The following is a 57,671-nucleotide window of genomic DNA, read 5'->3' as shown; positions in this document are numbered from 1 at the left end:
GCATTGTCATCTCCAACGACTGTAGCATTTCGTCCTTTAAGCACATCCGATAAATTGTTTGCACGCTCAGCGGAAAATCCATGTCCTTTCTCATAAGTAAATTTTCTTTCGATTGTAAGATTCTCAACAGTCTTTAAATTACCTTCAAGATATCCACCTAATTCACCAATCGTTGTAGGACTTTCTTCTTCATAACCATTTGACTCTTTTGCAAATGCCTGTATTGAAGAACTATTTATAAAAAATGTTGCAAGTATCAAACCTGCTAAAATTCTTTTCATATTGACCACCCCACCTCAAAATCACCTAATAATTATATCATCCAATGCCATTACTCTCCACATAAAAGTGCGATAATTCCTGCAACTACAAGGATTGGAAGTGCTATGTAAATCAAGCCTCCCAAAACTAATCCAATAAGAATAATCGGGAAGCATACGATGTAAAGTAAAACTTTTGCAATTCCCCATGTTGCCTTAATAGCGAATACTATAAGTTTCCAACCCAGCCATATCAAACCAATCATAAATAATATATACAACATAATCGTTTCCTCCTTGTGAATACTTCTTGCTTATATTGATATTTTACATAACGCTCAAATCACCATAAACACTGATATATGTGAAATTCAACATCATAATTCTCCGAAAAAGAGAAAAGAGAGGCGCATCGCACCTCTCCTATACTGAACCTTTATATCATCGCCTTAATCAAAATACTCTGCTATAATACGTTCTACCTGCTCTTCAAAGTATTCCTTAAATTCTTTCACGTACTCCAACTTTACCTCATATGGAATCTCCTCCATAATCTCATTCACTTTTATGGTTCTGTTGTAGACAGTCTTTACCATTTTTTCTTTGGCATTCTTTCCGGTCTTTTTCCCGAAAACGGTAATATACAGCTCTGTCTCTGAAAACTCGTCTGCTTCCATCTCCTGAACATCATCCCCCCAGCATACCGTTATTTTTAAGGAAGATAAGCCAATCCTTGTCCGTCATTCTGTGAAAGAGTCTACTAAAGTAAATCCTTGTTTGTAGATCCAGATTAGAGATATCCGCCTCTTCTTCCGTAGCTCTTGAAGCGAGTGCCGGATCCTTCAGACGGAAATCATTCACATTAAACATTTACATATCCTTCCATCTGTGTCATTGTGATGAGAAGATCCTCTTCTGTAAGTTCAACCTCATCGCTTACCTGTGCCAATTTGAGTGAACCATTTTTCTTAAGCTCTGCCATTGCCAATTCATGGTCTTTGTAATTCCAATCCAGATAAGAACTATTCATAAATGCAAGTGCGATAAATATTATCACTATAGCCGCACACAATGAAATGAGAATCCATCGAATCGTTTTCAGCTTTGCTGTACTTCTTTTTGCAAGCTGTACTTCTTCCTTAACAGACTCACAAAATAACTGATGATTGACATCCTGCATAACCATATAACACTGTTTCAGCAATTGCTTACGCTGTAAAATCTTATCACCAACTATCATCTTCCCTTTAAATTTCTTTTCCAATCCGCACAGGCAACGCGAAAAAGTAGATTTCCCGGCTCCGTTTTTACCTATTACGGCAATCACTGCACCCTCCTGCAACGAAATCTCAGAAATAATTATTGCATCTTCTTTTTCATATGAAAAAGAAAAATCTCGAAGTATCATTTTCTCCACATTGCCGGGTGCCGATTTTACATCTCTATGAAGATTCATACGCAGAGTACGAAGTCCCATGTTAGAAAGTGTTTTTTCTGAATAATTCTTAAACTCATCCATGGAAATATCAAGGACAATCTTTCCTGCTTTCATATAAATAACTCTGTCACAAAGCTCTGTTAGCCCAATCCTCTTGTCAAAGCCGCTGCCGAAAGCTCCTCACCGATTTTTACACAGCATGTCATTAACGGTACAATTCTATATTCAAACATTTTGGAGAAGTTTCTTCCGCCAATACGAATATCTCTCATCTTCATTGCAGCGTTGATAGAAACAAATTCATCAATTACCGTGGGGAAGAAACGAAACATAACGGAAAGAGGAATAATAATCTTATCGCTAAGATGCATCCTCTGCATCGCCGCTGTAAATTCACTGACGGTTGTTGTGGAAATCATATAGGCTCCCATCATCATACAGGGCAGGAATCTGGCAAGGATGCCACATATTCCGAGAAGCAGAAAATTTATGATACCACTGGTTTTGTCGCCCCAAAACACAAACGCCAAAAAGGAAGCTGAATATATCAGGATATATCCAATTGCAGTTTTATACTTTTTCGCAGTTAATAAAAATACCGCTGGTAAAATACAAAAAATCGGAGTCAGAAGCTGTAGCTTTTCTCCACCCATATAGCCTAAGACAAATACTGCCATGGTAAAAAGGAGAAGTAACTTCGTTCTGGGATCCAGCACAAGTCCTCGATTTTGCACACTGGTTTGTAAAATTCCTTTTCCCATTATGCAATGCCTGCCTTAACAAAATGCTTTTTCAACAATTTCTTTCCAAGGAGTGCCCCCATTACACCTGATACAAAACAGCAGACCAACAGCACAGGCGCAGTCCAAGGCTGCATAATATTGGTCAGCGAAGTAATATAATCCTGACCAAAACTCTGTCTTGTAGAAAAATATTTATCTGCATTTAAGTATAAAGGCAGGAAGTTACCAAAAAGGAGAATATGGAAAATACCATTTCCTATCACAGTTTTGATTGCACTTTGATCAACTGATAAATCGTCATCCCACTCCTCCTCTCGCTACTATTTATCCGTAAGTTAATATATAATTTTAGAACTATTAAAAAAAGAGTCCGTCACCGGACTCTTTCGCGCCCAAGCGGTATCGTTTACGACTAACTTTATCTCCGCGATGTGCGCATCTTTTTCCTATATAAATATTATCCTTTCACAGCTCCGGCAGCCATTCCGTTCACCATGTTTTTCACCAGACAGAAATACAACAATACAATCGGTACTGCAATAAAGACACTTCCTGCTGCAAATCTTGCAAATTCTGTCTCATCCAGACTCATCAGTCCTACCGCTACCGTATAGAGATTCTTCTCTTTTAATAACAGTTTTGGCAAAATAAAGTCACTCCATGGCCATGTAAAGGAAGTCAATGCTGTATATACAATAATCGGCTTTGACAACGGCAAATTGATTTTGGTAAACACTTGAAAATTCGTAGCTCCATCAATCCTTGCTGCCTCATCTACGGCTTTTGGAATCGTATCAAAAAATCCTTTCTGTGTCAGATATCCCATCGGTGCTCCTGCACTATAGATTAGAATCAATCCCCAAAGATGATTGATCAGATTAAACTGTGTCATCAGAAGATAAACTGCAATCATTCCCATAAAGGATGGAAACATGCCAAGCACCATGGTTGTTTTCATGATAGGCTTTCTTGCTCTAAACTCAAATCTTGACATGGTATAAGCTGTCAAGATAGTTAAAAACGTTCCTAAAATACAGCTTCCGGCTGCAACAAACAATGTATTGAAAAACCACTTCGGATAATTATACATTGATGTATCTGTAAATAATTTTTGAAAGCTTGCCAAACTGTATTCCTTTGGAAAAAATCCTTCAAAGGAATAAATGGTTCCTGACTTTGAAAAGGATGCCAATATCAGCCACAGGCAAGGAAAAAAGAATATAAATGCCACTACGATTAACAATATATAGGTAATGGTAGTGTCCACCACTTTTCCGGCACTTCTTTTTTTTCTCATTGGAAAGTATCCTCCTCTCGATAGGATGGTGATTTCACATAAACAATTAATGAAATTATGGATGTAATAATGAAAATCACTAAACTAATTGCCGCACCGATACAATAATAATTATTATCAATGGACAAGTTATACAACCAGTTAATCAACAAATCCGTGTCACTGGCAAGGAAATATCCATCCAGATACAATCCACCTCTTAAGAAATAGAAAATTCCAAAGTTATTGAAATTTCCGGTAAACTGACCGATTAATACTGGCATAGTGGAAAACAATACAAAAGGAAGTGTCAGCTTCTGAAATTGTTTCCATCTGCTTGCTCCGTCAATTCTTGCCGCCTCATATAACGATTCATCACGATTCGACAAAATTCCCGTTGTAAGAAGCATAATGGACGGAACGCTAATCCAGCAGTTCACCAGAAGTCCGATAATTCTTGCGGACCATTTTGCATCCAAATCCAAGAAACCAATCGCTGTTCCTCCGCTTGCTGTAATCAACTGATTGATTGGACCTCCATAAGAGAACATAAACTTAAATGCAAGCAAGGTAATAAATCCCGGAATCGCATAAGCAAGCACCGGAAATGCCCGCCAGAAAGCTTTTCCTTTCACACATTTTTTATCCAATAACAACGCCAATCCTAATCCAGCAAAATAGTTTAGCGTTGTAGACAATACTGCCCACAGTAAATTCCAACCCAGAATCTTGAAAAATGTCGGTGCAAATTGTGACAATGTCAGCAGTTTTGAAAAGTTCTGAACTCCTACCCAGTCCACCAGTTCAGGGGGAACGATATCTCCGCCGTAGTTGGTAAAAGCAATTAAAATCATAAAGACGATGGGAAGTATATTAAAAATACATACCCCAACCACAGGAAGTACTAATACTGTCGCATAAAACTTTTTATCTAACAAACTAGAGAGTTCCTGCCGAAATGTTGGCAGAGGTCTTCCCTGCTGTGCGAGTTTCTGCATATGATAAGCATCTTTAACATTACAACGATATAGACACACCAAAGCGGCTATCACAATCCATGCAAAAATTCCCATCAAAAGCATGATAACAGAATTATCTCCCTGAATTCCCAGCCAGGCATCCCCCTTTTGCTCCCCTAAGGTAAAGAACCCTTTTAGGTCTTCAATTCCCCGACTGATAAAGTAATATAATATACTGACTTCAGACAGCAGGAACAGCAGACCTTTTCCGATTCTGCCATAGGCAAGCTGTCCTGCTCCCATAATAATCATAGACAGCTTTGTCTTTCCGTTGCTGTTTTTTATTATTTCTTTCATTTCTTCTTCTCCTTACTTCAAGGTAAAGATTGCATCGTAAATCTGAGCGTCCACATCCTCCAATCCAGCTTTCATGGATGCCATATCCGGATACTTTTTCTCGCTCTCACTGCGGAAAGCGTCTTTTGCTAAATCAGTGAAAAAAGTCTGTGCCGGAGTCCAAATCTGTGACACTTCCTGAATCGATGGCATCAACACGATGGTTCCTTTTTCCATATTCTGATACAGTAATTCTGATACTCCTCCTACTTCTTCTGCCGCATCTTCTCTTGCCGGTGCAACTCCAAGCATCTCACTTCGTTTTACCTGCATCTCATAGTCAGCTGCAAATTCTACAAAGGCAAGACTGGCATTTGGTGCTTTCGTATACGCACTGACCGCATAACCATTTACTCCACCCATGCTCTTAGTATCAATCAGTGTCGGATTTTCTTCTGTTAAATCACCACTTTCTGGAAGTTGTGGCAACGTAGTCATTACCAGATTTTCCTGTGCCTTTGCTTTTGCCTCTTCTGTGGTTAATCCTTCTTTTTCATATTCCATCGTCAACTCATCTAAAAATGTGGAATAAACATCCGGTGTAGAAATAGTTGCAAAATAAGTTCCATCTGCTAATTTACTATATACATTGGTGGTAATCGTATCATCAATACACTCTTCATTCATGGTAGACGCAAGCTGAGATAACACCCATGCGCCCTTCTCTGCCTCTCCCTTGGAAAATCCGATATCTTTCGGATTGGTATTGTTATCTCCAAACACATAGCCACCATAAGAAAACAGGAATCCACCGGAAAAATATACATCATACAGTGACTTCATATAACCATACTTAGAGGAATCTTCCCCATGTCTTGCAACAGAAAATGCATACATATCATTCCAGTTTTCAATCATATCCGGCACTTTGTTACCATCATCATCCCAAGTGGTTTCCCAATCTGCCGGCAAAAGGTCTGTACGATAATAAAGCATTGGTGCCTGTACATTTACCGGAACACCGCAGTAATATGTATTGCCATCCACCTCTGTCTTATAGGCATCCCACGCAGTTTCAGGTATCTGTTCATAACATTCCATAGATTCTACCGGAAGCGGATAAATATGTTTTCCGTCCGCATACTGCATAATGATATCATTTGCCTGATATAATACATCTGGTCCATAGCCATAAGGTCCGTCATTTGCAAGATCCAAATATTGATCCATGTTTGCATCTACCGCAGTAATTCCCTTGTCTTTATACTCTTCATTAAAGGCATTGATAAGCTCGTCAAAGTATCCCTTGGAAATTGCCGTATCATTTTCCAACACTCTTATGGTTACATTCTCCTCCAACTCCCCGGTAAACACACTGTTTGCTGACTGTCCGGTATTCGCCGTATCCTTTTTTTCACCGGAATCACCTCCGCAACCTGTCAGTACGGAGATTCCCATAATGACTGCCATAAACAACGCACTCTTTCTTTTCATCTTTACACCAATCCTTTCCCTCTCAAGCCTCTGTTATGGTTATTAAAAACCTATTATCTTCACAAAGTACCGTTTCCTCCGGTTGCTTTGGAATTTTCTTTTCTTCCTCTGTCATGTTAATTCTTAAAATAATTTTGCTGTTCTCCCACATGCGTTCTACATGAAGCATTTCCTGCTCTTCCTCAATTTTGATTTCGCCATACTGAACTGCCGGCTGTTTTCGAATGCGGATTAATTCCTTTACTTTCTCTAGGAAATCCATATCCCAAGACTTGGTATCCCATGGGAATCCTCGTCTGGAATCCGGATCATAGCCACCCTCCATGCAGAGTTCTGTTCCATAATAAAGACATGGCGCTCCTTCAAACACCATTTCCAATGCAATGGCTGCCAGCATCTTGTCTTTATCTTTGTTTACTTCCGTAAAAAAACGATGGGTATCGTGAGAATCCAGTAGATTCAACATCATACGGTTCACCTGCTCTGTATTTCGCATCAGATTTGAATTTAACTTATCTGCCATATCCTTTGCAGAAAATACTCCTTTTGCAAAATAATCCAGACATGCTTTGGTAAATGCATAATTCATAATACTGTCGTACTGGTCGCCCATAAGATAAGCATAGGCATCATGCCAATTTTCCCCGATAATGACACTGTCCGGTTTTTCTTTTTTTACTGCCTTACGGAATCTTCTCCAGAAACCATGAGAAACCTCATCTGATACATCCAAACGCCATCCATCAATATCAGCTTCCCGAATCCAGTATATTGCAATCTCCAAAAGGAAATCCTGTACTTCTTCATTTGCTGTGTTCAACTTCGGCATATAGTTACATGCTGCAAAGCACTCATAATTCATTTTTTCCGGTTCCGGGAAATCTCCGTCAATGATAAACCAATCATAAAATCTGGATTCTCTTCCCTTTTCCAACACATCCTGAAACTGCTGCATTTCCATACTGCAATGGTTGAATACCGCATCCAGTACTACGCGAATTCCATTTTCATGTGCCAGTTTTACCAGCTGTCTTAATTCTTCCTTTGTTCCAAACTGTGGGTCCACCGTAAAATAATCAATGATATCATATTTGTGGTTGGAAATGGAACGAAATACCGGTGTCAGATACAAAGCATTGATTCCAAGCTCCTTTAAATAGTCCATTTTTTCGATGATTCCTGCCAAATCTCCTCCTGCAAAACTCTTAGGAGTTGGCTTTTCATCCCACTTCATGTTGATATAGCTTGTGTCCTTTTTTTCATTTCCCTGACGGAAACGTTCTACGAATATCTGATAGAACACAGCACTTCTCATCCAGTCTACTGTGTCCATGACATCGTTTTTATTAATATAGGGCATCTGGAAGAAATTGTAAAACCCTTCTTCAAATTTATACTCTTTTGTGACGCCATCCTCACTGAAATACCATGTATTTCCATCCTCTTCTATTTGAAAAATGTAGGCAAATCTTACATCTTCAAGCCTCATTTTGATTTCGTAATAATTATAAAGTCTATCACTGTATTTGATTTCCATCGGCAATTTTTTCCGACAGAAGGTAAAATCATATTTCTTCGCATATATCAGAAAAACCTTTGCTTTTTCATCCTCTCGCGCCATCCGAAGTCGAAGCACTAACTCCTTTTCTCCGGTTGCAAAACAATAACGGGAATCTGGGATATGCAACATTGCACATTCATTCATGTCTTTTTCCTTTCCTGTACTTTCTAGTTGACAAATTTTCCAAAATTCTATATAACAAAATTACTAACTCAGGAGCAAAAGGAGCGTATTGAAATGAAAAATAACATCACTATAAAAGACGTAGCCAGAGAAGCGGGGGTTTCTGTTGCCACTGTTTCCTATGTCATCAACGAAAGAAATGACAAACGAATTAGCGACAAAACCCGCAAAAAAGTACTACAGGTTATCAACCTGTTAGGCTACACCCCAAACCAATCTGCGAAAGCTCTTGCCACCAGCAGAAGTGGTATGGTTGCGCTCTATGTAACTCCTGATTTTTCAACCTTGAAAAATGCAGAACAACTGCATTTTATCAATTTTTTATCCTCTTTTCTTCATAAAAAGAACTATGACTTAATTTATTTAAGTGACACCTGCACGGAAAAATTCGACCATGCAGATGCGATTCTATGTTATGATGTTTCTTTAGAATACTTCCTCCAAATTGGTGACAATAACTTTGCTCCCCTGATTGCTCTGGACTGTATGATTAATGACCCATTGTTTTTCCAGGTTAATTCGGATTATGAAAAAATGGCTCAACAGGCTTGTGCATATTTTCATTCAGAGGATTACGCTCTTTTACTGCTGGAAACACCTAATCTGGAACGGAAAGAATATCTGAAACCTCTTTTTCAGAACATCGTTTATGTAAAGGATTTTGCAGATATTTCCGCTCTTCCAAATCAGAACTTTCTGGTGGTAGAACAGACCCTGTATGATTGTTTCAAAGACCATACGAAGGTCTGCTATCTTCCAACGCTTACCACCGAGAAAGCTGAGGTTTTATTTTCCTGTATGGAAAATGCCATCAAACGTATTCCTATTAAGGAACACAATATTCTGGTATAGTCTTACTGACAATTTACAGTCAATACCTTTGTAGATGCATCATAAGTAAATGTATATGTTCCTGCCTGACTTGCTACAAGATTAGCACTATCTGTACCAGTTACAAAGGACTGGCTTTCCAAATCATCTGCTGCAATGTTGCTGTAACGAATATATTCTGTTCCTACTCCACTGGTCTCTCCAACAGTTACCATTGAAGTGAAGATGAATTCATCTCCTTCTTCTAAGTCTACGGTCAGTGTATAGACCCCATTTTCCTCTGTAAACCTTGTTTCGTCGGTATAAACATCTTCCCATCCGGTAATCTTAGCGCCCTTGATATAATAATCGGTCTTTGTGTCTCCGTTGTCAGCTGTACTTTCACCATTATAAGTCCATGTAATCACATCATAAGCGTTAATGTTAAATGCCTCTTTATTTTCTTCTGTATAACTGGAATTATCAGTTTCATAGGTATCTTCACCCGGATATGTAGTCAGAGTAAAGGTATAATTTCCTGCTACCGCACATTTGATATTGGAACGCTTGGTACTTACATCGCCTAATCCACCGGCATTCGCAAAATATTCTTTTCCATCCTTAGAAATACCCTCTAAATAACCATATCCTCTCTGGTTGTGCCAACTGGAATTGGTCGCAAACTGGAATTCATCACCTTCATTTAAATCTAACGTAATGGTATAAACATTTGCCTCGTCATTGTCTTCCTTGGTCATCTTCTGAGCATCACCTAATACTTTTCCCCAGTTAGATTCCATCAATACCGGACTTGTTCCACTTCCTACCACAGAATATTCTCTGGTGTCTTCCACATAAGTCACAAATCCACCGAAAACTTGTGTATCCTCTGTAATTGGTGTAGAAAAGTCAAATCGATGTGACATCTGAGGTGTTGCAAACCATCCTACAAATCCTTCCTTTTCCGGTACATACTCTTCTGCACATTCTCCGCTCTTTACTTCCAGGGTCTTTAACTCTGTTTTTCCGTCAGAATCATAAAACGTTACCTTACAGGTATCTTCCTTTACCTCTTCCTGCGTGTTGCTTCCTGTGTTTGTTTCATTGTTACCACATCCCACAGTCCCTATGGAAAGTACCAATGCTGCTAAAACAATCATTAATATTTTTCTTTTCATCCTTCTCCGCTACCTTTCTTTTTCATTTTGACTGTTTTCTAATTCTTCTAGTTAATCGGTTAAGCATCAATGGTAAATTTTAAGCAAACTGCACAATTTGCAAGTTCGCTTAACCGTTTAACTTATTATAAATGTACCACTGCTACGACAATATGTCAAGAGGATTTTGGGTAATTTTTTTCAGATTGTGTAGGGTTACAATTGATGTGACACCCTAACACTATACAAAAACGGTTAAGTACATTAGAATTTTAATCGCCAAACCAAAACCCTAACAAAAAGGAGTACTTAACCGTCATGAATACAATAACACATTCACAACGATATTTGCCACATGAAATTAACACAAAATTCTATGCAGTCAAACTTTATCGCTCCGGAGTCGGTGTTTCTTTTGTCTGTCGAAGATATCATATCTCTAAATCTTCTCTTCTTCGATGGAACAAAAAGTTTGATGGGACAAAAGAGTCTTTGCTCGATAAATCCCATAGACCTCTCTCAAAACATCCAAACGCCCATACGGATGAAGAGTTGAAATGGATTCGAGATTACCATAGACGCAATCCAAAAATTTCTGTGTGCGAATTGTACGGAAAACTCCGCGCCAACAAAGGTTACTCTCGTCACCCCCACCTAAAAAACCATTATAATATTATACCATTTTTATGCTCTATTCTCCACACAAAAGCCCTATTAGTCCAATTATTATTAGTATTGGCAATGCTACATATATAAGTCCGCCAACAACCAATAGAATCAAAACTATTGGAAAGAAAACCAGATAGAATAAAATCTTTGTAATTCCCCATGCCGCCTTAATTGCTAACACTATTAATTTCCATCCAATCCACAAAAACCCGATTGTAAATAATATATACAACATAATCATTACCTCCATATGAACTTTCTTCTGTTTATATGATAATTTTACATAACGCCATCTTTACAATATATATTGATATGTGCGAAAAGCTTTGCCGTATTTCCCTAAAACAGAGAAAAGAGAGATGCAAACAATAGCATCTCTCTCCTAGGAACATAATGAATCTTACTCGAAATATTCTGAAATAATACGCTCTACCTGCTCTTCGAAGTATTCCTTAAATTCTTTCACATACTCCTTTTTGACATTATACGGAATGCCGTCCATGATTCTATTAACCTTTATTGTTCTGTTATAAACGGTCTTTGTCATCTTCTCTTTGGCATTAGCACCGATCTTCTTTCCAAAAACAGTATAATAAATCTCTGTCTCAGAAAACTCTTCCGCTTCCATATCCTGCAAATCATCACCGAGCATTCCATTATTTTTTAAGAATACCAGCCAGTCCTTATCCGTCATCTTCTCAAATAACTTGCCAAAATAACTTCTTGTACGCGAATCAAGATTGGAAACATTAATCTCATCCTCCGTAAATCCCGTAACAAGAGACGAGTCATTTAACCGGACGTCATTTATATCAAACATTTCTTCAATAGACAACGAGCCTTTGAGCCAATCCATCATGCTCTCGATAAGTCCTACTGACAATGGATGCGACGGCCATCTCTCGTCCATTCTCTCTTTAACCATTTTCGGAGTAATATCTTCCGAAGCGATACCATTCTCATTCATGAGTTCCCCCATGGTTCTATGGATGGCGCTCAAATTCTTAATCTTTGCCTCTGAAAGACTGCGCTCTTCGCCCATTAGAGAGCGAATATACTCAAATTTATAAATACCTATGAAGGTACTGATGGTGTAATCGGTATCTGCACTCTTGTTGAAGAGGTTGAAAATCTCAACCATCTTCTCATCAATAATGCTAATCAGATCTTCCGCTTTTTTTGGATCAAATTTATAGCATCTGATAATGTACCAAGCCTCTCTGGTAGCAACCTTGTGTAAATTTGCGAAGATGCTTTCCACAACAGCTGCCTGCTCATACTCCGAAAGCTTTGCAAAATCTTGTTGCAACTGTGTCCTGCAAACCCCGGTTTTCACAGCATCATAAATTTCAGCGGCTTTTGTAAAGTACTCCGTTTCCTTCTTCTTGTTAAAAGGTAAAAAATCTGTTGCTAACATAAATCGTTCCTCCTTGGAAATAAAAAATTTCTTAGGGAGGCCGATTTTTAGCCCCGAGAATAAAAATGGAAACGAACACTAAGAACGAAAAAAACTTCCTCCCCGGCTGCTAACCAGGCAAGGAAGCTTTACACGCAAAAAGGGACATGATACTTCCAGTTACTCTGGTTGTATCACGCCCCTCGTGTCCGCTTTTCAAAGAAAGCCATCACGCTCATACGTGCTTCAATATGTAATTTTTAAGATTCTGTGGTTAAATGAAAAACTTATCTCCAACCACTTTTTCCAGAAACATCTCTTCCGTCATGTTGTGAAGAGATCTGGCTTCTTTACAATAGGGACAGCAAATAGTAATCCCTTGTAAAACTAATGATTTACCGTCACCGGTAGGTGTGTAGGACATACCATATTCACTTTGAATCTCGTAAATCTTTTTATTAAACTCCTTGCCAGACATTCCCTCCGAAGATACTTCTTTTTCTACATTCCCATCCTTATCAATTACAGATAAAATGGAAATCTCCGTAGGCTTACCATTTACTACTGCCGGACGTGTAAGCACTCGAATACTAACATCTCCATCTTGTGGTGTAATCATCTTCATTTCTGATGCATAGATTCCAAAATGAACTGCGTCGTAAACAGCCTGACTATGACCAATTGCAGTAAAGAATGAATAATCATCACTCGCCTGCTGCAATTTTCCATTTTCTCTAAACTTCTTAATGGCAAAATACTGGGCTGATAATTCTTTATCCTGTGCCTTTAAGTACGCCATCTTGGAATTAAGTTCAAAAACAAGATCTGCCACTTCCTCTACCGTCTTGTCATAGCCTAAAGATAGACGGTTCGACAGTTCCTGGTATTTCTTGTAATCCGAAAGGTACTCACTATATCCATAGGCATCAAACAAATACGCCCGTACCATATACTGCTTCATTTCCTGATAGATATTAGTAATGGGCTTATACTCTTTTACAAGTGCCCGAAGCTGTTTCTTTTCTTCTGCTATGGCTTTACGGCTTTCAATGATTGCATTCATTGCATCCGATACCTTTAGGGAACCCTTTGAGTAATGGTTTACAAGCTTATAAACATAATTTACATTTTTCAATTCATCTGCCATATTCGCCATCTGCCAGTTGGTATTGCGAGCTTCATTCCAAGGATTTCTTCCAAGCCTAAGGAGCCTTACCGCCTCATACTTTTCCTCCTTACTCATATCCTTATAGTTCTTCATCTTAAGTGGTGTGATATTTGCCATCTCCTCTGGAAGAATCGAAGTATAATAATCACCGGCTTTTACTTCCTTAAAAGGATCATACTTTGCATCCAATCGTTTTCTGATTGCGCTGATACGATATTCCTCTCCAAGCTGACCTGAACGCATAGCTTTTGGCATATCGTCCGTTTGTAAAGATAGGTTCTTTCCCACATTGACAACAAAACCCTGATTCCGTAAAAAAGCTACAAAAGAATCAAATTCATCTGTCTGCTCAATTGCAATATCAATAGCCTGACGAAGCATTATTTTCCGTTGTGGTAACGACAGTGGATCCTCTTTCTTTTCTCTCTCCCAAACAGAATTTGCTGTAAAGCCGTATTTTATAGCGGCTTTATTTACCGCAGGCTCTAACACACCACTCATAAACTGTTTATCCATATGTATCTTCTTTCCATCTAATCCCACAGTATTTAAAATGAAATGGATATGAAGATTTTCTGTGTTCGTATGAACTGCATAGACCACCTGATAATTCGGGAACACTTCCTCCATCACGTCATTTAACAGCTCCATCAGTTTTCCTGCATTCTTCGGATCCGATTCTGATTCATCTAAGGAAATCACTCCATGTGTTGCCACACGGCCATCAAGCTTTCCAAAAAATTCTTTTATCTGCATCATCTCTTCCATCGCATGAGAAATATCTGTAATATGCCTGCCACCCACATATAACCCAGATGCAGTTTTTATTTCATTCGTCACATAAGTAAGCTCGTTCGACAGCTGATTTACATTGGTAATATCAAGTGGTACGCCCGTCTTTTCCGGATTCTCAATATATGCAATTGAATCTGCAATCTGAGATGATGCGGATCTTTTTCCTGAACCGGCTGTTACATTCCATACTTTTACAACTATTCCTTTTGCCATATGCCTCCCTTCTCCTAACACAAAAGACCGTCCCTAGTGGAACGGCCTTCTGCTGAAAGGAACATTTATGAACACAGTAGAAACTACTGCTCTTCACATATCTTTTCGTACTCCGAAATCACGACTGCTGTGATATCTTGTCTGAGACCGGAATCCATTGGAAAACAAATATCCTTAAATTCACCATTCGTATTTTTCCTACAAGGGAAGCCCACAAAGAGCTGACCTTCCTTATTAGTCAAAACACGAATCCCACAGACAACAAAATCATTATCCAAAGTAAAGCTTCCATAGGCTTTTGCAGAATCTTTGGGGTCAGCAAGTCTGAGTCTTACATCTGTTACTTGCATCCAAACGTCCTCCTTATCTGCTCTTTCCTCGTTTCGGAGCAGACTTTGCTTCGCTCTCGCCCTCGGTCTGGGTCTGATCCTTGGCCTGCTCCTCCTTCTGGTCCTGGGACTGCTTTTCCACCTGTGCCTGGTACTCATTGATAATGGCATCTGTAATCTTGCCATAGAGCTCTTTGCTAAGAGGAAAAGCAATATCCTCATACTCACCATTTGCCTTTTCTCTGGACGGAAAAGCCACAAAATTGTGACCATCCTTACTTTCCAATACCCTCACACCACGGACGGCAAACATGCCGTCGAGTGCGAAACTGCCAATTGCCTTTACCGCATTGTCAGTCTTTAAAAGATTAAGTCTTACCTCTGATACATCCATAGCTTTTATCCTCCTGCTACTTATCTGCTTTTACGTGGACGGCTGCCTTCTGTAGGTGCGTCCTGTGACATATTTTCAGCTCCTGCTGCCTTTTTGAGTTCCTCTAAAGAAACATCTGCAAGAGAGAGCTTCTTTGTTGCAGCTTCAAACTTATATACATGGTCTGAAAGCTGTTCCTCCGGTGCTACCTGACTACCATTTACCTCACGAACCATCTGAGACAACTCATCAGGAGTTCCAAGTTCAGAACTAACTGCGATTACCTCATGCACAGATGAAGGTAAAATATACAGATCCGTTCCAATCTTTTCACAAAGCTCTGAGAGAGCATCTTCATAAAACATAGAAGCTGCGCCATTTACATTGGACTTATTGGAAATGATATACATCTGCTGATTTGCAGGCATTTCCTCAAACATGATATTCATCATATCCTCATCCATTCCGTCCTTTGCAAAAATCTCACGCATTACCTCATTCATGGATCTTACCGTTACGGGAAGAATCTCCTTGGTATTTGCCATAGCCAGCTCATGAATCTGTTCCGCATCTACTCCCCAAAGAGCCATGTGCTCATTTCGGATTGTAATGGTTGCAGTGCCTTCTTCGTCTTTTCCAACCATTACCTTGTAGATCAATGAAAGGTCTTCTCTGTCCTTATGCGGAATCTGTGAAAGCAGATTAGCGTTACGCTCGGTATTTACTGCTACCATCACAATCTTGTCCTTTATAGATTCAAAGTGATTGAACTCTTCTGCCACATTACTGAATTCCTTTGGAACATCCAAATTCTTTACAACGATATCTCTGATTTCATCCATAAGATCATCAATGGATGCACCTTCTTCATATCTTTCAAAGAATTTGTCCATATACAAATTCGGTGCAATATTGCTGTCCTCAGGTCTGACTGTTACAGAGTGAAGAACAAGACCATTGTTCTTCTCTACCTCATGCTGTTCGATATGAACACCTTTAAGACGTTCCGGAAGGACCTCCGGTAATGTCATCTCCACGTAGTCACAAAACTCGTTGAACTTAAACATGCTTTTTCTCCTTTCCTTCTTTGTCCTTGATTGCAGCAAAGAGAGTATCGTATAAAACTAATGCCGACTGGCTTCTCTCCTTCTTTTCGCAATCGATTGATAAGTTACATAAAGTTACATAATCCATAATCTTTATCCTCTCTTTCTTTAAATTTTTTTGGATTATTTCCTTACATTTATCATTTGGTTCAGTTGCTACCCCATTACTATTTTTTTGAAAAATTTATCTGGTTTTTTTCTGACCGCCAAACAAGGTTCTGCAATATCCAATGCTGGTGCTTCCCCAACAACTTCTATATCTGGGAAAAGCTCTGCTAATTTACCCAACATTTTCATCGCCTTTGGGTTCTCAATAATCTCAGAGTAATACTGCAGCATGTCATAATTTGCTACTCCCCTGTTAATAACATCACATTGGGTAATTTCTTCTCCCGTTTTTTTATCAATTAACTGAATACCTATTGCAGGAATATACGAATACATTTCCTTAGGTATAGATTCAAAAATCCCCTTTGCTTCTTCAGCACTTTCAATTTTCTCTGTATAACCTGCCATAGAATGAAATTCACTGCATTCAGCAACTGTAAAATAAACTTCTACATCAGAATCAATATCCGTAGACTTTTGCTCGTGCTTAAAGACTTCCTTCATATAGGAATCAATATCCGACGTAATCTTATCTGCCGTCTTTTTAATAAGTTCCAGATTATCTTTAAGTTCTGAGACTTCTTTATCTTTGCTCCATCCCGCAATATATCCAAAGCTATAATCCGATGTATCAAGTCCAAGCATCCCCGCTACCCAAAAAGCTGTACTCTCTGCCTGTACCTCCTTTGTTTCCTTATCTGTTTTGTCATCCTTACTTCCATGCCCATAAGTAGCGTGGGATATTTCATGGAGCATGGTCTTTATGGTCTGTAGCTGACCCATGTCTTTTTGCACTACAATCTTTCCAGCATCCGGTGAATAATATCCGTTTGCATTTCCTGCGATATCTTCAAAGGAGATGGGTACCGGACTAATTGAAAGCAATGCCTCTTTAATATGCTCATAGTCTTCTACAGAATCATTTAACTGATTTGCCAATGATGGGAGTGGCTCTCCCTCAGTCTGAGATACATCAAACACATAGCATGGACGAAATGACTTAAACTCTCTTTCCACCTGCTCCTTAGCCTGTGTACCATCCTCATTTAAAACAGGATGATGATCTGAATCATACAAAGGTTCTTCCACTTTGATCTTGCTTTTAATAGGAGCAAAAATCATAATTCCGGATTCTCCCTTCATGACATTGCGGTTAAACTCATTCCATTTTTTGTATCCACAGACAAAGCTTGCACCGGGGCACTGCGAAGCAATCAAAATACAATTATTGATACTGTAATTTGGAAACTTTGACATAACCGCTATGTACTCTGCCCATTTGCCAGATTCGTAAATCTCTTTTACACCGTCTACCAATTTTTCTTGTAAGGCTGACATTTTCTCTTCTCTGGATTCTTTATTTCTTGGCACGATCTTCACCTCCCTTCCACTTGTGGTCAGATTGACCACAAGTCTGACCATCTGTAATTTCCTTTTTGATATCTTTAAGAGATTCCTGGATATACAAAACATCTTTAGGCTCGATTCCCTCTTTCAAACAAATCGCCTTTAGATGTAAATCCACTTGGGATAGAACCTCCACCAAATGTCTTTGCTTCATGGAATAAGGAATGACCTTTTTCTGTCCGGACAAAAGATACCGAATATATTCGGAACGGTTCATCCCCAGCTCCGTTCGTAAATCATCTATCCTCTTTAGATCCGACTCCGACACGGATAAAAACAGCTTTTTATTTTCCATTGTCGTCACCTTCGCTTTCCTCAAAGTGCGAAAGCGCACTTTCTTCATCAATAGGCATATGAGCCTCTGGAATATTCGATACTTCCTTTACAAACTTAGGAGTCTCGATATCCTCCTTTTCTAACTTGTGGTCAGATTGACCACAAGTTGACTTCCACTCCAAAAGTTTCACCAATTTTTCTGAAGCCTCATCCAAACGGACTTCATTTAGAAGTAATACAAATTCCTCTAACTCTTCCACAGGCATCAACTTGAAACGGCATGTTTTTCCACAATAATCTGCTGTCACATACCAGTCTCCACAAAGCAGTTCTTTCGCAGCCTCCATCTTTATCTGTGCCTCACTCGACATCATGATCTGCTGAAGGAATGCTCTGACGGTTTTATAATTTCTGTATTCTTTGGGTTGTTCCAAAAGCTGGATTACAGAATCTGCATGTATCCCATATCTTCCAGCTAGGCGAAGTAATTCCTCCATCTCCGGATCATCATGGAAATACCAGAATGCATATGTCGCCAGCTTTGCCTGATTAGATAAGCTCTTATTGGATAGAAGCAACTGGACAGACTTACTGCGGTTTGCATCTAAATCACAATTCTTCTCCACTAAAGCCGGAGCTTCCTTTTCATCCTTTAGTCTTTTGATAAAAAGCTTCCCTGCCTCAAATGGTTTACATATCCAATGGATATAATTGCTTTCTGTAAGTTCCTTGTCTGCGGAATCTGAAACATCAAACATGCTATTTAAAATCCCACCATCATTACTAAGACTACTTACCTGATCCATCTGCATCTCAGGAGTCGCCAAGAAACAATTCTCCGCTAATGCATCCTTTGGTTCGGACTTTACTGAAGCCGGTACCAACACCTTACTGTCCATACAGGAAATGATTGTGGAGGCTGCTGCCTTTTCTTTTTCTTTCTGTAGCTCAAATATCTTTTTTTTCAAATCCTTAATCGTTTTTTTCGCATTATTATTTTGATCCTTCATGTCCTGGAACTCCTTCGAATGGGAATTCGTAATTGATACAATGGAATCCTCCGGCTTTTGCTTTTTCTTCGTATGAATATCTGCCTCCAGATGAAGTGCCTGACAAAACTCCAAAAGGAATCCGATTAATGCCGGTTTGTCCAGCTCCAACTTTTCATCCTTATTTAAAGAAATATATTTCAGGTCTCCGTCTGCTGCCTTTTTGCTATGTTTAGCGGCATTTCTCGAAGTCATGCTGTTTGTTAGATACTTTGCAACTTCATTAGGTGTACACGGCCCACGTGATAAACATTCATAAACCCCCATATAAGTCACAAAGTTATTGAATATCTGCGTATCCATAAATTTACGCTCCTTTCTCTTCCTTCTAAATATCATTTGGTTCAGTAAGGAGACGATTACTAAAAATGCGCATAAAAAAAAGACATCAGAGATTAATTCATCTCCAATGCCTATGTACCCAGCCTAGGTATTTCACTTTTGCCTGCCTTGGGTAACGTAATTTTATCACTAAGAACAAATGTCTCTTTTTCCCCACCCTGGGTCAGCTTTAAATCCAGTAAATTCAACGCTTCCCAACCAAGGTAATCTTTTACACACCTAAGGAACTTGATACTACAAAATTATTAACAGGATACGCCTAAAGTTGCATAAACTTTACGCGCCAGATTCCGTGCTCCAACGTCGCCCGCTGTAGGGTATCCCTACCACCCATATATTACACAAAAGATTCTCCACCAACTTGTGGTCAGATTGACCACAAGTTAATCTACCCTACATGTTGACTGCAGGAACCCACGGATGTGCTGAAAGGCAAAAAGAAAGGCCCCGACTCTCAGGTAACTACTACCCGAAAATCGAAGCCTTTCGCTTCATCAGCTTAGCACATCCTAACCTACAGTAAACATGTGCAATTATTCATCATCTTCATAATCTTCGTTCGTCAAAAGTACAGCTGGAATATACTCCGTCTTTGGAACCATTTCTTTAATAAGATGAAAATATTCCTTGAAATACTCACTCGGGCAAAAGAAATTTACAGACTCCCGATGCTTATCCTCAAAAGTCGCAATAATTTCTGTCGCGCCTAAATCCGTGGCAAATAAAATATCCGTGCTATAAAGATATTTCGGTGTCATCTCAGCGACACGCTTAAATAACTGCTTAAACAGCGGACTATCCGTAGAATAAGACCACTTCCTCGCTACATTTGTTTCTAAGTTGCTATCCGGGTGCGGTTTATATTCGTACTTTATAGAAGTTTCCGTAATCGTCACTTTATCCGTAAAAGCCTCATCTATAGGACAATATCCGGATTCCCCTTTAATAACAATTCTTACAATCTCCATCAAAGCGCCCCTTAAAAGTCGAGTCACTTGTGGTCAGATTGACCACAAGTTCCGATTTATATCTTCCCTATAATTTCCAAATCATCCAATGATGATAAACCACGTTGCTGACACCATTCCAAAGCAAAAAGCCTTACACCGTTCTTATCTAAGAAATCATATTCATCGTTAAGTTCATCAACTTCTTCCTCAGATGGAAGTAGAATAAATCTGCCGCTTTTATCCTCTCGAATAGCTTTTTCTAAATCTTCATCCGCCACATACTCTGGGATATCATCAGGATTATCCGGAATAGCTGCTAACTTCATATCTTCAAGATCCAGATACTGCTTCCATCCATCTGTAGCCATATCTAATGCTTCCGCAATTAAAGATAATGGTACTAGGTTCAATCGTTTTTCCACCATAGGTTTCACCACCTTATACATTATTCTTTAAAAATCACATTAGGTCAGTTTACAAGGAACTACACGCAGACCGTGAAACGGGCTGCTGACAACAAACGGCGCTATGCTCCCGGCTGGGTGCATAGCACCTGTTTGTTGCGGGGGTTTCCAAAGGGGGCAGCGCCCCATTTGGCACACGACTTTGCGGAGCAAAGTGTAGTGTGTTATACGCTCTGTCGGCGTTGCCCTGAAAATACCGTTGCCGCCGGGGAGGGCAAGGGCATTTGACGCGGCAGGAAAGCAGGGCTTTGTTTGGGGCTGGTAAGCCGGAAACAAAGGGCTGATTTCAGCAGCAGACAGGGCGTATTATGAAAGCCCCCGTCCCTCGTCCTCCGCCCCCGGCCTATGGGACAAAAAGTCCCAAAGCTCTGGACACCGTGACCAGATGTGTGGCCACACTCCGGGAAAAGTAGCAGGACGGCAGGAAACCGTCAAGGCTGAAATGAATGGGCTGACGCCCGGCCTTGACCGTTCCCCGCCGCCCCGCTGGATGGGTGGACAAGGTGGCCAATCCCTAAAAGTGTTTGGCCGCACTCGTTCATTTTGGGGCCTTTCTTCTCCCAAAATTGAAATGGGCGGGAAAGCCCTAAAATGGCTTTCCCGCCTTGATTACCCATTAGCAAAGACGGGCGAGACTGTCAACGGCGGCGCTGAAAGCGCCGTTCATCTTGACCGTTGACTGGCTCGCCTGGCTTTGCTACTGCCCGTAAGAGATGGAAAAACAAGATGGAAAACAAGGTTAAAAATGGTTGACAAGTCTATCGGATGTGTGTTATACTGTGCGACAGTTTGAGATTGGAAGGAGGCTTACGTGTGTTAATTTGTGTACGCTAATAAGCAATAAAAAGTAGAAGTACCTTTCCACATGATGGTGGGCTTTTTTTGCGTGCGTATGCAAAGGAACACGTAGGTTTGACACGAGCAGTCTTTGAACTGTATCGTGGTGTTTTTTCGTGCTTTGTTGTTATGCAGGCGTCTGCCCTCTCTGTGGGACAACGCCTGCTTTTTATTGCAGAAACAAAGGAACAATGCAATAAAAAAGGAGGTTCGCATTATGACCCAAAACAACAATTCATGGAGAAAAACTTATTTTACACTTCTTGCCGGACAAGCAATATCCTTTATTAGCAGCGGTATTTTGCAAATGGCCATTATCTTTTATTTGGTTGCGAAAACTAATTCTGCAATCATATTGACGGCGGCAACACTGATTGGATTTTTGCCGCAAGCCTGTTTAGGCCCGTTTGCAGGTGCTTTTGTTGACCGGCACAGCCGTAAAAGCGTAATGATTGGTGCGGATTTGATAATTGCCGCCGCTGGCGGTATTCTGGCGCTGGTGGCGTTTTACATGGAATTGCCCGTATGGTCTATTATGGTTGTCCTGTTAATCCGAAGTGCGGGAACTGCTTTTCATTCTCCAGCATTCAGCGCAGCAACACCTATGATTGTGCCAAAAGAGGAACTTACAAAATGCGCTGGTTACACGCAGACCATGCAAGCAGTAAGTGCGATTATCAGTCCAGCTGCCGCAGCGTTTTTATATGCTGTTTGGCCTCTTAATGCAATTATATTGTTAGATATTGTGGGTGCAATCCTTGCCTGTGTGACTGTTGCGATTTCGTCCATACCAACGCCTGAACTATGTCCAGAAACGAAAAGACAACAGTTTTTACAGGATATGAAAGAGGGGTATGTGGTATTAAAGCAAAACAGGGGCCTCTTTGCTCTGCTCTGGATTGGTGTAATTTATATGTTCTTTTATATGCCAATCAGTACGCTTTTTCCTCTCATCTGTATGTCATACTTCAAAGGAACACCGGCCCATGCCTCTGCCGCTGAAATTGCTTTTGCGGTTGGTATGCTGCTTGGCGGAGTCATTCTGAGCATTTGGGGCGGTTTTAAGAAACGGCGGTACACCATCGGTCTTTCCGTTCTCCTGATGGGCGTTAGCATTATGCTCTCCGGGCTTTTGCCGCCAGACGCATTTCTTGTCTTTGTTGTGTGCTGTACTGTTATGGGAATTTCCGCTCCATTTTACGGTGTGCAAAATGCGATTTTTCAAGAAACGGTCAAACCAGAATATCTGGGGAGAGTTTTTTCTCTACTGACAAGCGCCGCTTCCCTCGCCATGCCGTTTGGCCTTGTCATTTCCGGGCCTCTGGCGGAGCGGCTGGGAGTTGAGAAATGGTTTGTCATTTGCGGAATTGGCATTATCATCGTTGCGCTTGCCGTATTTTTACTACCCGGTTTGAGAGAGATTGACAATACGCAATAATCAACTGCACCTTTTTCTATTACTAAACAAAATGCCTGGATGGTGGTTCTGAAAAACCAGAACCGCCGTTCAGGCATTTTTTATCTTCGTCCTCTCTGCGGTTTTGGATTCTTCAGCAAGTCGGATTTTTCCGCAATCTTTTTCAGCCACTTCCGTTCTTCTACTGACAGCTTCCTAAAATTCAGCTTGAGCCGTTTGCAGATAAACGCCAAGTACGCTTGTTCCGTGTCGCTGTCCTGGCTGACGATTTCACCAGCAGTTTCCAGCATTTCTTTTAGCGGGTTATCCTCTGGGACGCTGAAAAAATCGTCCTTGTGTGTTTCCCGCAGAGCAAGGGCAATCCCGTTTATGTCCCGTTGTATCACATAGCGGCAAAACTCGTCCTCATCAATATGGGCGGTGATAAGCTGTCTTAACTGCGTATCACTCATGCCAGGATTATGCTTTTTTATAACAGTTGCGCTCATCGTGTCCACTATGGCGTTTGCACCCTGCGCCTGTTTCAGTGCCGTTCCGTTCACATAGATTTCAAGGTCAGCCATCAGCCGGGGGAAATCCGGGTGCGCCGCCAGCTCACACAGCAGGGTATTGTCTATCCTCCCGCTTTTCAGCAGGTCAATCATTTCATCACTCAAACGCAGGTCTGCAAGATCGGCGTTTGGGTGATTTTTCATTTCAGACAGCCCCAGCAGATAATCAGCGGTCACACCGTAAAACTTCGCCAGCCGGATAAGGGCATAGTGGCTGATGTCCTTGAAGTCTTCCGTTTCGTAACTGCCCAGCGCAGACTTGAGTTCATCGATGGACAAGCACCTTGGAAACAGAACACGCCAAAGAAAACGGAGGGACGCATGAGCAAAAGACCCTATCAACACCTGCCGCCGCTGGAACACAGGCCGGACGGCTCCCCCTACCGCATAACCCCGCCCCAGAAGAGACGAGCCAGCGGCCTGATACGCCGGGAGTGCTGCAACTGCGAGGACGGAAACTGCCTTGCGCTGGACGATGGCGACACCTGCGCCTGTCCGCAGATGATTTCGTTCTCCGTCTGCTGCAAGTGGTTCCGCTGGGCGGTCTTGCCGCTGGACAGGACGCTGGAAGCGGAGATTTACCGGGACAGGGACTTGAAACGCTGTGCGGAGTGCGGCGGTGTGTTCGTCCCGAAGTCCAACCGGGGCAAATACTGCCCGGACTGCGCCGCCAGAGTTCACAGGCGGCAGAAAACAGAAAGTGAACGGAAAAGGAGGTCTGCTGTGGACAGTTAAGAGCGGGAAAAGCCTTGATTTGCAAGGCTCCGCAAGCCCTTATCCTTCATACAGCAACACTTTTTTACGCTTTCGCGTAATTTCTTACGGCTGTATTTAATTAAATAAATAAAAAGTCATAATATCAAATATCATGACTTATACGTTAGCATATTTATTGTCCATTAATCAGGACACATATAGAATTTAAAAGAACTTTAAATGAATTTTTAAACCTGAATTTTTAAATGCTTGTTTTTGCTTGCAACTACGATTGCAAACTAGCATTTACTTTTGCAAAGGCTTATATTGAAGATGCCTTTGTTTGTCTTCCATTTGTGATAACTATAATTCCTTGCTTGAATACCAGTACCGTCAAGACCGTACGATTGAGAATTACAATTCTCCACGGTTCGCCATATCATATATTTGATTAATAACTTCGGGAGAAACGCTTATATCCAGTACATCACCATCGGTCTCATTATCTCCTGATAAATCTTCTTTTTTGACGAACTCGCACGTTAATTCCACCTGCTTCTCTTCAACTCTGATGGGATTTCCTTCTTGGTCAAAGCTTCCACCTATCGCTTTCCAAACAGCATCGCATAGTTGCTTTGATTGAGAATTTGCCCTTTCTACTTGCTCGGCAAAATAATCCATTTCAGCAGACTTTTCAAGTATATTTAGTTTTCCATCTTGATCAAAATCAAAGAGGCCATCATACATTCCTGACTCATTTTTCATTTCATCCATCCCCCAAAATTTTTAATCATAAAAGACGATTCTACCATTTACTCTTACCTTAATAATCACTATCTTCTACTCTCCCAAAAAAGTGTCAAAACGAAGTTTCCTTCATCTTGACTCTAATATAATTCACAAGGTGGGTCATATATACCCCACCTTATTATTTTTAAGGAATTTAAAGGAATTTAAAGATATTATATCCGCACCCATCTGTACTGTTCGTTCTGGTATCTCCTACATCTCCCATATTCTATTCATCCACTCTTCTAATCGTCGGTTTATACGTTTTCTCCTGCAACCACGGCAGAGTTGCATTGATCCAGACAGCAAACTCTACCAAAATAACGATAATCAGAGCTATTCCTTTTAAAATGATTCGCACAATATTGTTTCCGATATGATTCAGCGGTATCCAGGCTGTCAGTGTGTAAATCACCACTCCTGCAATACACGGAGCCACTGCAATAAATGGCTTTAGGCTTACATACAGATATAATGCAATAAACGCAACCGTATAAAATGCCACTATCCAAAATCCAGCTTTCGGAAAGAGTTTTTGATGAATCGGAATACTCCAAACAACCGCCGGGACTATATTAATAAATGGAAAAACATAATTCTTTTCAATTTTTTCATGCTTGTCTGGCACGATAACATATTTTGCCATAACATCTACCTCTCTTTACCCTTCAATTATAAAGGATACCCTTAATAACTGCCATACATATCATGGTTTACCTCAGCCGTATAGTAATTACTAATGGTATTCGGTGCATTATAAAGAGCAGTAATCAAATACGCCCTGATGTTAGATACCTTTGTGGTATTCTTCTTCATGCAGCCAATGACATATTCCAAATGGCTGGAATTCAGCTTCAGAAACTTCCCCTTCACCAGATTATAAGGGTAGTCTTCTCCGCCAATACGGATTGTCTTCCTTGGCACACATACCACATCACAGATCAGCTGATAAAGCTCCTCATACATATCCCGGTCTGACCACTGCGTGCTGCTCATCATGATATCGTAATCAATGTTTTCACGGATAAGCTCCATGTATGCCGTCGTCTCATCCATCGGTTCCATCTTTTCTGCTGATAGAATGATATGATTATTATCACTATGATCAGTATTTATAAAATCATTATTATTCGGGTCCACTTTTTGTACCACCGGTTGTCCATTTTCTTTACCTGTACCAGTCTTAGAATCTGACTGGGCTTTTGAATGTACCGGTCTAATATCTGTACCGGTATTATTTTTATCCTCGTCATTTTCCGCAGGTACATCTTTTTGACCCGTACAATTTTCTGACCGGTCTAATGCTTCCACTTCACCCTTTTCTTCGGTTTTATCGCAAGAAACAAAGTTTTTGACATAGATAATATTTGCAAGACCGCTACGCTGAACCATATCAATAAGTCCAATCGCCTGCAGCTCTTTCAGCAATCCCACAGCGGTCATCTTGCTACAATTCAAATCTTCCATGATGCTTTTCACCGAGTATTTGATATATACACGATTTTCTTCATCAAACCATCCGCTTCTGGCAGAAAGCCCCATACGGTCTAACATAAGACCGTACAGAAGCTTTGCGTTATTTGATATATCTTTAAATCTCGAATCTGTAATCAGAGCTTTAGGCAGACGATAGAACGTAAACTGCTCTGCTTCCTGCCCATAGTAAAATTCCAGCTCCAGCCTCTCCATTAAACTTCCCCTTTCGATTTCCATTCATCAAGAAGCTGAAAAATCACCTTCTCAATATCCTCGTTGCTCATATCCGGTGTGAAATAGTCATCCAACTTCTTCTGGTTAAATACAACTTTACGTGGTTTAGGTTTCTTCTCCGATAAATAATCTCGAAGAAAGTCTTCATTAAAGTATCCTTTTTTGCTTGCTTCCTTAATCTTTAATGTCTGCTCACCCGATAGCGACACTTTCATATCCGTTATCACCGCATATACAATCTCCTGCTCTTCCGGTTTGATAAACGACAGATCCAGCCCTGCTCCAAGGCTCAAACGCTTTTCATCTACCATATGAAGCAGATTCTCATTTAAACTTGCGATACAGATTAATCTCTGAATCGTCTTCTGACTTTCTCCCATTTCTTCGCTCATGGTTGCAAGCGAACGGCCATTTCCACCGCCCTGGTGCTTCATAGCTTCATACTTCATCTGATACGCCTTGGCACGCTCACTGATCAAAATATCATCACGTTGTATATTCGCATCCACCATGATCACGGTAGCTTCGTCATCATCACAATCCTTTACCATAACAGGCATTGTTTCTTTGCCTGCAAGCTCAGAAGCGCGCTTTCTTCTGTGACCGGAGATTAGTTCATAACCACCCTCTCTACGAGGTCTTGCAATAGCAGGAACGAGCACGCCGTATTCTTTGATAGACTCCACCATTTCTTCCATGCTTTCATCATCCACTACACGAAAAGGATGGTTTTCAAAGGTATGTAACTCTGACAAAGGAATATCTACAATCTGAGCTTCTCCCTTTATGGCATCCACACTTTCACTGCTTTCCACACCAAACATATCATCATAACTGGAAAGTTTGATTTTATCTCCGAATCCTCTTTTACTCATAATCCAATACCTCCTCTACAATCTTCATGTAAGCTAAAGCTACTTTTCCATTTCCATCATATTTATAGATGCTAACACCTTCCGCAGAGGCCTCTGCTGCCCTTACAGACATTGGGATCACTTCATCAAAGATATGGATACTGCTTCCATAATGTTCATATAAGACTTCCGTAATCTCCCTGGCATAGACGGTTCGATAGTCTACCATAGTAATAAGAATCCCCATAATATGAAGTTTCTGATTCATCTTACGTTTCACGCGGCTGATAGTCTTTAATAGTTGTTCTAAGCCCTTAATAGGTAGATAGGCAGCCTGTACGGGGATAATAATCTCATCTGCAGCTACAAGAGCATTTAAGGTAAGCTGACCTAAATTCGGAGAACAATCCACAAGGATATAGTCATAATCATCACGGATCATATCTATATATTCCTTTAATGTAGTCTCAGAGCTCATAATCCCTACCAAGGAAGTTTCTACACCAGAAAGCTCAATATTAGCAGGAAGAAGGTCGATTCCCTCTTCATGATGGATAATCCCTGCGCTCAGATCGAAATCTTCCTCGTTTAAAACCCATTCCATGATATTTGCTAATGTCACTTCCAACTTATCCGGTTCCGGAAATCCGAGTGCCTCTGTAAGAGATCCTTGTGGATCGTTATCAATGACAAGTACCCTCTTTCCTTTACTTGCCAATCCTACTCCCAGATTTACTACAGACGTGCTTTTTGCTACCCCACCTTTTTGATTTGCACAAATAATTACTTTACTCACGATAATGTCTCCTCTCTAAAAACTTATCTGTTTTTGCTTTCTTCTTTGAGTCCTTTGCATCTGCTTCTGCCTTAAATGCTTCCAGAATCTCTAACATTGTCCGAATCGGTGTAAACAGTTCTTCATCCACCGGAGTGATTTCATCTATCCGTTGTAATTCGCTTAAAATCTCCTGCAATTCCTTACGGAAGTTTACAAGCATTTGTGGATTCCCTTTTGCTTCCACTTGGTTATGTAATACCGCATCCAAAACATAATCCTGCTTGGTTCCATATCCCAGTAGTCGCCACCGCTTATCCAACTCTTTCCGTTCTTCAGGAGAACAACGGTATGCAATGGTTTCACTTCTGTATCTGCCCTTTGGATCATTATTCCTAGCTGACATCGAATCCCTCCCTCCACTCTTCATCTAATGCTTCTGCCATTTCATCCTGAATAGATGGCATCATATGAGCATAACGATAAGTGATTTCTGCACTCTCATGGCCAACACGATTTCCAATTGCCACAGCCGAAAATCCCATATCTATAAGAAGAGATACATGGCTATGTCTTAAATCATGAATACGGATACGCTTTACACCGGATTCCTTTACTCCTCTGTCCATTTCATGGTGCAAATAAGATTTTGAAAGGACAAAGATTCTATCTGTGCTCCTAATCCCATAGATGCTGTCTAAAAAATCCTTCATCTCCTGGGCTACTACCTTTGGCATAGATATCACACGGATACTCTTCTTCGTTTTTGGCTTCGTTATGACATCCCTACCGCTAATTCTCTGCAATGATTTGGTAATGGACATCTTATTACGATCAAAATCGAAATCACCGGGAGTCAGTGCCAAAAGTTCTCCCATACGGATACCACACCAATACAAGAGTTCAAATGCCATATAGGAATAGGTCTTATTCGCCATTGTTGGTATGAACTGCATGTACTCGTCCTTCGTCCAGAACTTCATTTCATCCGATTGATGTTGTCCTAAAGGTCCTGCAATAACAGCCGGGTTCCTTGGCAGTTCATAATATTTCACTGCGTGATTAAATATTGCTGAAAGCTCCGCCTGCATCTTTCGAAGGTATGTCCCTGAATACCTATGCCCGTCCTTATCTGTGCTCTCACGCATCTCGTTCTGCCACTGGACGATATCCCTTGGGGTAATGTCACGCATGATCATATCTTTAAAGTAGGGCAAGATTTTCAGATACACCACATACTCCTTGGACTTCCATGTGTTCTCTCTGACCTGCGGTCTGACATCTGCCTCATATCTTTTCCAGAAATCCTCAAATGTCATATCAAGGCTGGCTGACTTTTCCAAAAGGAAATGCTTTTCCCAATCTAAAGCTTCCTTTTTTGTTTCAAAACCTCTCTTACACTTCTTTACCTTTTTCCCTGTCCAGTCCGTGTAATAAAACTGGGCTGTCCACGTATTACGCTTCTTGTCTTTCGTTGCCGGCATGTGTCTCCTCCTTTCCCGGTTCACAGACTCCATAGAAACGCTCCTCAAAATACTTTCTACTTACCTTACCCGGAATAACCATGTATCCCTGCTCGGTAAGTTCCTTATTGAGCTGACGCACTACGGAATACGCCTTTGATTCAGAAACACTAAGTGTCTTCATAATGTCTTTGACTGAAATAAAAATTGTATTGTCTACCATGTTTACTACCTCCAAAATAAGTTCTTTTATCTTTCTAAAACTCATTTGGTTCAGTTCAGGTGCCATTACTAAAAACCAGCCAAAATTTTTTATTTTTTTGGAAAATATAAGATGAAAAACAGAATAGAAATTAGTTCTCGGACGATTCGCGATATTTACCTTTTTATGATTTTTAGAATCATTTTAGAATCACGACGAAAAAAAGGCCCGAAACTATGCGATTTTCACATAGTCTCAGACCTTGAAAATACTGAATTCTAGGGATTTACCTCTAAACCACTTCGGGTCTACTCAAACTCCCTACAGGTTAAGTTATTTCCTGTGTTTGAGTCGATTTTTGCTTTCAGAAACAGCGTCTTCTCGTCTATTTCTCTTTATTATTTTCAGTTTTCAAAATTTCAGGTATCATTCGGGTATCACGAATGGGTATCAATGTGCCCATTTGACTCTGGTCTGGAAATATACAAGAAATATGATACTCCTCTATACTTCACCAAAATACAACCTTTTAGCGTTTCTTATAAGAAATATTATTACTATCTAATTCAGCTTATTCATAATATCTCGTCCCAAATCTGTCAATCTTATCATTTCAATATCTTCTTTTCCAATATAACTTTCTATCAAGCCCAATTGCTCAAATTTATTTCTAACTATCAAAGCATCTTGTTCATCAACATAATATCCAGGTTGAAAACCACTCACAGCATCCCTGAATTCAGCTAGTTTTTTAATTCCTGTAAGTCTTAATGAAACAAATTTAAATAACTCGTCCATTGTAGTTCTAATTTTCTTTTTATCTATTCTAGTATTAGAAGTAAAAATCAAAACCTTCTCAGTATAGTTCAATATAATCTCCTTACCATAAAAATCTTGCTTCATTTTTTCTTCTTTAACAGCACACGAAGCACCAGATGTATGATTCTTCAATTCTTCATTTTCTTTACGTAGATATTCTATTTCTTTTACTAGTCTTTCCTTTTCCTCATCATTCCCTCTATGCCATCCTGGTCTTTTTATCTCACTTTTTGCCTGCATTATAGCAATTGCTACTTTTCCAAGCAAATCTGATTGATCACGCCAAATACTCGCTAATCTATTTCCCATAGCCTTGCTCTTAAATTCTGCCAGTTTACCCCTTTTTATATCATCCGTTTCAACTTTCTCAGCATCTAATTCCACTGAATCATCTAATGCAAACACAAGAACGGGAATACCTTTATCTATTGCATAATTATATTCCATTTCTGTATAGCTTATACCTGTCTTTTCGTTAACTGAACCATATCTCTTTCCTAAAATCAATATATAGTAGTCACACATATCTATGACCTTTTTTATAACATTAAACTGTTCATCATCCGTTGCCACAAAGTTCTCCATTCCTGCCGGAATACAGTCTGCCATTAGCAAAATATCCAATACTTTCTTTCGTTCTTGTAACAGATCAGAATATGTTGAACTAATAAAAACCTGATACTTTATATTATCCATAAATTCACTTGCCTCCTTCATCATGTGCATCTCTATTCTATAATAGTTCCAAGCATATTTAAAAACTTTAGCAGCATATAATATATAAAATCATATAAACCCATATACTCCTAACCATATCTTGTTACCTTTATGATTCTCGCATCCATAAAGCTTACATTTTTCCATTCTAACATTAATTACTCATCCCAACTTTTCAAACAATATCTTTGTCAAATCCATTTATTATCGTATCTTTTTCATCTTCCAAAAAAGTTTCAATTTCACTTAGATAAAATTGCGGAATTTGAAAAAACTTAAATGGATCCAACTGAAAAATATAGTCATTCTCAATATGATTTGTTTCATTAACAAACTTGCAAGCAGCTGGATATTTCTTTTTTAACTTAGCAAGCAGACCATCATATCTCTCAAACAGTAATCTGACAGTGATTATTTTTTCATATATATCTGCAGAATCAAGTATATCAAACAATTTTTTTGAGCTAACAGTTTCAATAACATCATCATATGAAGATATTCCCAAAAAACTCTCTATTTCATTCATACCATTAGTCTTAACTTCTTCGCTTAATGCCGTTTCTCCATCTGAAAAAGTTGCATCTTTTCTTCCGTGAATAATATTAGAAATAACTTCATATATATCACTTTCTGCAAATCCAGGTTTTGTCAACTCAATATACTTTCTTAGATTTACAATACGAACCGCCATACTTCTATTTGAATCATCTGCGATTGATTTAGTTAATTCTACAGTATTTATCAAATCATCTCCAAATATTTCAAACTCGTTTATAATACCATTTTCATTCTGGAGATATTTTGCTTTTACTGGTGTAGTTAGTCCCATTCTTTTAAAGAAATCATTGTGCACATAATCAATAAGTGGTTGCATATCGTGTGTCAACATAAGTACTGTCTTATCACGGAAGCTTACTTTCTGATTATCAAACAACCTTCTAATCACAGCGAATTTTTTATCTTTATCGAACGAAGTTATCGGATCGTCTAACACAATCAAATCCGCATTTTCGCTTACGGCTTCAAACATAAACATCACAAGTGAAAATGCATTTTTCTCTCCCCAGCTTAAATGTGTATCAGGATTAGATACTTTTACATCTTCTGTATTGATTGGAATCAAATATGAAACTGCCTTGTTTTCTCCATCTGGTCTAATCTCAAACTTGTAAGGAAAACCCGCAAGCAAGAAAAACTGATTTATATCATCTTTCCTTTTAGTAATCAGTTCATCCATCTTTTTTTCATGCTGAATAAATAATCCTCTTAACTTCCCTGTGTTTTCCTTTAAGTTGTTGATTTTTTCTTCAACTTCATCTGCAATCGTATAAATAAAATCTGTTGAATAAAATTTGGATATTTGTCGTTTATCAACATACATCTCATTAAGATTTTTTTCAATATTCTCTAATTCCTCATGGGTCACATTCATAGGTCTAAACTGACATATCTTATCTATTTTTTTATATAGATACTCTGTTTCTACCGCAAGATTCTGCAACTCTGATTCCAAAGAATCTTCTTTTCCAGTACTACTAATGTATTCTTGAAGTGCAGAAAGCGCATCAGCTTTAATATAATTTTTTTCCACAGCCTCACGCAAATATTCAAGAACGGCATTTGCTGTTGAAAGAGCAGAATTTTTAAACACCTTGGATATCACCTTATTTTGCTTTTCTATTTCTTCCTTCAATTCATCAGCACAAAATGGACAAGTCTCACCATTCATCTGCTTGATTCCATCATTTCTCCATTTCGCCCATTTTGAGACACTTGCTAAATCTCGGTCATAAAACGGCTTGTACACCTTCAGTTCATCATACTTATCAAACCCAGCTCCATTCCCTTTTAAAAATTCACCTACTCCACCTTTTTTTGATATTTCACCATCACTGTATTTAACCGCTTCTGCATACTTAGGTAAAAACGATCTAACGTTCTGTATAGCTTCATTTTCATGAAATATACCCTGTAACTCAGCCAATAAATTTGTAATTTCATTTGCCAACCTATCACATTCTTCTGACCTTAAAAATACTCGAAATGAGTTCTCCAAAAAACTTTTCTCTTTGAATAAATATGAGTTAACATAGCTTTCATCAAATACCATAACTTTATTGAAAGAAATCCCATCCACTTCACATTTTTGACCTTTATCTGCGCCATAAGGTAATAATGTCTGAAGTTCTTCCTCACTTCCATGTGTCTTCAGAAAAACTGCTTTGCTTATTGTAGATTTCCCAGTTCCATTAGAACCATACTTTATATTCAGAGTACCCTCTTCGAGCTTGATATCTGCTGATTTTATACAATTACAATTCTTTATTTCGATTGTCACTTCACCCATGTATATCCTCCTATCTAAACCTTATCTGCAGATTCAGCTTAATAAACATCTCTCCATTTTCCTCGTACAAACTCATATATTCATGCCTGCTTGTAGATGCTCTTTCAAGATATGTATTATCCAACAAATACTGCTCAAAAAAGTTTCTGTTGTATATGTGATAAGCAAGTATCTCTCCGTCTGCCTTCACAATAATGTAGCCACCGTTTGCTTCATCCAATCCATCCCAAGGCTTTGCCGGTTTCATTCCCAATGCGCAGGAACACAGGAATTTTTTGAATTTATATGTATACATCATCGGATCGCCATATCCAAGAGGATCTCTGTCTCCAAGCATATCTACTAGCTTATCACAGTCCTTTACATCCTCTGTATAGAAATATAACAACATATTTCCAATAATTTCCGGCATACTGCTGTCTACCATTATCAGATTTCTCTTGAATCCGTCATGGTTCATTCCGCAATACTGAATTTTCCCGCCAAACTCAGCTATTTTTGACATTTTGTCCTTAATCTTGGTTCTGGTCTCAATTGCGTTAATTTCTTCCGCCTGTTCTATTGATATTCCAGAAACTTTGTAAATAAAGTTTGTTGTAAGTCCTGCATTCAGTAATGTAGGTGGATTGCCAACCTCTGACTTAATGGAAAATCCCACATTTCGAATAAAGTTTGTATGTATGTCCTCAATTTGCATGGAAATATCTGTTGTATCAGTAGATGGAGCCTTTATCTTTGTAACTCTTATGCCATTTGCAAAATTAGCAATTTCCTCTAATTCAAAGCTTCCGCTATGACTGGCTATTTCTTTTAAAAGCTTATTTGCCTGGTTCTCCATTTCAGTTCTGTCAACAGAAATAATTTTATTAGACTGGATTTCAACGCTGATCTGATTATCCTGAATCACATAATCAATAACTTCACCCTTTGTTTCTTCTCTCATAATCTTCAGAATCGGATAATATACTTCATCAATTTTTTCAACCTTCTCATTTGCCGCATATACTCTGCCCTGACTGAGAAGCTTCATAAATGCATATAATTCTGACCATTCGCCCTTGTTTCCCGACATTCTTCCATCTTTATTTGCCATTCTCTAACACCTTCCTTATCTCTTTGGCTATTGCCTCAATAACATTAACCGTTACACTGTTTCCTAACTGCTTGTACAAATGTGTGTCTGCCAATTCAAGCTTAAAATCATCCGGGAATCCCTGCAACCTTGCCCACTCTCTTGGTGTCATCTTTCTGATTCCCTCTCTGTTGACTTCCCCCTTTATGTGTGTAACAGGTGTAAAATCGGTCAGTCGCTTATCAATAATCAAATTTCTTTCACGACCCATTCCCCCACATACAATCGCACCTGCCTTACCGTCAAGATCTCTTATCTCATATCCGAAACCGTTACCCTTCGCTTCGTGACGTGCTTTATGCTTTTTTAAGGTATCAATATATACCGTTGAAAGATAATACTTCACACTAACCTCATTCTCTTCCATAATGTCCCTGATACAGGTATCCGGATTTGTAGGTTCAGGAAACTTAAACCCGCTACTGTCGATATCATTTCGGAATGCGACAATGTATATACGTTCTCTATTCTGAGGAACACCAAAATCCTTACTATTCAGTACCTTGTCATACACGGTGTAACCTATTTGTTCAAAAGCTTTCTTGATAACCATAAAAGTCCTTCCCCTGTCATGGATGGTAAGACCCTTTACATTTTCACAAAAAATTACTTTAGGTTTATGAAAATCACATATCCTTACAACATCCTGGAACAAGGTTCCTCTACATAAGCCCTTGTAATCATCATCAAAGCCCATACGCTTTCCAGCAAGCGAAAATGCCTGACAAGGGAATCCAGCAAGACAGATATCAAATTTGGGAATTTCTTTTTCATCTATTTGAGTAATGTCACCAGCAATATCAAATTTATCATGGTAATTCATTTTGTAAGTCTTCTGTGCAAATTCATCCCATTCGCTTACAAACACCGTCTTAATCTTCTTTCCAAACGCTCTGTCAAAACCTTTTCTAATTCCACCTATACCGGCAAATAAGTCTATTGATTTATACATGCGAAATCTCCTCTGTTTCAATATCGTAATCATCATATTTCTGTTCAAATATAGCTTCTTCTATTACCCGTACACACTCTTCCGAGTTCTTCATAATATCCTTTCCCCAGAAGCGTATAACGGTCCATCCCAAAAACTGAAGCTGCTTGTTTATATCATCATCGCGCTGTTGATTTTTTGATATCTTGTCAATCCAAAACTCTGCGTTTTTTCCTTTTTCCAATTGTGGTTTCAGCACTTCCCAGTCTTTTCCGTGAAAGAATTCACTGTCACAGAAAATGACTATTTTATATTTAGTAAGTACAATATCCGGCTTACCGGGCAATCCTGCATAATTCTTTCTATACCGGTATCCACGTTTCCATAATTCCTTTCGAAGCTTCAACTCTATGGAGGTATCCTTCGACTTAATATTCTTCATATTTTTATGACGTTGTTCTTTAGTAAGTCTGTCCACTTCACTCACTCCGATTCGTCAGGAACAATTTCCAGAATATCTGCCACATCACATTCAAGTGCGACACATATCTTAAGCAGAATATCCGTATTGACATTCTCATTTCGTCCAAGTTTAGCAATGGATGCATTGCTTATTCCTGCCTTTTCGGCAAGATCTTTTTTCATCATATCTCTGTCTATCAACAGTTTCCATAATTTCTTATAACTAATCTTCATTGCGCCCTCCGAAATAAAACATATGTTCGTTTTATATATTATCATATCATAATCAATAAGGCAAGTATTTTTTGATAATTATTTATGAGTTCTCACACTTTATTATTAGTTTGGCTAACCAAAATCCATTTTGAGCCCGTTTCGAGCAGACTCCTGGCTGAATCAATGCCGTATAAAAGTCGTCTAAAAGGGGATGAGTTCTCCGATAAGCAGAGTTTCTCATCCCCACGTCTCCTATCTACCTCCCCTTCCAATCCTCATACGCTTTCCACAGCCTTTCCTGTTCTCCGCTAAGCCTCAATATCTCAGCCAAATCTCTTTCCATAGCCTCTATATTGGCATCCAGCGTTTCCATGGTTCCTACACGCATTTCTGCACTTATCTCACACTGTAATGCTTCCTTTGAATACTGCACCTTCGTTTCCACATTCATATATCCACATATGGAATAGCTGTACCCGTTATCCATATCCCGAAATACAGGTGCAACCTCACCAACGGAAGTTTTCCATCTCATCAGTCTCGGGAACCAACACAATCCTTCCTTTACCAGTTCCTTAAACCTCTCTAACAGCTTCCCAAGTTCATAAAGTATTCCCCTGAAACTGTTACCTGCATCAAGTCTGCCGTCCCTTTCCACTGCAGTTGCATATTCTTCTATAGTGGGTGCAAGCAGATGAAACATTCCAACAAACCGCTTCATCTGTTCCAGAACCTTTACCGTCCTGTCTGCCTGATGCTGTTTTTCCTCCAACTCATCCTTCGTATAATCAAGGATTGCACTCTGAAGCTCTATCGAACTCTTTATATCGGCAAGACTCTTTTCATTCCTGTCAATATCATCTCCCAGAAGTTCCAATTTCTCCGTTTCCTTTGCAACCTTGTACTCTGCAACAGTCAGATCGTGATTTCTACCTTTCGATTTCTCTCTTATCTGTTCTCCGAAAACAATCGATACTTTCTGATTAATAAATTCACGCAAATCTCCCTGAAGAACCTTTGACAGCGTATATGGTGTAAACACAGAGCGTTTTGACACCTGTTTACGCAGACTCTTCTTAAACCCCTCCGCAACAGGCACACCGACCACATGCATATGTGGACTTTCTTCATCAAAATGGATGACTGCATTTGCCACCTTAAAATCCGGCATCCTGACCTGTAACTCATCCAACAATAATTTGAAGATTCGTTTCATAAAAACCTTGTTGTCCCCATGTTCCTGCCAATACTTCATGTCTCCCACCTGAAAGATAATCTCCACTGCCATATCCTGCGATTTCTCGGATACATATTCATAATAATCTGAAATCTTTCTGTCTTTTCTGGTCTGTTTGTCATTGTATTCCTTCAGCACCCTGTCGAATTCATCATGATATACCTTTTTGACATCCTTCACCAGATTTTCCGTTCCGTACAGCAGCATAATATTTTCTGCACTGTACTCGTCGGATTTATATTTCCTGAGATTGTGCTTTGCCACTCCTTCCAGTTTTCGTTTCGTGGTAATTGCACTTTTCCCATTGCTCACATGAGCGACATAAGAAATACCTCCCATGCAACTCCTCCTTATCTGTAACCTCTCACGGAGATGCTGTTATCATCTTTGCTCTGCCACAGATGATAACCCCCTAGCAGTTTTGGCAAGCCAAAACATCGGGGGCTCTCCGAGGGTAATATATATCTGCATATCTTCATATAGGTGTGTCAAAAAGTGACGCACTTTTATGAAAAGTACTCCAAAAAATGACGCACTTTTTCAAAAGGTGAGTCAAAATGTGACGCACCTCATTAAATACTCTGAGCACAGGTGCGTCACTTTGTGGAGCACCTTTTGGATTCTGACTCCACTTTTTGACTCACCTTTTGCATTTTGACTCCCTTTTGTCACACCTTTTATAACGGATATTCCGACGTTTAATGATACTGCCTTATCATCTGGTGCAGTACAGCCTCCTCTGCCATCATCCTCGCCTGTGTCCGCAACTGATACATCTCCCAAAACGATTGCCTGTTCTTTGGCTTATGACTGTTCAACCACTTATTTTCGATTGTCTCCAACAGCTCATGTGCCTCCTCATCAATCTCCGCTGCCTTATTCCACAGTCGTCCGAACCTCACAAGATTTCTGTATCTGCCCGGATGTTCCGTTTTTATAAAATCAATCCACATTCGTCCGTATTTTCCTATATGAATCGGCTTAACAGTCTCCTCACTTACGGATAAAACAGGATACAGCAACCCGTCAATCTCTTTATATTCAATTCCCAGTCTTTCAAATGTTGTCATAATAATCCTTCCTTTCCGGTTTAAGACCGCAACATCGCAGTGTCTTTGTATTTTGCAACCTTGCAGTCTAAGAATGCAACGTCTGACACTCTGCAATGTTGCGGTGTTACTTTATTAATCTTTGTGCAGATCCCAATACCAGCTTCCGTTAATCCGTTTTGCCTTAATTCCAAGCTCCTTTTTTGCGTTTTCCAGCGTTCTCTTTGAAATCCCTTCCTGCGCCGCCAGTTCAAGAATCTCATTACTCATTATCAGATTCTTGGAATGTGCAAGCTCCTGAAGAAATTGCTTTGCCATGTCAATCTTGCACGCTTTGGGTGCTATGCCGCCAAGAATTTCGTCAGCAGTTATTTCATAATCTCCAATCCACCGAAAACCTTCCTCCGTCAGTTCAAATGCCTTGGAATGTCCGAATGCCGAGAGGTTATTTTTTATCTGCACCACGGCACGCATGTTTGGCTGACCTTCAATTCTTCCCACAAGCAACACACTTCGTGCCACGGCATAAAAGTCAATGGAACCCATACCTCTGTATGCCGCCTTTGCACCGGAGCCCTTATTCATGTGACCGATAAGAACAATTGCACAGCCTGTCCTCTCTGCGATGCTACCAAGCTTTTTGGTCATTTCCCTTGCCTCATTTGCCCTGTTCATATCCGTACCACAGCCAAGATATGCCTGTATCGGGTCTAATATCAGAAGCCCTGCATTTTCCTTTCTGATTGCCTGCTCCAGTCTGTCATCCGTCATGGATACTGACTTTTCGCTCTCATCTATGATGGATATTCTGGTGCAGTCCGCTCCAGCTGACTCCAGTCTTGGCTTTACCGTGTCTGCAAGTCCGTCCTCTGCCGTCTGGTATATGACATTCACGGGATTTCCCTGCTCCATGTCAGTATCAAATCCCTGCCCTTTTGACAGCATTGCGGCTATATTTAATATAAAAGTTGATTTCCCGTCTCCCGGATCACCTTGAATAATGGTGAGTTTTCCATATGGTATAAATGGATACCATAGCCATCTGACCATCTGTGTTTCAACCTGCGACAGCTGTATCATCTTAAGTTGTATCTGTTCCTCCATGTTCTTCCTCCGCTAAAAATATTGTGTAAATTTGCGGAGCCTTCTGTTATACTGTAGTTGCGAAGTACATATAGCAAAGGCTCTGCTTTTGCCTATGGCTTACAGCCCTGTGTTTATGCATGGGGCTGTTTTTCATCCGTGTTTTCCCACAGATATTTTGCTCCGTCAAGCACTGCAATGACTGCATTTAACATTGCCACATAATCAAATGCAAGTTCACCCAGTTCATCATATTCTCTACCATCCACGGGAGAACATTTTCCTTTTATCCGTCCATCCCTATATAGTTCATCAGCCAGAATGTGCATATCCTCTTGCATCTGCCTTACGCATTCCACCAGCCGGCAAACTGTTTCTTTCTTACCCACCACGCATATCCTGTTATAAATGCAGGAACGGGTAAAATAATCCTTCTTAAGCATCCCGCTTGCTTTTATCCTGGCTTCAATTTCTCTTCTGTCCCTGTCAGATATACGGAAACTTATGGTAGGATATTTATGAATGTTGCTCATATATCGTCATCTCCTTTCTCCAAACTGCCTGTTCTTTCACAAAATTCACGGTTAAGTACTTCAGCCATCTCCTGCTGTTCCGTTGGAAACATATGGGCGTAATGAAAGGTAATACTTTGGCTTTCATGCCCTACCCTGTTACCAATGGCAACTGCCGAAAAGCCTCTGTTAATCAGATATGAAATATGCGAATGTCTTAAGCCGTGAATTGTAATACGCTTTACGCCTGCCTTTTTTGCGCCTCTGGTCATTTCCTTGTGCAGATAAGATTTGGTAATCATAAATATTCTGTTGTCTCTTGTGAAACCATACAGGCTTGAAAGATACTCTTTCATTTCCTCAGCCAGAAAATCCGGCATAACAATATCCCGCCTGCTTTTCGGTGTCTTCGGATCAGTGATGATATCCTCTCCGTCAATTCTCTGGTAGGATTTATTAATGTGTATCACCTTACCTTCCACATCAATATCCGCTGCAGTAAGTGCAAGCAGTTCTCCACTTCTTAAACCACACCAGTAAAGCACCTGAAACGCATAATAAGATACGGATTTATCCTTTACCTGTTCTATAAATTTCAGATATTCCTCCTCCGTCCAGAATTCCATTTCATCCGCTTTTCCCTTTCCGATGGTTCCAGCTTTCTTCACAGGATTATCCAGCAGATTATAAAATCTTATGGCATGGTTAAACAGTGCCGAAAGCTCCGACTGAATGGTTTTCAGATAAGTTGGCTTAAACGGCTTTCCATCTGGTGTTTTAAGTTTCATAATCGCATTCTGCCATTTGATAATGTCAGCCGGACTGATCTCATTCATCTTCTTATCCTTGAAATACGGCAAAATCCTGTTGCGGAATATGGTATCCTTCGTCTTCCAGGTATTCAGTTTCAGCTTTGGCTTAAGGTCATCCTCATAAATCCTGTAAAAAGAACCGAAATCCATATCCAGACTGGTTGCCTGCTGGAGTCGGAACTTCTGCTCCCACTCCAGTGCCTCCTTACGGGTCTTAAAACCTCTTTTCAGCTTCCTTCTGTTCTTGCCTGTCCAATCATTGTAGTGAAAGGAAACATACCATGTTCCCCTCTCTTCATCCTTGTAAGCAGCCATTTGCTTCACTCTCCTTCCTTAAGCTGTTTGCAAACCATAGAACTTCTCGTCAAAATACTTACAGCTAACCTTACCCGTAATGGTTCTGTATCCCTTTTCCTGAAGCTCATGGTTTAACTCGCGGATAATCTTGTATCCGTGTGAACGGGATATGGACAGCATTTCTGCCACCTCGTCTACATTGTAAAAAATCTTCTTTTCCATAGGTGGTTCACCTCCTTTCCCCGGCTGTACCGGTATGTATCTCAAATTTGCCTTCCATAAATATGATAGCGCATTTCAAAACTCCCTTCTCGACTTCTCAGGACGATCTTTTCATAAAAAGTAGCCTTCGTAGGACTATTTTTTGCTCCAAAGTCTTTTGCACTACTTCCATGATCAGATTATAAAGCAGTCACCAAATTAATTTTAGGAACTATCTGTTCTCTTTCACTGGTAAAATGCAAACAATATGTTCTCATGTCTTCTCTGTAAAGCTTACCTCCCAATCCAACGATTGAGAATGTACTCTCTGGCTCCCTTTGGGGACAAAATACGCTCCCTTACCATAATATCTGTTTCTATATATGCTTTTTAAGGTATATACAGTAGGAGTTACTGCCCAACTTAGTGGCAGTTGATTTCTCTCACACATAAAATGATAAATTATCAAAAAGCTAATTAAAACCGAGAGATATTCCGAATTTTGAAATAAAAGTCGTAGTATTATTACGAATTTTATAAAATGGGAAATTTTGAAAAGAAAAAGATTTGTAAGAAATAGAAATACCTTAAATACCTTTTGCAGTATTCCAGAATATGTCCGGTACTGCACAAACAGGTATCATATAGGTATCAGTGAAAAGAAAAAAGCTCCAGAAACGGCTTGTTTTCGCTGTTTCTGAAGCTGTGTTTATTACTCAAACTCGCAAAGTTTGATGTGATTTTGATTCGTTTTAGTTCGTTTTCTATACTGTATAATTTTGAAAACAAAGGTTTTTCCACACATTATTTTTCGTTTCACACACTTTTAGTACCAATCCAGTACCAGCTATTTTTTTCATTATTGTGTGTAGTTACGGTGGCTTGCAGGTCATTTGACTATTCAAAGAATAATCATCTGTTGGTTTGCAAGTTCACCTATAAAAATTATAATCTCAAACTACTGTTTCTGCAACAAAAAGTTTTGTGGTACTAATCAGTAGTACCACGATTATTTTCTATATATTGGCTGAAATCAATCACCTTTGCTGGATTTCTCTTAGGCACAATTCCAATGCGTTCCATGTCTATTTTAAAAAGCTCACTTGGATATCCATATGCATCGAATCCCTCAGGCTGGCAAATATCTCTGTTAAGATACTCGCTCAGTTCCCACTGGTATTTTGTATCTTTCTCCAGTTTCTTATCAAAATACTGAGCATCCGTTACCATTCTATTAATGCCACCAACAGATTTTTTACCATGAGTCTTTGTTACAGACATATCACCAGACATTTGAAAATATTGATCTATCTGACTTTCGGAATATCCCATCTGCTGCATCACACCATGAATCACACGGCTGATATACAATGTATAATACTTCCAATTTCTTGGTTCGATATCGGTCATTGCTATTGTGTAGCGATTGCTGGCATTTACAATAAACAGGACATTTCTTCCTTTTATTTTCGTCAAATGTGTATCCCAGCAAAACACAAGTGAAGCACCTTTTATTTCATCAATCTTTGTTGTTTTTAATCGCTCTTGAACTGATTTTGTTGCACCAATCTCCATATGTATCACCTGCTCATCTCAAGTATTCTTTTTACTTCCTGCTGCAATTCGTCACTGAATTCTGATAAATCATCATATGTAACCACCTTCAGTCTTATAAGACGAACAATATCCCATATTGCCTCTGACTTGCTCATCTCCATAATAACTCCAGGATGATGCTTATCTTCCTTTATCCGCTTTTCCAGTTCCCAGAATTTCTCTGATGCATGCTTTGTATCATCATTCAGAAAATCCACATACTCTTTGACAAGACCTTTCATATAGTTTTCCTGCCAGTCTGATAATCTTTCTCGAAATAATTTCCAATCTTTTTTGCTTATGTCCATGATTTTAAACCTCCTCAGTCTCATGTTAGTCTCAACAAACAGTGTCAAAAATGAGACTGACTTGAGACTGTACTCATACAATTCAACCACCAATGCCGATTTTATCGCTTTTCATCCATATTATGTAGTCTCACCAAGTCTCAAATCTCATGAGACTTCGTTGAGACTAACTCCCGAATACTCTTGGATGCCACCTGATTCACACATTTCTAATATTATTTCTTCGACTTATTTGTTTCACTCTTGAGCTAATTTCATCTTTAGTTCAAGAAGAAAAACCTCTGTTTATCAGCATTTTCTTCTTTCATCTTGGACTAAAATATAATTACTTGAACTAATTTAGCTCAAAAACTATTTTTTCAAATACCATCTTGCTGCATGCCTGGTTTCTTCAGCAGCAGCAATTTTTTCTCTTTTCATAGCTTGAATAATATAATGCACTTTCTATCCGTTAATCTCCCAGTGTCCACTGTAACCACTTCCGACATATGATACATTAGACATTTTTTTGATTTTTCGTTTTACTGTTGCAATTCCAATTTTTAATTCCTTGGCCATATCTGCCGTTGATACTTGCGGATTTTCCTTTATCATTTTGATGATTTTTTCTTCAGTATCATCTTGGGTATCACCTTGAGTATCATCTTGGGTATCACCTTGAATTTTCTCTTCGTTTGCATGTATTGCATAATTAGAAAGAACATATTATCAAAATCATATCTTGATTTCAGACTATCGTAACTTTCGCCGCTACCACGAAGCACCAATTCTCTTAGCTGTGAGGGAGTTGCCGGAACGCTTTCATTTCCTATACGAATAAATGCAATGAGTTGTCCATCACCTTCAGCATCTGCAAGCCCCACCAACTCATTCTATGTACTGTTATTCACTTAAGCTATTACTCAATCTTTACCTTATTGTTTCCATTAATATCTATTTTATATTTATCATTTCCTTTTTGATAATATATCCATCCGCCCTCAATTTTATCAATTTGATACCAGAAATCATCTACACCATCCAAAACCACTTGCTCAGTTCCATCCGGTTTAGCTTTTATTAGCATATTTGATGTGTAATATATCCAATCTTCATCTGTGCTGTCTAATAAAACCACCTTTTCTAATCCATCTGCCTGATTTCCAATTTGTATTTTATAGTTTGAATATATTGCCCATCCATCTTCTATTCTGATGTTATAATGACTGCCCTGTAAACTTGGACAAGATAATTCGTAAGCTACTGTAATTATATTATCACCATTCAAATCCATTCTATGTAAAGCATGTCCCTCCAGCCCAACGCCAACCGTATCAAAACAATATGAAAAATAAATATATTCATCATCAACTGAAAAATCATATAGCTCCTCTTCCATAACTCTTTCATTTATTCCATCTGGTCTAGCAACATACAGTTGTCCATGGGAAGAATCTACCAATGTGGAATTTAGATATATAACACTATTTTTTACTACCTCAAAATGAGGACAAGCACCTTCACTTATACGTTCTGCTAATTTTCCTTCCTTCCATTTATACAATGCTGGATATGTAATAACATCGTCCCCAATCATTTCTGTCGTATTATATCTAAAAAAAGTAAAATCTCCTACCTTTCTTTCATTTAGGATATCTACGCCAATAGGATAAATAACTTCGTTCTGATTATTCAATATTGCAATTTCCTGATATGGATTAGGCTTTTTAATCCAATAACAAACTCCAAATATTAATACACAGAAAATCACTCCTCCTATTACTAGTATCACCTTTTGCCATCTTTTTAAATTTATTAGATCATTCCAAAACTCTTTGAAATTTTCTTTTATGATACTTTTTCCTTTTTTATATTTACCTAGTATCCATTTCACAATTAGAAAAAAGATAAGCAACAATATTATTATTGCCATACCAATCCAACTTATTTTGACAATGCTTTTAATGGATTTAACGAATTCAATCATCTCATTTATCAATGACACTGTTCTTCCTCCCGGTATATTTATTACTTTTTAATCTTAGGAGTTAATCTAACTTTGAAAATAATTATGCTTTCCGTCGCTTTTTTCGTCGCTTTTTTAGCGACGAATTATTTTAATTTGTACATTTTGCCTTTTGTTTTGCCGTTATCAACAAGCTTCTCAAGTCCAACCAATTCCTTCAACAATTCTTTGGTTCTGGTATCCTTAAGCCCCAAATTCTCTGCAATTTCCGCAGTCTTATGCCAGTCGCCATCATCCATCAACTTTAGGATTTTGTCATACTGCTCCATCTTTTTCTTAGATAATTTATTCGTCGCTTTTTCATAACCATCCGATACTGAAATTTCATCATTATTTTCTAAAAACGCTGGATGAATCGGAATCCTTATTCTCATAGCTCGTCTATCCTCATCCGTAAAAAACTCCGCTCTTGGAGATCCATTCTTTTCAAGTTCTTCCTGTATAGTTGGGATACCGGAAGAATGACCTTCTGATAAATCAAGCTCTTTTAAAAATTCGCCAAGTCTCCTATTGCGATAATATCTTGAAACAAATCTCTTTCCTTCTGCTATCGTCTTTTCAGAAATTGACCTGTCAATACCAGGAAAATTCATGATGTTTATGCAGTCAGGCTCTATCTCTATGGTAACCGGCTCGTATGACATATAATCCCTGTGATAAAAAGCATTTACCACTGCTTCCTCGATTGCCTGATAAGGATAATTAAAAATTCTTAAGGCCTCCATCTGATTTGGAACTTTAATAACCTTTTCCCGTATAAACAGATTACGAAAACGTTCCATTGTTGCCTGAATCATTTGTGGAACTGAACCTGTAATATTCGGAAAATCCTCACTAATACTTGGATTCTCTATACTTCCCTTTGGAAATGATGTCATTTGAACATAAGTGTATCCAAAAAATTTCTCCGGATGCTCACAGAACATCATTAGTGCCACATTCTGAATATATCTTAGTTCCGGCGGTCCTACTAAAAGCTGCATATCATTGAGAATTTCCTCAACGCCACGCTCTCTTACCTGTTTTGCAAGTTTACTACCAGTCTTACGCAAGTGATCTTCCAACAACACAGGTGAAATATCTTCAAATGTTGCCTTGTGATTTGCCCTGCAATCAAATGGTGTTTGGTCGGACATATTAATCAATTCACGTTCCTGCTCTAGATTTGCCTTAACAGAGCTTGTCAGATATCGAATATAATAATTATATTTTTTGTCTTTCTTACTAGTCACATACTCCGGTGACTTATATGGGCGCTGTTGTCCCGTCCTGGCAACAATGACATAAATCCATTTTCCATCTACTTCTGCTGGTATACCTTGTGGAAAATATGGTGGGGATATTGTATTATTATATCCTACCATCTCTTTCTGAATTGTATCCAGCATATACTCTGGCAATCCTTTCACCGGACGCTTTGCAATTCCATTTTCTTCTTCAACACCTACAACAATATAGCCACCACCATCATTATTGTAATCATTTGCAAATGCACAGACACTATGATAGATATCATCAGGATTCCATCCTGTTTTAAACTCTATGCGGTCTGATTCTATTTTTCTTTTGTTTAATAAATCTTCAACGCTTATTTCAAGTTCCATAGTGTCCTCTCCAATCCTTTTTGTAGTGCTAACCGAGTAATATTATTCACTTCAAGTACTCATACAAAATTACATACTTACAAAACAGGTGTGTCATTATATTGTTTCCTATTGCATTTTTTTACATTTAAATAAATATTCTTAATTAAATTTACACTAGTCAAAATAGCTTCTCCACGATTCAATTTTTTAACCTGTTTAACCGAATATTCATCTAGATGATTTTTTATCGTTCTTATTTCATCATCGTGTGTTAACCTATGAATTAGTAGTGTTCCCATTTGACCTAAAAGTACAGGTGAAACATCTTGTGGATTTTGAGATGTCAAAAAAAGAAAAATACCTTTTTTTCTTCCTTCCCTTGCTATAAGTACTAAACCTCTGTGAAATTCTTCTTCTGAGTACTGAGATTTTGTATACCTATGTACTTCATCAATAAAGAAAACAAAAGGATGTATATCATCCTGTGAAATCAAATAATTACATATTAAATCAATAATCATTCCTCCAACACCTTCTGATGCACCCAATCCAGAAGAATTAATATAAAGGCTAACATCTGGTGTATGTATAAATGATTGAATTTCATTTAATAGGTTATTTAGTTTTGGATCATATTTAAAAAATTTCAAAAAATTTGTATTACGTAACTGATATGATACCTTTTGTACCAAATAACTATTCGCATTCGCCTTAAAAGAATCATATATATATTCAGAACCTCTGTTAGGTTCTGAAACCGCCTCAGCTGCTATTTGCTCTGGAAGTAATGAAACATCAAAATCATTATCATGATTTTTTATGGAAGCTAAATCTTTTTGTAATTGTGCAATATTCTTTCCTACTTTTTCTAAGCAACATGCTTTTCCATTTTTATTTTGATAACGTAGAGAATTAATTGCCTCTGCAAGAACTGCACTTTGTGTATTTCCATTTGTTTCAAAAAGCACAGACCATTGCTGCATAGTAAGTTTACCCGGTGAAATAATTGTATCAATTCCAAGATTTAATTTCTTTATCTCTTGCTCTGAGAATGCGTCCCTATATTCTCCAGTTGGATCAATAATTAAAACCTTTTTCTTGGCTCCAATCACTTTGTCCAATATGGATAATGCCGATGTCGATTTTCCACTATTGGTAGCTCCAACTACAAATAAATGGTGATCAAACAATGTACTTGGCTTTAGATTAACTTCCACATTGTTCATATCTAAATACGTTGCAAAAGATTTAAGCTGTACTTCAGACGTTTTTGTTGTTTCAACAGATTGCAAATACCTCTGTATAACTTCCTTATTAGCAAAATACACCTTTTCAGAAACTCCAACCGTCATAAATTCTGGCAATTTAAACTTTTTATCATCCTTTGTCATAATTCCTATAATATCTATGTTTAATTCGGGATAAATACTTTCTGTTTTTCCAAAATTAATGGAATCATGTAATTTTTCAGAGGAAACAACTTTATTTTGAAAAACTTCTCCTAAAAAAATGCCTCGAACAGAATCAATCACAACTAAATAATTAATTGTATTGGGAATTAATGATTCATCCAACAACTTTCTATGTGATAATACTGATAAATTTTCTACTTGCACAATACTATTATCTCTATATACCTGTGAAACTCTACCGATATAGTAATTGCTTTTATCCATTTTATTATATAAAGAATCAATCGTCATAATATTCACCCAAATAATCTACTAAATCTGAATTCATAGTTGCTCGCAAAAAGGCAATTTGATAATTATGTTTCATTAGTTCTTGTAATCTGATCCAATTCTCATTATCCTGAGAAATATTATAATCGCTAATAAGTGTTGCTAAACTCTTATTATGTAATATTGCCTGTATTATCATTTGTGAAATATGATTGTCTGCAAAGCTAAAACCTGTCGTAATGAGTAATGTATTTGGTCTTTTTAATAATTCTTGAAATTTTATAAACAACTCAAAATATGGCTCCTGATAACTTTGCATATATTTATTGGAACTAGGAAAAATCATGATAGGATTTTTCACATCGCATTTATCTTTTCTATAAATATAATCGTTACAACGTTCCCAAGTTAATGATCCATGTAACTTAAGCAAATTTATAATATTTTTCTTATATTCCATCTCCCTGGTTTTAATATTTTCAATATCTTTTACAAGATTCCATTCAAACATATCACTATCAAAATGTGGTCTGTGAGCAAATGTAAATCCATCTATAACTGTATATCCTATACTATCTGCCGCATCTTCTATCAACGTATCATAATTTGTTGTTACAATAGATAGCTTACTAGGCGTTTTCACTAAGTGCGATACAGTATTTATAAAAGCGGCATGTTTTAAACATTTATTGTCAAAATCATAGCTTGTATTTGAAATAATCAAATCAAAAATCTTATTTTTTGATATCTGATATTTTACGCAATCATCAACAGGTACATATTTTTCAAAAGAAAGTAAGTCCGACAAAAAATCTTCTAGATTAAATTGGGGATTCAACTTATCTTCCTCCACATTTTCCACTGGAACATTATATTTACAAAAATCTGCTAACTCCTGAAGCGAAAAACATTTTGAATCTTTTTTTAGTTCTGCATTAATCAAATCTGCCAACATAGATACAGTTTTTCCGAAATTTACATCTATGCCATCATCCTTCACCACTACAGATGCTCCAGCACCTACCAATACAATAATGTTACTGTAATTTTGATGTATAAAATTTGCAGTTTCTTTTTTTATCAGTTGTTTAAATGTATGAGCATCTATATTTTCACCATTTTCGTCTAAAAGAGTACTTTCATTCTTAAAGAACAGATTATTATCACTTGTATATTTATTATTAGCTGAAACATAATATTCAATCATAAAATTATTCTCCTTTTCAACAATCTACTATCAAACCAATATTCGGTATTTATCATATTAAAAAGCCTTCTTTATTCCATACCTATAACACTGAAAACTATTGAACCTTACAAATATAAATCTCTAACCAATTCCATAACCTTTTCCAACAACATCTCCAAGTTCTTCCCTTCTGCCATAGAATCTATATCTTCTTTATCTTCAAAACACTTTTTCAAAATATCCTTAAATACTTTTTCGTTCTGAAGTTCCTGCTCTGATAATTCTTTTATTTTCTTCTCTATATCAATAGCAACATCCGCTATCTGACTACATCTTCCATAGGAATTTCCCATATCCTCTGCTACCATATTGTCACTATTCTCTTTTTCATATGGATTAAATCCATAAAATGCATTACTTGCAACCGGACATATAGCATCATATATTATCTTAGCACCTAGTTCTCTTTTTATCTGTTTCGGATATATAAGCGTGCCTCTGTCTGATTTCATTTCAAGTTTCTTTTCAGCCAATTTACTAGCATTTGTGATTCTCGTAAGATATGCTATCATTCTATTCGCGAAATTTTGACTATCTACTTCCTGCCTACCAATTACAGGAATATATTTATCCATCTCATTTTCACTAACTGTATGGTTTTCCAAATATAGAGAATACATTTCTGATGCACAAAGCTTAACAACTGCTACATTCTCCAGTTTTTTGTCACCGATTTGATGCAACATATCCATCTGCACCCATCCATATTCTTTATCACCTACTTCATCAGGGCAGAAAAACATGTTCTGCACATATTTGTATCCTTGCTTCGTTATAAAATCATCGTATGCAAGCTGGTACAGATACTGCTTGGTCACATCCCCAACTCCAGGTTGTCCTATAACCCTATATTCTGACATATTCTTATGAAAATCTATATTATAATACTTTGCATCATATATTCCAAAACAATATTCTCCACTATCACCACACTCATAAATGCTAATCAAATCTGGTCTTAATGTATCTGACTTACCGTCGCTGATATCACCTGATGTTCTATGCCATACCGGTCTGTCAATTATTTCAATTAAAGTAGTATCTTTGCTATCCTTATAATCATCACAAACCCCAAGTGGTAACTCTGATAATTTTGAGTTTAGGACATTTCCAAAATTCTGTGCACATACTTTTTCCCATACTAAGTTAAAGCTGTTTGTGCCATACATACTAAAATTATCAATATTATTAAAGCTTGCTTTTTGTGCCACATACGCATACATTGCCTTCAATATCAATTGTTTTCTTGTGTTGTACTGCACATTAAGTTCATTTTGTATCCTATATAAAATATAATCATCATCGCCTAAATCATCCAATTGTTCTTCCGACAATTCTACCGTCACAATATTAAACAACTCCGGCAAATCAGATTCTTCAAGTTCTTTTGAAAATTTAGTTAATATACATGCATGAAGTCGTCTAATGAAATCATATTCATCTGAGACCCGCTTTTTCGTCTGTAGTTCAGTATAATATGGCCTATTATTTGATATATATGAAAATGTTTCATTGATTGTTCTATCCCATAGTATTTCTCCCATACCATTAGTCTCAACAACTTCAACATCATTAGTATATATTCCATTATCATAATAATCTTGTAGTAGATACAACATTACTGCCAATAGATTAAACGAACCACCATCATCACTTTCATTATATAGTTTTATTACTTGCTCTTTTGAATTATATTTTTCTAAAACCCGCAGAATCTGTTTCATCTGCATTATCGGATTATCACAGGAATTAATATACTTCGGATAGCACTTTAAGACTCGTCCATATATGACAATTACTCCTACAAACGAAAAAACATAATATAGTTCTTGTTCCCCGCTCTCGATATCTGTTACTCTAACATCTTCCTCCACTAGGTCAGAGAGCATACTTTGTCTATCGCTTTTTTTTACATTTTTCACGATGCCATACTCTTTTAACTTCCTTATAATCTGCACCGTTTCATCAGTATTACATTCAAATATTTTTCTAAGTTCATCTTGAGTATATCGTTTCTGCTCTTTGACATATTTAGAAATCATCTAGTAACATTCCCTTCTCATTCTAATTCACTCAAATATTCTTTCTTGACCTTATCTCGTATTTCTTTACAGAAAATATCAATTCCTCTTTTATCAAATTCCTCACAAATCGCTGAATACTGATTTCTTGTGTCCTCATCACAGCCATCAAATAGCATATGTCTCCTCTGTTTTGCTGCATCTTCAAACAGGTACATAATAACTTTGCTCTTAAAAGTCTCTCTAAATGCGTCCTTATTCTCCAAAACACTTTTAGATACAAAGAATGGACCCATAAGCTTGTCTTCATTTATCTTGTAGTCTCTAGAAGCAAGTGTCGTATTTATAGCTTTCCTAAGCTCATTCCAGTCAACTCTATATGGCATCTGTGCTTTATCACACACTAAATATGTACCATTAATCTTCTCTTCCTTATTGTTAATACCTATATATTCAAAGTTCCATCTTCTCTTAAATGCTGTATCCATCGGAAATACACCCTGATCCGCACTATTCATTGTTGACCAAATATACATGTTATCAGGTATCTTTATTTCCTCATATTGATCCGGCTCTCCTCCAAGTTTTTTTGCTAAATAAGCCTTTATATCTTCAGACGGCTTAACCGGATATTGACTCGCATTTCTATCATCACGATCCAAAAGCTGAAATACCTCTCCAAATACAGCAGCAACATTAGCTCTATTAATTTCCTCTATAAGAAGTAGAAATGGCTTTATATCTTCCTTATTCTCTGATTGACCGTTTTCTATTGCTTTTACATATGTTCGCATAAATGGTCCCGGTACATATTCATATGATATTCCTTTTTTAGTAGGTACCGGCTTATATGTTCCGACAAAATTAGCATATGAATAATCCGGGTGGAATGTAACTCTTTCGCACTCTCCACCTTCCAAAATAAGATCTTCCTGCTCACCATCTAATTTGAAACTCTTTCCTGTTCCAGGTGCACCAAATACAATTCTATTATGTGAATACACCTTGCCCGTATCCTTGTTTTTGCGTGAACACCCTGTATAATAATTAGGTTTAACATATGGCCTATATTCCATTTCTTCCTCCTCAGAGCTTTCATCCTCTATGCTCATTTCTTCCCGAATAGAATTTACCGCATCCTCTTTGTTTTCTCCAAATTTTACAGCCGTTGGTATCATTACAGTAACCGCTCCCAGTACCCTGTCCATAAATTCCTTGTCGAAAATTTCTTTGAATCTTTCAAGCATATCTGGGAATTCATCAAGTACTGCTCGTATGACAGCAACAGCCTTAATCATATCCAAGGTGCTTAGTGCCTGCGATGGATCTCGTGAAAGCTCAGGTCCTATATATGGAGCATCATATGCTTCTCTATAACTCAAAAAATCTTCTCTTTTAAATGGTTTTTCAAAAACACAATCAACTTCTATATCAAATTTAAAGTACTTTTCTTTACCGTTATATCCAAAATCATAAGGTTCTTTAATAACATGTGCTACCCCAATAAATCCTGGATTCCAATCCACTTCCGATTTTCCTGTATCACCACCTAATGTAACAAATACTGTTTTCCCTATACTCAATTCCTCTTTTAGAGTATAAACACCATCAACTGTTATATCTCTATTGCCATTTAAAATATTATGTACGGTTTCTGGAAAACCACATTTCATAGACACAAATGTTGGTTCTTCATACTCATATCCATGAATAATCTCCTTTACAGTTTTTTCCAATTGATCAGCAGAATAATCCTTATATAGTTCAAATACTTCCTGATATGCAATGCCTCGTCTTCTTAAATCTCTATCATCACTCCATCCTTTTCTTCCATTATTGGGGAAATAAAAATCAAAGGAATCCTTTGCATGTTTATATGTTGTTTTCTTTGTTCCAAATCTCTTTTCTAATACAGCCCAATCATGCATCCTTTGCTTATACCTTGCATCCGTTTTGGGAAGCATAGCATAATACATGCAAACAAGTGCCTGTTTTTGTGAATCATCTAAATCATTAACATTAACTTCCTGCTCCATATCTTTCACTCCTTAATGCCAGAATTAATATTCTAAAGTGTATATGCCATCTTCATACTTTTTAAATAGAACCGTTGTTTTTCCATATTGCTCTAACATCTGTTTTGTAATATACGTACCATCTGGAACCCCAAGTTTATGCCGTATCCATTCTCCTATTATCGCATTACTCTCCGGAGTTTCTAACGCTTTTCCATTTGCTTGTGCCTGTCTCATATAGAAAGCGTCATATTCTTTTGTTACAATCTTAAACACAGGATAAGTCCCGTCAGCCTTTACATCAGGGAAAAAACCCTCTTTATGATCTGCTACATTATACGGAATGTATGCCTGGTTTCTATTTCTTTTATAGCCATTTTTACGTATTCCCCAATTCACACCAGAACCATATCCCGTATCGCTACCATCTGCTTTCAATAAAGAAACCTCTAAAGTATCTACTGGTTCAACATTCTGATATTTCTCCCAATATAAATTCTCCAAATTAGTATCTGCAATATCATCTTCTACATTTTTCTTACTGGAAAATGAAACTTTCTCTTTTATCTGTCCATCAAAGCAATCTATCGTATCCGGGAGCAGACTATTAAAATAACGGTTTGCTTCTTTAGGATCACATGCATCCATACACTCTCTTCTTACAAAAAATGCATTCATAGTGTAATTAGCCGAACCATTAAATGCCTCTATTGCTTTTCTTCCTTTGCACCATACATATACCTTAGAGTGTACCTGTTTTCCCTCTACCACATAATTACATGATATCTGCGGCATTCCAGATACACTGTTTAATCTTCTTATCAACGAACATATTTTTTCATGTTTTTTCTGTGTAAGCCCTGCGCCCTTTGTCATTCCAAGTATAATGTCAACTTTTATTCCAGACACATACTCTTTATTTCTACCATCAAATAATTTTATCAGATGACTTGATATTCTCTCCACGTCTGTAAATGCTGTAACAATTTTTAGATGGTTACATGCTTCACCATCTTTTCGCGCCGGTGTAAATAAAATTTTATCCTCGAAATTCTCAGTATACATACCTTACTCCTTTATACTTGGTTCTACACTTTCATAATCAATTCCTGCAAATGTCTTTAAAATAGCTTCAAAAATAATTTTTGCCCCCTTTGCAGGTACCGCCATACCAATTTGTTTTCTAACAGATTCTTTAGACCCCTCAAAAATATAATTATCAGGAAATGTTTGTAATCTAGCTCTCTCCCTATTGGTCAATGCCCTTGGTTCTGAATAATGATACATATGTGTTCCACCACCACCAGAACCTGTTACTGTATATGCTGGTTTGTCTGGATCTAATCTCTTATAAATCTGGCTTATCTTTGCCCCTTTTACTTTAAGTTGCAATTCTTCAGGTAAATCCGCAGTAAATGCATTTTGTCCTGGCTTAATATATTTCAATCTCTTAACAACTATTTCAGACTGTTTTGTTAACTCGTTATTATAAGCGTCTTTTCTTATCGGAGGATTTTCTATTGCATTTTTACATGTTACATCAACATTTTCATATGGTTTTGGACTTGGTATCTTAAACTCATATGGTAAATCTTCTCTAATACCAACAATTATTACCCTGTGTCGTGCCTGAGGCACTCCATATTCTTCAAACTTGTACAGATTAGGATATATTCTATATCCTGCATTTTTCAAATCTTCCTGTATCTTCTGAAACGCCTTTCCATCATTAGCACTTTTTAATCCACCAACATTTTCTGCCAAAAACCATAAAGGCTGATATTTCTTTAATACTTTTACTCCATATGTGTATAACGGACCGTAAACACCATCAAATCCTTTCTGCTCACCCACAACAGAAAAATCATTACACGGAAATCCAAAAGCCAAAGCATCTATTTCTCCAAGACTTTCAATATCAAGTTTTCTAACATCCCCACAAATAACACTATCACCATCTTCTGGACAAATATTCCTAATATATGTATTACATGTATCTCTGTCATAATCATTTGCCCATTTATGAATAATCTTATAATCTGAATTTTCAATCTTTGCTGTCGTTGCTCCTAGTGCTAACCCCCCAGGACCGCAAAATAGCTCTCCAAGCCTAAATTCTTTTACATTATTCTTCATCAAACTTTATCTCCATTTGCTAATATAAATTCTCTGTTAAATTCAACGCCTAGTGCATCGGCAATATTATCTAGGTCTTCTACTGTAAAACTCTCTCTTTTCATTTTCGAATTAAAACTTTGCGGAGATTTTCCTAATCGCCTTGCCAATTCAGCTTCACTTACACCGCATCTCACACACAACACTTTTATTTGTTCTGATATCGTCATGCATTAACCCTCCTGCTTACTATCTGTTTTATATTATAAACATATATTTTGATGATGTCAAAATAATTTTTAAGCATATATAGTGCAAACAAACAAAGCGGGATGAACCCCAATTAATATATTTAACCTTATCGAAATCTATTATCTCTCTAACTTATACATAACAGAAGATGACAGAGGAATTACCTTCCTCTGCCACTATTCCACATCTTGTATTCTGCTTTTTCCTTATCCGCATCTCTGCTAACGCTCTCATCATAAATCCTCTGAAACTCTTCATAAAGTTCATCTCCGTCCAGCTTTATTCCCAGTCTCTTCATAACATCTGAAAACAATCTTATGTTTCCACTTACATTCACAATATCAAATTCAAATATACTCACCTTAACAGAATCATCAACATTCTCATAACCGCCCAATTCGGATATTCTCCTGACAATCCAATCAGCTTTATCCATTGACTCCGATTCTGAGGCTTCTACATTTTCCCTTTCACCTGTCTGATTAGTCCTGGTGTTATCAATATCTGCAATACCAATATACAAATCTGACATTCCATCACCACATAAAGCAATCTTCTGCTCTTTGATATCATAATTATGCTCCTGTTGTTCACTATTTTTATTTTGACCATTAACAAAGTTCATCACCGTATCATTTGCATCTGGCACTACAGCTACGTCTTTCTCATCCACATTCTTATCTTTCATCTCCGGTATCTCAATCTCCCTATCTCCAACAATCTCCTCATCCTCCGACACCGCATTATAATGTACCCATAACAGTGGACACATGAATTAGCGTAGTACCTGGTTCTCAGACACACTCACTAACCCTTCCCCTGTTTTCAAACACCGTTCCTAAGTGAACCCAGTTTCTTGGACACTGCCTCT

General features: G+C 38.2%; 60 protein-coding genes and 1 pseudogene (1 of these 61 running past the window's edge). 3 read left to right on the top strand and 58 right to left on the bottom strand.

The features are described 5' to 3' along the window. From FYJ75_RS10820 to FYJ75_RS10775, 10 genes are all read right to left on the bottom strand, one after another. Positions 1 to 281 carry the start of a hypothetical protein gene (locus FYJ75_RS10820; protein WP_154430462.1) on the bottom strand. 1,252 nt of this gene lie to the left of the window's left edge, so the window shows 281 of its 1,533 coding nt (coding positions 1-281); it begins with the start codon at positions 279 to 281; its stop codon lies off the left edge, out of view. A gap of 50 nt (positions 282 to 331) precedes the next feature. Beyond that, positions 332 to 544, bottom strand: a complete 213-nt coding sequence (locus FYJ75_RS10815) for a hypothetical protein (protein WP_154430461.1) — start codon at positions 542 to 544, stop codon at positions 332 to 334. A 165-nt stretch (positions 545 to 709) separates the two neighbouring features. Then, on the bottom strand, positions 710 to 937 hold the full coding sequence (locus tag FYJ75_RS10810) for a hypothetical protein (protein WP_154430460.1): 228 nt from the start codon (positions 935 to 937) through the stop codon (positions 710 to 712). A 185-nt stretch (positions 938 to 1,122) separates the two neighbouring features. After that, positions 1,123 to 1,812, bottom strand: a complete 690-nt coding sequence (locus FYJ75_RS10805) for an ATP-binding cassette domain-containing protein (RefSeq protein WP_154430459.1) — start codon at positions 1,810 to 1,812, stop codon at positions 1,123 to 1,125. A gap of 26 nt (positions 1,813 to 1,838) precedes the next feature. Then, the gene (locus tag FYJ75_RS10800) at positions 1,839 to 2,459 is read right to left on the bottom strand and encodes an energy-coupling factor transporter transmembrane component T (protein ID WP_154430458.1); all 621 of its coding nucleotides are present in this window, start codon (positions 2,457 to 2,459) and stop codon (positions 1,839 to 1,841) included. Then, on the bottom strand, positions 2,459 to 2,713 hold the full coding sequence (locus tag FYJ75_RS14945) for an MptD family putative ECF transporter S component (protein WP_408638922.1): 255 nt from the start codon (positions 2,711 to 2,713) through the stop codon (positions 2,459 to 2,461). The genes FYJ75_RS10800 and FYJ75_RS14945 overlap by 1 nt, the downstream gene beginning before the upstream one ends. 185 nt (positions 2,714 to 2,898) lie before the next feature. Then, a complete protein-coding gene (locus FYJ75_RS10790; RefSeq protein WP_154430457.1) occupies positions 2,899 to 3,738 on the bottom strand; it encodes a sugar ABC transporter permease in 840 nt (279 codons plus the stop codon). Beyond that, the gene (locus FYJ75_RS10785; protein ID WP_154430456.1) at positions 3,735 to 5,033 is read right to left on the bottom strand and encodes a carbohydrate ABC transporter permease; all 1,299 of its coding nucleotides are present in this window, start codon (positions 5,031 to 5,033) and stop codon (positions 3,735 to 3,737) included. Before FYJ75_RS10785 ends, FYJ75_RS10790 begins: the two co-directional genes overlap by 4 nt. 12 nt (positions 5,034 to 5,045) lie before the next feature. After that, the gene (locus tag FYJ75_RS10780; protein WP_154430455.1) at positions 5,046 to 6,506 is read right to left on the bottom strand and encodes a sugar ABC transporter substrate-binding protein; all 1,461 of its coding nucleotides are present in this window, start codon (positions 6,504 to 6,506) and stop codon (positions 5,046 to 5,048) included. 22 nt (positions 6,507 to 6,528) lie between these two features. Next, positions 6,529 to 8,211, bottom strand: coding sequence for a glycoside hydrolase family 13 protein (locus tag FYJ75_RS10775; RefSeq protein WP_154430454.1), 1,683 nt, complete (start codon positions 8,209 to 8,211; stop codon positions 6,529 to 6,531). A 93-nt stretch (positions 8,212 to 8,304) separates the two neighbouring features. Here FYJ75_RS10775 and FYJ75_RS14675 point away from each other — a divergent pair, with 93 nt between their 5' ends. Then, positions 8,305 to 9,102, top strand: a complete 798-nt coding sequence (locus tag FYJ75_RS14675; RefSeq protein ID WP_154430453.1) for a LacI family DNA-binding transcriptional regulator — start codon at positions 8,305 to 8,307, stop codon at positions 9,100 to 9,102. Between the two features lie 2 nt (positions 9,103 to 9,104). Here FYJ75_RS14675 and FYJ75_RS10765 read toward each other — a convergent pair whose 3' ends face one another. From FYJ75_RS10765 to FYJ75_RS10710, 13 genes are all read right to left on the bottom strand, one after another. Further along, positions 9,105 to 10,238: a SusF/SusE family outer membrane protein gene (locus tag FYJ75_RS10765; protein ID WP_154430452.1), complete on the bottom strand. Its 1,134-nt coding sequence runs from the start codon at positions 10,236 to 10,238 to the stop codon at positions 9,105 to 9,107. A gap of 670 nt (positions 10,239 to 10,908) precedes the next feature. After that, on the bottom strand, positions 10,909 to 11,136 hold the full coding sequence (locus FYJ75_RS10760) for a hypothetical protein (RefSeq protein WP_235360547.1): 228 nt from the start codon (positions 11,134 to 11,136) through the stop codon (positions 10,909 to 10,911). 150 nt (positions 11,137 to 11,286) lie between these two features. Next, a complete protein-coding gene (locus tag FYJ75_RS10755; RefSeq protein ID WP_154430451.1) occupies positions 11,287 to 12,303 on the bottom strand; it encodes a hypothetical protein in 1,017 nt (338 codons plus the stop codon). A 253-nt stretch (positions 12,304 to 12,556) separates the two neighbouring features. Beyond that, positions 12,557 to 14,458 carry a relaxase/mobilization nuclease domain-containing protein gene (locus tag FYJ75_RS10750; RefSeq protein WP_154430450.1) on the bottom strand — a complete coding sequence of 634 codons (1,902 nt, stop codon included), beginning with the start codon at positions 14,456 to 14,458 and terminating at the stop codon, positions 12,557 to 12,559. Between the two features lie 83 nt (positions 14,459 to 14,541). Then, positions 14,542 to 14,808 carry a SpoVG family protein gene (locus FYJ75_RS14350; protein ID WP_195838993.1) on the bottom strand — a complete coding sequence of 89 codons (267 nt, stop codon included), beginning with the start codon at positions 14,806 to 14,808 and terminating at the stop codon, positions 14,542 to 14,544. A 13-nt stretch (positions 14,809 to 14,821) separates the two neighbouring features. Beyond that, the gene (locus FYJ75_RS10740; RefSeq protein ID WP_154430448.1) at positions 14,822 to 15,181 is read right to left on the bottom strand and encodes a SpoVG family protein; all 360 of its coding nucleotides are present in this window, start codon (positions 15,179 to 15,181) and stop codon (positions 14,822 to 14,824) included. A gap of 20 nt (positions 15,182 to 15,201) precedes the next feature. Further along, a complete protein-coding gene (locus FYJ75_RS10735) occupies positions 15,202 to 16,227 on the bottom strand; it encodes a DUF5688 family protein (protein ID WP_154430447.1) in 1,026 nt (341 codons plus the stop codon). Then, positions 16,220 to 16,354: a hypothetical protein gene (locus FYJ75_RS14610; protein WP_268878601.1), complete on the bottom strand. Its 135-nt coding sequence runs from the start codon at positions 16,352 to 16,354 to the stop codon at positions 16,220 to 16,222. The genes FYJ75_RS10735 and FYJ75_RS14610 overlap by 8 nt, the downstream gene beginning before the upstream one ends. Before the next feature lie 68 nt (positions 16,355 to 16,422). Continuing rightward, complete coding sequence (locus FYJ75_RS10730) at positions 16,423 to 17,712, bottom strand: ArdC family protein (protein WP_268878602.1); 1,290 nt, start codon at positions 17,710 to 17,712, stop codon at positions 16,423 to 16,425. A 19-nt stretch (positions 17,713 to 17,731) separates the two neighbouring features. Beyond that, a complete protein-coding gene (locus tag FYJ75_RS10725) occupies positions 17,732 to 18,076 on the bottom strand; it encodes a hypothetical protein (RefSeq protein WP_154430445.1) in 345 nt (114 codons plus the stop codon). Continuing rightward, entirely contained in the window at positions 18,066 to 19,409 is a 1,344-nt protein-coding gene (locus tag FYJ75_RS10720) for a hypothetical protein (protein ID WP_154430444.1), read from the bottom strand. Before FYJ75_RS10720 ends, FYJ75_RS10725 begins: the two co-directional genes overlap by 11 nt. A 572-nt stretch (positions 19,410 to 19,981) precedes the next feature. Further along, entirely contained in the window at positions 19,982 to 20,416 is a 435-nt protein-coding gene (locus FYJ75_RS10715; RefSeq protein WP_154430443.1) for a hypothetical protein, read from the bottom strand. Positions 20,417 to 20,472: 56 nt separating this feature from the next. Continuing rightward, positions 20,473 to 20,823 (bottom strand): hypothetical protein, encoded by a 351-nt coding sequence (locus tag FYJ75_RS10710; RefSeq protein WP_154430442.1) that lies wholly within the window; start codon positions 20,821 to 20,823, stop codon positions 20,473 to 20,475. 1,093 nt (positions 20,824 to 21,916) lie between these two features. Here FYJ75_RS10710 and FYJ75_RS10695 point away from each other — a divergent pair. Further along, a complete protein-coding gene (locus FYJ75_RS10695) occupies positions 21,917 to 23,137 on the top strand; it encodes an MFS transporter (protein ID WP_075680193.1) in 1,221 nt (406 codons plus the stop codon). Positions 23,138 to 23,217: 80 nt separating this feature from the next. On the opposite strand, the pseudogene FYJ75_RS10690 reads toward FYJ75_RS10695, so the two are convergent. Beyond that, positions 23,218 to 23,928: pseudogene (locus FYJ75_RS10690) on the bottom strand (helix-turn-helix domain-containing protein); the annotation flags it as partial. Positions 23,929 to 23,988: 60 nt separating this feature from the next. On the opposite strand from FYJ75_RS10690, the gene FYJ75_RS10685 reads away from it, so the two are divergent. Beyond that, complete coding sequence (locus tag FYJ75_RS10685; protein ID WP_002575860.1) at positions 23,989 to 24,402, top strand: cysteine-rich VLP domain-containing protein; 414 nt, start codon at positions 23,989 to 23,991, stop codon at positions 24,400 to 24,402. A 375-nt stretch (positions 24,403 to 24,777) separates the two neighbouring features. Here FYJ75_RS10685 and FYJ75_RS10680 read toward each other — a convergent pair whose 3' ends face one another. The 34 genes from FYJ75_RS10680 to FYJ75_RS10515 form a co-directional block, all read right to left on the bottom strand. Beyond that, entirely contained in the window at positions 24,778 to 25,128 is a 351-nt protein-coding gene (locus tag FYJ75_RS10680) for a hypothetical protein (protein ID WP_154430441.1), read from the bottom strand. Between the two features lie 253 nt (positions 25,129 to 25,381). Beyond that, positions 25,382 to 25,798, bottom strand: coding sequence for a hypothetical protein (locus FYJ75_RS10675; RefSeq protein WP_154430440.1), 417 nt, complete (start codon positions 25,796 to 25,798; stop codon positions 25,382 to 25,384). Positions 25,799 to 25,839: 41 nt separating this feature from the next. Continuing rightward, the gene (locus tag FYJ75_RS10670; RefSeq protein WP_235907085.1) at positions 25,840 to 26,841 is read right to left on the bottom strand and encodes a DUF6017 domain-containing protein; all 1,002 of its coding nucleotides are present in this window, start codon (positions 26,839 to 26,841) and stop codon (positions 25,840 to 25,842) included. Beyond that, on the bottom strand, positions 26,841 to 27,737 hold the full coding sequence (locus FYJ75_RS10665) for a ParB/RepB/Spo0J family partition protein (protein WP_154430438.1): 897 nt from the start codon (positions 27,735 to 27,737) through the stop codon (positions 26,841 to 26,843). The genes FYJ75_RS10670 and FYJ75_RS10665 overlap by 1 nt, the downstream gene beginning before the upstream one ends. Further along, positions 27,730 to 28,512, bottom strand: coding sequence for a ParA family protein (locus tag FYJ75_RS10660; RefSeq protein ID WP_328596925.1), 783 nt, complete (start codon positions 28,510 to 28,512; stop codon positions 27,730 to 27,732). Before FYJ75_RS10660 ends, FYJ75_RS10665 begins: the two co-directional genes overlap by 8 nt. Continuing rightward, complete coding sequence (locus FYJ75_RS10655) at positions 28,505 to 28,897, bottom strand: plasmid mobilization protein (RefSeq protein ID WP_154430437.1); 393 nt, start codon at positions 28,895 to 28,897, stop codon at positions 28,505 to 28,507. The genes FYJ75_RS10660 and FYJ75_RS10655 overlap by 8 nt, the downstream gene beginning before the upstream one ends. After that, positions 28,887 to 29,975, bottom strand: coding sequence for a site-specific integrase (locus tag FYJ75_RS10650; protein ID WP_154430436.1), 1,089 nt, complete (start codon positions 29,973 to 29,975; stop codon positions 28,887 to 28,889). Before FYJ75_RS10650 ends, FYJ75_RS10655 begins: the two co-directional genes overlap by 11 nt. Next, complete coding sequence (locus FYJ75_RS10645) at positions 29,947 to 30,177, bottom strand: hypothetical protein (RefSeq protein WP_154430435.1); 231 nt, start codon at positions 30,175 to 30,177, stop codon at positions 29,947 to 29,949. Before FYJ75_RS10645 ends, FYJ75_RS10650 begins: the two co-directional genes overlap by 29 nt. Positions 30,178 to 30,717: 540 nt before the next feature. Beyond that, positions 30,718 to 31,671 (bottom strand): DUF4062 domain-containing protein, encoded by a 954-nt coding sequence (locus FYJ75_RS10640; RefSeq protein WP_154430434.1) that lies wholly within the window; start codon positions 31,669 to 31,671, stop codon positions 30,718 to 30,720. A gap of 196 nt (positions 31,672 to 31,867) precedes the next feature. Beyond that, positions 31,868 to 34,039: a hypothetical protein gene (locus FYJ75_RS10635; protein WP_154430433.1), complete on the bottom strand. Its 2,172-nt coding sequence runs from the start codon at positions 34,037 to 34,039 to the stop codon at positions 31,868 to 31,870. Positions 34,040 to 34,049: 10 nt separating this feature from the next. Beyond that, positions 34,050 to 35,132 (bottom strand): HpaII family restriction endonuclease, encoded by a 1,083-nt coding sequence (locus FYJ75_RS10630; protein ID WP_235907084.1) that lies wholly within the window; start codon positions 35,130 to 35,132, stop codon positions 34,050 to 34,052. Continuing rightward, positions 35,122 to 36,123: a DNA cytosine methyltransferase gene (gene dcm, locus FYJ75_RS10625; RefSeq protein WP_154430432.1), complete on the bottom strand. Its 1,002-nt coding sequence runs from the start codon at positions 36,121 to 36,123 to the stop codon at positions 35,122 to 35,124. Before dcm ends, FYJ75_RS10630 begins: the two co-directional genes overlap by 11 nt. Next, positions 36,116 to 36,580: a very short patch repair endonuclease gene (locus tag FYJ75_RS10620; RefSeq protein ID WP_328596924.1), complete on the bottom strand. Its 465-nt coding sequence runs from the start codon at positions 36,578 to 36,580 to the stop codon at positions 36,116 to 36,118. Before FYJ75_RS10620 ends, dcm begins: the two co-directional genes overlap by 8 nt. 5 nt (positions 36,581 to 36,585) lie before the next feature. Beyond that, complete coding sequence (locus FYJ75_RS10615; protein WP_154430431.1) at positions 36,586 to 36,798, bottom strand: helix-turn-helix domain-containing protein; 213 nt, start codon at positions 36,796 to 36,798, stop codon at positions 36,586 to 36,588. Between the two features lie 238 nt (positions 36,799 to 37,036). After that, a complete protein-coding gene (locus FYJ75_RS10610) occupies positions 37,037 to 38,356 on the bottom strand; it encodes a plasmid recombination protein (protein WP_154430430.1) in 1,320 nt (439 codons plus the stop codon). A 359-nt stretch (positions 38,357 to 38,715) separates the two neighbouring features. Further along, positions 38,716 to 39,087, bottom strand: coding sequence for a TnpV protein (locus tag FYJ75_RS10605; RefSeq protein ID WP_154430429.1), 372 nt, complete (start codon positions 39,085 to 39,087; stop codon positions 38,716 to 38,718). Positions 39,088 to 39,201: 114 nt separating this feature from the next. Continuing rightward, complete coding sequence (locus FYJ75_RS10600; protein WP_154430428.1) at positions 39,202 to 40,170, bottom strand: AAA family ATPase; 969 nt, start codon at positions 40,168 to 40,170, stop codon at positions 39,202 to 39,204. 113 nt (positions 40,171 to 40,283) lie between these two features. Continuing rightward, positions 40,284 to 40,682 carry a plasmid mobilization protein gene (locus tag FYJ75_RS10595; protein WP_154430427.1) on the bottom strand — a complete coding sequence of 133 codons (399 nt, stop codon included), beginning with the start codon at positions 40,680 to 40,682 and terminating at the stop codon, positions 40,284 to 40,286. After that, the gene (locus FYJ75_RS10590) at positions 40,679 to 41,788 is read right to left on the bottom strand and encodes a site-specific integrase (RefSeq protein ID WP_154430426.1); all 1,110 of its coding nucleotides are present in this window, start codon (positions 41,786 to 41,788) and stop codon (positions 40,679 to 40,681) included. The genes FYJ75_RS10595 and FYJ75_RS10590 overlap by 4 nt, the downstream gene beginning before the upstream one ends. 18 nt (positions 41,789 to 41,806) lie before the next feature. Beyond that, positions 41,807 to 41,992 (bottom strand): hypothetical protein, encoded by a 186-nt coding sequence (locus tag FYJ75_RS10585; protein WP_154430425.1) that lies wholly within the window; start codon positions 41,990 to 41,992, stop codon positions 41,807 to 41,809. Between the two features lie 969 nt (positions 41,993 to 42,961). Further along, positions 42,962 to 43,546 carry a DUF6933 domain-containing protein gene (locus FYJ75_RS10580; RefSeq protein WP_154430424.1) on the bottom strand — a complete coding sequence of 195 codons (585 nt, stop codon included), beginning with the start codon at positions 43,544 to 43,546 and terminating at the stop codon, positions 42,962 to 42,964. A gap of 5 nt (positions 43,547 to 43,551) precedes the next feature. Next, the gene (locus tag FYJ75_RS10575; RefSeq protein WP_154430423.1) at positions 43,552 to 43,875 is read right to left on the bottom strand and encodes a hypothetical protein; all 324 of its coding nucleotides are present in this window, start codon (positions 43,873 to 43,875) and stop codon (positions 43,552 to 43,554) included. A 444-nt stretch (positions 43,876 to 44,319) separates the two neighbouring features. Further along, on the bottom strand, positions 44,320 to 44,469 hold the full coding sequence (locus tag FYJ75_RS10570) for a winged helix-turn-helix domain-containing protein (RefSeq protein ID WP_154430422.1): 150 nt from the start codon (positions 44,467 to 44,469) through the stop codon (positions 44,320 to 44,322). After that, a complete protein-coding gene (locus tag FYJ75_RS14345) occupies positions 44,466 to 44,738 on the bottom strand; it encodes a hypothetical protein (RefSeq protein WP_195838992.1) in 273 nt (90 codons plus the stop codon). Before FYJ75_RS14345 ends, FYJ75_RS10570 begins: the two co-directional genes overlap by 4 nt. A gap of 35 nt (positions 44,739 to 44,773) precedes the next feature. After that, positions 44,774 to 45,859 (bottom strand): DUF5050 domain-containing protein, encoded by a 1,086-nt coding sequence (locus FYJ75_RS10560; protein WP_154430421.1) that lies wholly within the window; start codon positions 45,857 to 45,859, stop codon positions 44,774 to 44,776. 107 nt (positions 45,860 to 45,966) lie between these two features. Next, a complete protein-coding gene (locus tag FYJ75_RS10555; RefSeq protein WP_154430420.1) occupies positions 45,967 to 47,484 on the bottom strand; it encodes an RNA-binding domain-containing protein in 1,518 nt (505 codons plus the stop codon). 77 nt (positions 47,485 to 47,561) lie between these two features. Further along, on the bottom strand, positions 47,562 to 49,169 hold the full coding sequence (locus FYJ75_RS10550; protein ID WP_154430419.1) for an ATP-binding protein: 1,608 nt from the start codon (positions 49,167 to 49,169) through the stop codon (positions 47,562 to 47,564). Further along, complete coding sequence (locus tag FYJ75_RS10545; protein ID WP_154430418.1) at positions 49,159 to 50,355, bottom strand: SIR2 family protein; 1,197 nt, start codon at positions 50,353 to 50,355, stop codon at positions 49,159 to 49,161. Before FYJ75_RS10545 ends, FYJ75_RS10550 begins: the two co-directional genes overlap by 11 nt. 107 nt (positions 50,356 to 50,462) lie before the next feature. Next, the gene (locus tag FYJ75_RS10540) at positions 50,463 to 52,439 is read right to left on the bottom strand and encodes an LlaJI family restriction endonuclease (RefSeq protein WP_154430417.1); all 1,977 of its coding nucleotides are present in this window, start codon (positions 52,437 to 52,439) and stop codon (positions 50,463 to 50,465) included. Positions 52,440 to 52,456: 17 nt separating this feature from the next. Further along, positions 52,457 to 54,454 carry an AAA family ATPase gene (locus FYJ75_RS10535; protein WP_154430416.1) on the bottom strand — a complete coding sequence of 666 codons (1,998 nt, stop codon included), beginning with the start codon at positions 54,452 to 54,454 and terminating at the stop codon, positions 52,457 to 52,459. A gap of 24 nt (positions 54,455 to 54,478) precedes the next feature. Continuing rightward, positions 54,479 to 55,498 (bottom strand): restriction endonuclease PLD domain-containing protein, encoded by a 1,020-nt coding sequence (locus tag FYJ75_RS10530; protein WP_154430415.1) that lies wholly within the window; start codon positions 55,496 to 55,498, stop codon positions 54,479 to 54,481. 3 nt (positions 55,499 to 55,501) lie between these two features. Beyond that, complete coding sequence (locus tag FYJ75_RS10525; RefSeq protein WP_154430414.1) at positions 55,502 to 56,569, bottom strand: DNA cytosine methyltransferase; 1,068 nt, start codon at positions 56,567 to 56,569, stop codon at positions 55,502 to 55,504. Further along, positions 56,569 to 56,778 (bottom strand): helix-turn-helix domain-containing protein, encoded by a 210-nt coding sequence (locus FYJ75_RS10520; protein ID WP_016223945.1) that lies wholly within the window; start codon positions 56,776 to 56,778, stop codon positions 56,569 to 56,571. Before FYJ75_RS10520 ends, FYJ75_RS10525 begins: the two co-directional genes overlap by 1 nt. A 182-nt stretch (positions 56,779 to 56,960) precedes the next feature. Then, the gene (locus FYJ75_RS10515; RefSeq protein ID WP_154430413.1) at positions 56,961 to 57,488 is read right to left on the bottom strand and encodes a hypothetical protein; all 528 of its coding nucleotides are present in this window, start codon (positions 57,486 to 57,488) and stop codon (positions 56,961 to 56,963) included. Positions 57,489 to 57,671 lie beyond the last annotated feature (183 nt).

Source organism: Roseburia porci, from assembly GCF_009695765.1.
Taxonomy (GTDB): Bacteria; Bacillota; Clostridia; order Lachnospirales; family Lachnospiraceae; genus Roseburia; species Roseburia porci.
Note: the sequence above shows the minus strand (reverse complement) of the source record. Positions and strands in the feature narration are given on the sequence as shown.

What these genes read in the sequence shown, in the direction of transcription:
- FYJ75_RS10720 (WP_154430444.1), bottom strand. Translation starts at nt 19,409, where the DNA reads ATGGATACGCAGATATTCAATAACTTTGTGACTTATATGGGGGTTTAT.
- FYJ75_RS10595 (WP_154430427.1), bottom strand. Translation starts at nt 40,682, where the DNA reads ATGAGCAACATTCATAAATATCCTACCATAAGTTTCCGTATATCTGAC.
- FYJ75_RS10540 (WP_154430417.1), bottom strand. Translation starts at nt 52,439, where the DNA reads ATGATTTCTAAATATGTCAAAGAGCAGAAACGATATACTCAAGATGAA.
- FYJ75_RS10650 (WP_154430436.1), bottom strand. Translation starts at nt 29,975, where the DNA reads ATGCCGGCAACGAAAGACAAGAAGCGTAATACGTGGACAGCCCAGTTT.
- FYJ75_RS10555 (WP_154430420.1), bottom strand. Translation starts at nt 47,484, where the DNA reads ATGGAACTTGAAATAAGCGTTGAAGATTTATTAAACAAAAGAAAAATA.
- FYJ75_RS10635 (WP_154430433.1), bottom strand. Translation starts at nt 34,039, where the DNA reads ATGGGTGAAGTGACAATCGAAATAAAGAATTGTAATTGTATAAAATCA.
- FYJ75_RS10675 (WP_154430440.1), bottom strand. Translation starts at nt 25,798, where the DNA reads ATGGCAAAATATGTTATCGTGCCAGACAAGCATGAAAAAATTGAAAAG.
- FYJ75_RS10760 (WP_235360547.1), bottom strand. Translation starts at nt 11,136, where the DNA reads ATGGAGGTAATGATTATGTTGTATATATTATTTACAATCGGGTTTTTG.
- FYJ75_RS10800 (WP_154430458.1), bottom strand. Translation starts at nt 2,459, where the DNA reads ATGGGAAAAGGAATTTTACAAACCAGTGTGCAAAATCGAGGACTTGTG.
- FYJ75_RS10575 (WP_154430423.1), bottom strand. Translation starts at nt 43,875, where the DNA reads ATGGACATAAGCAAAAAAGATTGGAAATTATTTCGAGAAAGATTATCA.
- FYJ75_RS14675 (WP_154430453.1), top strand. Translation starts at nt 8,305, where the DNA reads ATGAAAAATAACATCACTATAAAAGACGTAGCCAGAGAAGCGGGGGTT.
- FYJ75_RS10525 (WP_154430414.1), bottom strand. Translation starts at nt 56,569, where the DNA reads ATGAAGAATAATGTAAAAGAATTTAGGCTTGGAGAGCTATTTTGCGGT.
- FYJ75_RS10645 (WP_154430435.1), bottom strand. Translation starts at nt 30,177, where the DNA reads ATGGTAGACAATACAATTTTTATTTCAGTCAAAGACATTATGAAGACA.
- FYJ75_RS10695 (WP_075680193.1), top strand. Translation starts at nt 21,917, where the DNA reads ATGACCCAAAACAACAATTCATGGAGAAAAACTTATTTTACACTTCTT.
- FYJ75_RS10725 (WP_154430445.1), bottom strand. Translation starts at nt 18,076, where the DNA reads ATGGAAAATAAAAAGCTGTTTTTATCCGTGTCGGAGTCGGATCTAAAG.
- FYJ75_RS10570 (WP_154430422.1), bottom strand. Translation starts at nt 44,469, where the DNA reads ATGATAAAGGAAAATCCGCAAGTATCAACGGCAGATATGGCCAAGGAA.
- FYJ75_RS10655 (WP_154430437.1), bottom strand. Translation starts at nt 28,897, where the DNA reads ATGTCAGCTAGGAATAATGATCCAAAGGGCAGATACAGAAGTGAAACC.
- FYJ75_RS10710 (WP_154430442.1), bottom strand. Translation starts at nt 20,823, where the DNA reads ATGGTGGAAAAACGATTGAACCTAGTACCATTATCTTTAATTGCGGAA.
- FYJ75_RS10730 (WP_268878602.1), bottom strand. Translation starts at nt 17,712, where the DNA reads ATGTCAGCCTTACAAGAAAAATTGGTAGACGGTGTAAAAGAGATTTAC.
- FYJ75_RS10605 (WP_154430429.1), bottom strand. Translation starts at nt 39,087, where the DNA reads ATGACAACATTTGAAAGACTGGGAATTGAATATAAAGAGATTGACGGG.
- FYJ75_RS10665 (WP_154430438.1), bottom strand. Translation starts at nt 27,737, where the DNA reads ATGAGTAAAAGAGGATTCGGAGATAAAATCAAACTTTCCAGTTATGAT.
- FYJ75_RS10550 (WP_154430419.1), bottom strand. Translation starts at nt 49,169, where the DNA reads ATGACGATTGATTCTTTATATAATAAAATGGATAAAAGCAATTACTAT.
- FYJ75_RS10630 (WP_235907084.1), bottom strand. Translation starts at nt 35,132, where the DNA reads ATGGCAAATAAAGATGGAAGAATGTCGGGAAACAAGGGCGAATGGTCA.
- FYJ75_RS10535 (WP_154430416.1), bottom strand. Translation starts at nt 54,454, where the DNA reads ATGGAGCAGGAAGTTAATGTTAATGATTTAGATGATTCACAAAAACAG.
- FYJ75_RS14350 (WP_195838993.1), bottom strand. Translation starts at nt 14,808, where the DNA reads ATGCAAGTAACAGATGTAAGACTCAGACTTGCTGACCCCAAAGATTCT.
- FYJ75_RS10615 (WP_154430431.1), bottom strand. Translation starts at nt 36,798, where the DNA reads ATGAAGATTAGTTATAAGAAATTATGGAAACTGTTGATAGACAGAGAT.
- FYJ75_RS10545 (WP_154430418.1), bottom strand. Translation starts at nt 50,355, where the DNA reads ATGATTGAATATTATGTTTCAGCTAATAATAAATATACAAGTGATAAT.
- FYJ75_RS10580 (WP_154430424.1), bottom strand. Translation starts at nt 43,546, where the DNA reads ATGGAGATTGGTGCAACAAAATCAGTTCAAGAGCGATTAAAAACAACA.
- FYJ75_RS10815 (WP_154430461.1), bottom strand. Translation starts at nt 544, where the DNA reads ATGTTGTATATATTATTTATGATTGGTTTGATATGGCTGGGTTGGAAA.
- FYJ75_RS10640 (WP_154430434.1), bottom strand. Translation starts at nt 31,671, where the DNA reads ATGGATAATATAAAGTATCAGGTTTTTATTAGTTCAACATATTCTGAT.
- FYJ75_RS10530 (WP_154430415.1), bottom strand. Translation starts at nt 55,498, where the DNA reads ATGTATACTGAGAATTTCGAGGATAAAATTTTATTTACACCGGCGCGA.
- FYJ75_RS10590 (WP_154430426.1), bottom strand. Translation starts at nt 41,788, where the DNA reads ATGGCTGCTTACAAGGATGAAGAGAGGGGAACATGGTATGTTTCCTTT.
- FYJ75_RS10735 (WP_154430447.1), bottom strand. Translation starts at nt 16,227, where the DNA reads ATGTTTAAGTTCAACGAGTTTTGTGACTACGTGGAGATGACATTACCG.
- FYJ75_RS14610 (WP_268878601.1), bottom strand. Translation starts at nt 16,354, where the DNA reads ATGGATTATGTAACTTTATGTAACTTATCAATCGATTGCGAAAAGAAG.
- FYJ75_RS10810 (WP_154430460.1), bottom strand. Translation starts at nt 937, where the DNA reads ATGGAAGCAGACGAGTTTTCAGAGACAGAGCTGTATATTACCGTTTTC.
- FYJ75_RS10600 (WP_154430428.1), bottom strand. Translation starts at nt 40,170, where the DNA reads ATGGAGGAACAGATACAACTTAAGATGATACAGCTGTCGCAGGTTGAA.
- dcm (WP_154430432.1), bottom strand. Translation starts at nt 36,123, where the DNA reads ATGTATAAATCAATAGACTTATTTGCCGGTATAGGTGGAATTAGAAAA.
- FYJ75_RS10520 (WP_016223945.1), bottom strand. Translation starts at nt 56,778, where the DNA reads ATGACGATATCAGAACAAATAAAAGTGTTGTGTGTGAGATGCGGTGTA.
- FYJ75_RS10685 (WP_002575860.1), top strand. Translation starts at nt 23,989, where the DNA reads ATGAGCAAAAGACCCTATCAACACCTGCCGCCGCTGGAACACAGGCCG.
- FYJ75_RS10750 (WP_154430450.1), bottom strand. Translation starts at nt 14,458, where the DNA reads ATGGCAAAAGGAATAGTTGTAAAAGTATGGAATGTAACAGCCGGTTCA.
- FYJ75_RS10785 (WP_154430456.1), bottom strand. Translation starts at nt 5,033, where the DNA reads ATGAAAGAAATAATAAAAAACAGCAACGGAAAGACAAAGCTGTCTATG.
- FYJ75_RS10610 (WP_154430430.1), bottom strand. Translation starts at nt 38,356, where the DNA reads ATGGGAGGTATTTCTTATGTCGCTCATGTGAGCAATGGGAAAAGTGCA.
- FYJ75_RS10780 (WP_154430455.1), bottom strand. Translation starts at nt 6,506, where the DNA reads ATGAAAAGAAAGAGTGCGTTGTTTATGGCAGTCATTATGGGAATCTCC.
- FYJ75_RS10670 (WP_235907085.1), bottom strand. Translation starts at nt 26,841, where the DNA reads ATGGAGAGGCTGGAGCTGGAATTTTACTATGGGCAGGAAGCAGAGCAG.
- FYJ75_RS10755 (WP_154430451.1), bottom strand. Translation starts at nt 12,303, where the DNA reads ATGTTAGCAACAGATTTTTTACCTTTTAACAAGAAGAAGGAAACGGAG.
- FYJ75_RS10585 (WP_154430425.1), bottom strand. Translation starts at nt 41,992, where the DNA reads ATGGAAAAGAAGATTTTTTACAATGTAGACGAGGTGGCAGAAATGCTG.
- FYJ75_RS10680 (WP_154430441.1), bottom strand. Translation starts at nt 25,128, where the DNA reads ATGAAAAATGAGTCAGGAATGTATGATGGCCTCTTTGATTTTGATCAA.
- FYJ75_RS10715 (WP_154430443.1), bottom strand. Translation starts at nt 20,416, where the DNA reads ATGGAGATTGTAAGAATTGTTATTAAAGGGGAATCCGGATATTGTCCT.
- FYJ75_RS10805 (WP_154430459.1), bottom strand. Translation starts at nt 1,812, where the DNA reads ATGAAAGCAGGAAAGATTGTCCTTGATATTTCCATGGATGAGTTTAAG.
- FYJ75_RS10740 (WP_154430448.1), bottom strand. Translation starts at nt 15,181, where the DNA reads ATGGATGTATCAGAGGTAAGACTTAATCTTTTAAAGACTGACAATGCG.
- FYJ75_RS10765 (WP_154430452.1), bottom strand. Translation starts at nt 10,238, where the DNA reads ATGAAAAGAAAAATATTAATGATTGTTTTAGCAGCATTGGTACTTTCC.
- FYJ75_RS10515 (WP_154430413.1), bottom strand. Translation starts at nt 57,488, where the DNA reads ATGAAAGATAAGAATGTGGATGAGAAAGACGTAGCTGTAGTGCCAGAT.
- FYJ75_RS10775 (WP_154430454.1), bottom strand. Translation starts at nt 8,211, where the DNA reads ATGAATGAATGTGCAATGTTGCATATCCCAGATTCCCGTTATTGTTTT.
- FYJ75_RS10790 (WP_154430457.1), bottom strand. Translation starts at nt 3,738, where the DNA reads ATGAGAAAAAAAAGAAGTGCCGGAAAAGTGGTGGACACTACCATTACC.